This is a genomic window from Spiroplasma endosymbiont of Glossina fuscipes fuscipes (assembly GCF_049669535.1).
Classification (GTDB): Bacteria; Bacillota_I; Bacilli_A; order Mycoplasmatales; family Mycoplasmataceae; genus Spiroplasma.
In genome coordinates this window covers 1,038,088-1,095,758 of sequence record NZ_CP187162.1, presented here as the reverse complement: position 1 = coordinate 1,095,758, position 57,671 = coordinate 1,038,088, and the positions used below count along the sequence as shown (strand labels likewise).

The following is a 57,671-nucleotide window of genomic DNA, read 5'->3' as shown; positions in this document are numbered from 1 at the left end:
AACATTCTTTACGTTATGAGGATTTTGCAAAGTTTTTAGTTGCAAACAATTATGCTGTTGTTGCAGAGGATCATCGCGGACATGGGAAAACAGCGCCTTGTTCTGAAAATTTGGGGTTTTTTGCCGAAGAAGAAGGATGAGAAAAAATTATTGATGATTTATATGAAGTAACAACTTATATTAAACATTGTTATCCGAACAGACCAATTGTGATGTTTGGTCACTCAACGGGGTCATTTATGGTTCGCCATTATGCTATTAAATATGAAACAAATATTGCAGCTTTAGTAATTTGTGGAACAGCGCATTATCCAAAAAGATTATTAAAATTCTCAATTAAAATGGCTAGAATTGGTCAAAAAATTAAGGAACCAAAATCAAAAGATAATTTTATTTATAAGTTTTCTTATGCCCCATTAAATGTTCGCTATAAAGATGAAGGTAACTTGGGGACAGAATGACTGGCAACGGATAAAACTGTGCAAGAGGCATTTGCTGATGATCCGTTAACAGGCCAAGTTTTTTCAACAAGTGCTTTTAAAGATATGTTTATGGGATTATTGTTTATTACCAATAAAAAAAATATTAAGTTAACACCAAATACTTTGCCACTGTTGTTTATTGTGGGACAAGATGATCCGGTTGGAAAATATGGGAAGACAGTATTACAAACGGTTGAATTGTATAAAAAAGCAGGGAAAAGAGTTAAAGTAAAATTATATCCAAATGCCCGTCATGAGATTTTAAATGAACCAATTAAACAAGAAATTTATCAAGATATCTTAAATTTTTATAATAAAAGTCTTTTTCAATAATTAAAAGTCTAATTTTTACAAAAAAACAAAGTGTACCCACTTGTTTTTTTTTTTTTTTTTGCTTTAATATATTCAATTAACTATCATAACTGCACATCACTAAAATAGATATTGCAAAATTAAAAATAATATATTACAATAAAAATAACTTTCAAATATAAACACTTAATTATATTGAAAGTTTCAAACTTTTTATAGTTTCCCGCTAAGAAACTTTTAAATGTAATTAAGTGTTTTTTTATTTGGAAGGAGTTTATAAAAATGAATAATGTTTTTATTCAAGATAATTTAACAAATAAAGGTCATAATGTAATTATGAATGATTTAAATTATGTTAAAAAAGAATATTATTTAAAAAAAGTCTTTTATGGTAATTATGTTAAAAATATTGTCTTACCGTTAGAATTAATTAATAATAACCCTCGTAATAAAACGGGAATTAAAAATACTGGAAAAAATGATAAAAAACTATGAAATAATCGCATTCGCACCCAAGGAAATTGTATTCGCAAAGCGTATCATAATTTTTCAAATTCAAAAAATTTAAGTTTTCTGACTTTAACTTATGCAGTTAATGAGAAAGATGTTAAAAAATGTAAAAATGATTTAAAGTTATTTTTTAATAATATTAATTGTTGATGAAACAATCCTATTCGTTCTAAACATCATAAAGGAATTTTAAAATATATGTATACTTATGAGTATCAAAAACGAGGAGCAGTTCACTTTCATATCATATTGAATCAAAAAATACCTAATAGTGTAGTACAACAATATTGAAAATATGGTATTAATAAAAATATTAAAGTTCGTGCAGGTTCTAATGAAGATGTTGTTAAATATCTTGCTAAATATATTGTAAAAACTGCTAATAATGATAAGTCGCAAAATCATTATGATTTAAATATTAAAGCGTATCAATTTAGTAAAAATTGTAAAAACCCAAGAGTAAAGGTTGGAGTTGTTGAGTTATCTGAACAAGATTTAATTAACTATCATAACTGCACATCACTAAAATAGATATTGCAAAATTAAAAATAATATATTACAATAAAAATAACTTTCAAATATAAACACTTAATTATATTGAAAGTTTCAAACTTTTTATAGTTTCCCGCTAAGAAACTTTTAAATGTAATTAAGTGTTTTTTTATTTGGAAGGAGTTTATAAAAATGAATAATGTTTTTATTCAAGATAATTTAACAAATAAAGGTCATAATGTAATTATGAATGATTTAAATTATGTTAAAAAAGAATATTATTTAAAAAAAGTCTTTTATGGTAATTATGTTAAAAATATTGTCTTACCGTTAGAATTAATTAATAATAACCCTCGTAATAAAACGGGAATTAAAAATACTGGAAAAAATGATAAAAAACTATGAAATAATCGCATTCGCACCCAAGGAAATTGTATTCGCAAAGCGTATCATAATTTTTCAAATTCAAAAAATTTAAGTTTTCTGACTTTAACTTATGCAGTTAATGAGAAAGATGTTAAAAAATGTAAAAATGATTTAAAGTTATTTTTTAATAATATTAATTGTTGATGAAACAATCCTATTCGTTCTAAACATCATAAAGGAATTTTAAAATATATGTATACTTATGAGTATCAAAAACGAGGAGCAGTTCACTTTCATATCATATTGAATCAAAAAATACCTAATAGTGTAGTACAACAATATTGAAAATATGGTATTAATAAAAATATTAAAGTTCGTGCAGGTTCTAATGAAGATGTTGTTAAATATCTTGCTAAATATATTGTAAAAACTGCTAATAATGATAAGTCGCAAAATCATTATGATTTAAATATTAAAGCGTATCAATTTAGTAAAAATTGTAAAAACCCAAGAGTAAAGGTTGGAGTTGTTGAGTTATCTGAACAAGATTTAATTTATTCAGTTAAAGATAACTTAAATTATTTTGCTTTTGGCGATGAAAACAGTTATAAAATTGGTTTTAGTTGTGATAGTTATTATGGTTTAGATAAGTTTAGAGAATATAAAAAATATGTTTCTGTTGATAGAAAAATATTTAAAAATTTAGTTAAAAATACTAATTTTACTGCTAAAAAAGTCAAAATTTAAGGTGTTAAAATTAAAAAAATGAGTTAAAAACTCATTAAAAAGTGGCAGTTACCCGCTAAAACAACTGCCACAAATTAATTAAAACAAAAAAAAAAAAAAAAACAAGTTGGGGATGTATATTTTATAATATCTTTATTTTTTGTGCTGAAAATTTGACAATTTTAATTTTTATTGTATTATTAAATTAACTTAAACATTTGATTATGTTTGAGTTTCAAATCTTAAAAGGTTTCCCGCTAAGAAACTTAGATATAATTAAATGTTTTTTTATGCTTTATTTATAAAAACTTATTCAAATAAAAAACACTAATTTTGTATTATTATTTTTAATTAATCATTTTTTATATTTAAGTTTTAAACCTGAAATCTTTTAAGTAATTTAATTAAATTATTTAAAAGAAAAAGGAGAAATCTTATGAATGGATTTCTAGTACAGTTGATAGATATTTCAACTGATAAAATTATTAAGGATGATAAAGGTAATGAAAGTAAATGAGATAGTTATACATTTACACCAGTTATTAAGTTAGAAAATGGTACTGTTAAAGGTACAAAAGATTTATCAAAGTCAAAATGATTTAAAGTAATTGATGATAATTATTTGAAATTAAAACCTTATTTAGTTGATGGTAATTTATTTTATGTTTCGCTTAAATGAGATGGAAAAATTAATACAGTTGAACCATATGTAGAAAATAATAGCGAGCAAGATTTTATTAACAAATATTCTAATAGTTCAACAATATCAGAAAGTAATAGTTAATATGAAACAACAGTTATGTATGGTTTGTATTAATGATACTGTTTGAGAAAATGGTCCTACTTATTGCTGAAACTGTGTTAATGAAAATGTTGTTTTAATTAATCAATATTATTCTAGGTTAAACAATGAAAAAACAAACTAAATTATATAAACAACGATTAGAATATTTAGTTAATGTTATACATCAATGTTTACCTAGTAAAATACCATTATTTATGTTAAGAAAAGCATTAAAACATTTATTAAAAAAAGAAAATATTAATTTACAAATTCTTACAGAAAAAGAGTTTTTGATTTTAAATGAAAAATTAAAAGATAAATTTTTAAGTATAGAAAGGAATGATTAAAATATGGATAAAGAAATTTTAAGTATTGTATTATCTTGCTTGCTTTTATTTTCATTGGTTATTTCAATTATTTTTTCTTTGTGTATTGCATCAAAAGAACAAAAAGAAAATAAAAAATTAAAAAACGAAAAATTATCTTTGGAAATTAAAAAGTTAAAAAGAGAAATGGAGAGTGATTAATTTGGCGATTTTATCTGAAATTATTTTATTAATTATTATGGTTCCAATTTGTGCTTACTTTATTGCAGGAATAATAAATGTTATTAGAAAAAAAGAAAGTTCAATAATTTTACGACAACAAAAGAAAATAAGAAAATTACAAATTGAATTGGAAAAAAGAAAAAGTAAGGAGGTTAAATAATATGATTATATTTTTATATGTAATGGTTTTTATTACAATGTTTTTACTTTTAGGTTTTTATTTTGTTGATAATATTATAGCCTTTAAACATCGCAAAGAAATTCAAAATAATCGTGCAATTATTAAGTCTCTTAAAGAACAAATTAAACAGCAACAAGTTATTAATAAAATTTAACAAGTTAATTATTAGTAATATTTTTATATTACTTTTTAACTTTTTAGGGGTTTAAAAAATATTATTTTTAATTAGAAAGGAATTACTATATGAATTTAATGGCAATGGATAGCGGAACAGACGGAATTATTAAAGCAATTGAGGCCTGAGTTGGTGTTATTGCAAATTGAGCGAAAGAATTTACGACTTGATTTTTAACATTTTTAGGTGCAAATGCAATTTTAATTATTCCTATTGTTTTAATGTTTTTAGTGCTTGGAATTGAAACATTAAGAAAATTAATTCACGGATATTAATATTAATAATTTTAAACCTCTAAAAAGTTAAAAAGTAAAATTTATATTGAATTTATGCAAATTATATTCGGTGCAGATATGCCCCCAGCATTAGCCTATATATGTTTTATTTTATTTTTAACTTTTATTATTGCTGTTATTTTTTGAATATTTAGATTGATATTTAGGGGGTTTAGTTAATGACTTGAAATCAGTTTTTAGATAAAGTTTATCAAGGTTTATATCAGTTTGCTTTTTTATTCCAGCAAATAAATTAGGTTTGGTTGATAAAACTGTTGAATATTATGTTTGTATGATAGTTATATGATTATTTATTTTCTTTACTATATGATTTGTTATTTATATGGTTTCTAAAATATGTAAGGTGGTGTTTTAAAGTGTTAAATATTAGAAAATGAATTATAAATTGATATTTAATGAATTGATTTTTTACTTTAATTATGATTGTTTTAAATTGTTTAATTATATTTAAACCTAATATGTTTAAAGGTTGATTAAATATTGTTTTTTTAATTTTTGCTTATTTATTTAGTGTGTTTGTATTATTTTTATTTTTTAAAGATTTACGAAATCAACTTGCATTTTTTAAAACTATTAAACAAAGTCCTATAACAATGGTAATTGGCAGTTTAGGGAGCGGTAAAACATTATTAGCAACTCATTTATTAGTTAATTCTAAATATGATACTAAATATTCTAATTACCCTATTAAAAATGAAGATATCGCATTAGCAACTTTTGATATGTTTGATAATAATAATTTAAAAAACCCGATACCTTATAGTGAAAGTAATTTGGTTGTTTTAGATGAAATGGCGTTATATGTTCCTGCTAATGAGGTTAAAGATGGTGCTATGAAAAAGTATAGTGGTGTTATTCCTAGTTTAGTTCTTATGCGACAATATAATATTAATGTTGTATTTATTGGACAACGAGAAAAACACCGTTGAGTAGAATATAGAGAATTAGCGACGGGGTTAATGTTGCCGTTAAGTTGTAAAAAACCACCTTTTCAATTTAAAGGAATATTAAAGTATTTTATTTGATTTTTTCCTAAGTTTAAGTTTCATATTGGTATTTTTGATGATAAGGATAATTATGATATTTGAAAATCTGAAAGTGTTAAGCGTTCTGCTAATGGTAAAAAAGTAAAATTAAAAAATGCAAGTTCTATTGGTATGCGTAATTTTAAAATTTCTATTTCTTTGTTAGATGCAATGAAATATGATACTAAATATTTGCAATTTGTTAGAGATGTTAAAAATGATAGTGTTAAAGATAAGTCATTGACTTATTGAGATTATGTTAATTTTGATAGTTTAGAAGATTTAGAAAAAATGGGAGCAACAAGATTAGTTGAAAATTTACAAAAAGGAGGTAAATAATTATGAATTTATTAACGAGTTGGGATGATGCTTTTAATGTTGTTATTGATATATTTATGAAAATTATGGACTGGATGTGAACTTTAAAATTACCAGCAACAGATATACCTTTATATGTTCTTTGAATTATAGGGGGTATTTTAGGAATTGTTATGCGTTTGGTTGGTTCTGCACCACAATTAAGTACAATGTCTCAAAATACTAAACAAGCAGCAGGAGCAATTGGAAAAATAAAACTTGGTATAAATGAAACAGATAAAGAGTTTTCAAAAAAAGGAAAAAATAATGGTTAAATTATTATGGTTTTTTTCGTAGCAAGTATTATTGGTATAACATTTGTTGCAAATATTTTTTTAGCGTCAGAGACAGCAATGGCGACAATTAAACAGTGATTTAATAGTTCAAATGATTTTTATAAATTAATCGCTCATTTATTTATTATAGCAACTCATCCTATTTTTAGATTATTTATTGCTTTTGGAATTATGTTAATGATTATAAGAGTTATATTTGCAGTTAGATAAGAAAGGAAATACAGATATGAAAAAAGTTTTTATTATTTATTTTTATGTTATTTTTTTATTATTTTCTTTAATATCTCCTTTTGTTTTTATAACATCTAATTTAGATAATTTTAATAAAGTTAATTCCAATTTTTTATATTCAGAAAATTTAAAAAGTAATGATATTTTTAAAGATTGAAATTATAAAGAAGCGAGTGAATATGATTTTCAATCTAGTTTAATGTTGCGACAAGACTATTTTATGCAAGGTTTAGACCCTAGTAATTATGCGTTTAGTTTTGGTGTTGAAACTCCTTTTATTTCAAATGTGAGTGCTGATAAAAATGATGATAATTATTGATTTAATAAAATTAAAAACAGTGCTTGAAATTATAGATTAAGTTGAAATTTAGCAAATAGTTCTAAGAGTTCCGTAGGTAGATTAATTGTAGATTATCAAATGTCAACTAAATTATTAAATATTTTTGTTTATAAAAATGATGTAAAATATGAATTCACTTTTAATTGAGAAATAATACCATATTTGTTTATGCCGATTATTGGTAATCAAAGTTATCGGCATTTTGATATGAACTATTTAGTTTTAAATTTTAATTATAAAAAAATAATTAATATGGATATTCTTAAAAAATCTGAAAGTAATTATTATATTAATGATGTTAAACAAAATTTTTATTTATTAGATAATTTATTTCAAATTTTAGATTATTTTTATTCTAATGTTTTAAGAACTATATTTGGAATGGCAACACTTTTTAGGACACTTTTTATGTAGACTTCTGATTTCTAAATTCAACTGGAGTTAAGTAATTCAAACTACCATGAATTCGAATATTGTTGTATCAATTAATGAAATTAAATAGTTCCAACTTTAATTGTTCTAAATTTTTAAATTTTCGACCATTAATAAATTCAGTTTTAAAAGCTTTATAGGTTGTTTCAGCTACTGCGTTATCGTAAGGGCAACCTTTTGCACTTAATGATCTTTTAATCTTAAATGTTAATAAAATTTCTTCAATAATTTTATTTTTAAATTCATTACCACGATCTGTATGAAACAACCTAATTTAATTTAGTGGTCGTGTTATTTTATAAAATGCCTGCTGAACTAGTTCAGCAGTTTTATTTGTTCCAGCGCTATAGCCAATTACTTCACGGTTAAATAAATCAATTAGTAAGCAAATATAATGTCATTTTGAACCAACTTGAACATAGGTTAAATCGCTCACAATAACTTCATTTTGTCTTTTATTACTAAACTCACGATTTAGAATATTACTAATTTGATCATTATTTACAGGAGATTTATGATTGTGATATTTTAATTTAGTATATTTTGATACTAAATTATTTATTGCCATAATTCTTCTAATTTTTTGTCGAGATAAAATAATGTTCTTTCTTGCTAAAATAATTTTAATTTTTCTAGCACCATAAACTTTATAGCTTTCTTTAAATGCACTGATAACTTCATTTTCATAAATATTAATTTCAGTTTTAGTGATCTTATTAATTTGATAATAATACTTTGATTTTGCTATTTTTAATATTTGACACATTTTCCTCACTGAATATTTGTCTTTATTGTTAGTAATTAATATTACTTTTTGCCTATTATCAGTGCTGCTTGCTTTAAAATATCATTTTCCATTTCTAGTTGCTTATTTCGTTTTCTTAGTTCAATTAACTCATTTTCTTCTGGTGTTCTGTTATCTTTTGCTTTAAAAGAACCAGAATTCTCAAATTTTTTTACTCATTGATAAAGAACTGCCTTTGAAATTTTATATTCGTTAACAATTTCAATATTACTTTTACCATTTTTATATAACATTATGATTTGTTTCTTGAATTCATCGGTGTACTGGTTTTTTGCCATTTTTATATTCCTGCTTTCCTAATAATTTTAGCTTATTTTTTTACAGTCTACATAAATATGGCCCAAGTTATTGTAACCTATCCAGCCACCCCAAAATAAACCATATTTAAAGCACAAAAGACATTAATAATGCCAAAACCAACTTCAATTCTGAAGAAAATAATACTAAACATTAAAATAAAGGTAACAAATTCAATGTTTGGTAAAAAAGCAAACGCAATTTTTAGCCCTAAAGCTAAACCACTAAAAAGAGCAATGACGGTCATTTTTAAGGTTATTTTTAAAGTTGAAGGTCAAATATCTTCTTTCTTATTTTTTTTCATATTTCATCACTCGTTTCTAAGGTTAAATTACGTTGCTAATAACAAAACGAAAGACATTGTCAGTATTTGGTGTTAATCACAGCAAGTCAATCCCAACACTACAAGAATTGTTTGGGCCATGACAATCCTTATGAATATGTTCGGGACTTGGTTGATTATTATCACCACTTTGAATGTCAAAATACTTTACGTTAGGATTTAATTCAATTTGACCAACTCGTTTAACAAAGGTGCCGATTGTGCCAGAAGATAATCCAAAATCATTGGGGTAGTTTATTAAGACATCAGCAAGGCTAGCAACATGTTGAACATTTAAACCTTTTGTAAAATAAAGACTAAAATCTTCTTTTTGACCAAGAACAGTTACTGTATAAGTACCTTGGTAATTATTTTTGTGTCGTTCTTGGTAGTATTTTGGAATATAATAAAGGTTTAAAACAATGGCAACTAAAAGAATTAAGGCTAAGGGAAGATAACGTAAATATTTTTTTCATGAAAAATTTTTCATTTTTAATAATTCCTTTCAAAAATAGTGATAATAAAAACCCATTCTTGAGGAAAAAATTATTATATTTATGAGAGGTAAACCATTATTTAACGATAATAAATTATTTACTCACAAATATCACAATCCCAGGGATATTTATTTTACCAAGAGTTAACGGCAGGTCTACTGGCTTAGAATCATTTTACTAATTGTTTCTTCCCAAAAAATTTTTTCAGTGAGTAAATACAATGTTCATCATCATTACAGTTGCTGGGACAGCTTGAGCATATTAACTCAATTCCCTTTTCAAAACATTTTTAAGTGTTTACCGCTAATTCAAATGAAAGCGTGATGCTTTACGGTTTAATTATAAACCAAAAATTTTAACTCGGAAAGGGTTTCAAGATTACTTTTTTATTTATTCCTATCAACAAGGTTAAAACTAAGCGATAATTATTGTAATTTTAGCAATATCTTTTACAAGTACTAGAAAATAGATTAAAATTATTATATATAGGAGAATATTGATTATGACAGAAATTAAGTTAATTGCTGTTGATTTAGATGGAACAGCTTTAAATTCAACTGGTGAGATGTCACCACATACGTTAGAAGTTTTGCAAGGACTAGCGGCAAAGGATATTAAATTAGTAATTGCGACTGGGCGGCCATTATATCAGACAAAGCATATTGTCACAAATTTAGGATTAACGGATAAGAATGATTTTACTGTTAGTTTAAATGGCTCGGTTGTGGCAAATAATGCCACTGAAGAAATTTTATTTTGTGATTATTTTGATCAACAATTATTACGAGAACTTTATGCTGATGTCTTGGCATTTGATTTAGACACCTTAATTATGTTTGATGCTGATCATTCTTCGTTTAATAAAATGTTGTTACATTGTAAGGGTTTTGAAGATAAAATGACCAAACATTATTTATCATCTTTTACTGAAGTTCAAGATGAAGTAACAGCATGTTTATATACGAATAATTTTAAGGTTAATGTTAATAAAATCTATATTAGTAGTTATACTTCCGATATTAATCGTTTTGTTGCAAAATGAAAGGATAAAATTGAAATTTCGCAAGAAATCCGCGGTGATCGTTCAGCGTTAGAAATTACTAGTCGTAATATTAATAAAGCAAGTGGTATTGCACAAATTTGTCAAAAATATCGATTAACAGCAAAGAATGTCATGGCTTTTGGGAATGAACATAATGATGTTGCTATGTTACAGTGAGCGGGAATTGGGGTGGCAATGGGGAATGCGCCCGATGATGTCAAAGCAATTGCTAATTTAGTAACTGATGATAATGACCATGATGGGATTGCAAAAGTAATTGAAACAGTAGTTTTTGGGTAATAATAATTAAAAAGTCTTAAAGTTAGCAATAAATTTCATTTTGCTAACTTTTTTACACAAAAATAGCATTTTAAATTGTTTTTTAGCAAAAGTTTTGTTAAAGTAAGAATATTAAAAAGGGAAAGAAAAAATGAAAGTAATTGAAAAAACGCCGAGTAAGCAAACATTAAATGATGGTTATCATAAATTTTGTTGAAATTGATGACGCATTTTATGTGTGATAGTATTATTTCCGTTAGTTAATTTTTTATCAAAAAAATATGTTAAAAATTTTTTTACATTTACCCAAACTTATCAACGAAAAGGGTTAATGACAATTGAAACAACAACTTTTGATTTTAATAGTTTTGAAGTATATCACCAGGATGTTATTGCAAAAAAATTAGATCAATTTAATTTTGTTTTTAGTAAAAAAGAAGAAGCAGCAATGCAAACGATGACGATTTTAAATCGCCATCAAGCTCCAATTAGTGCCCTTTATTTACAGCACCCTAATGCAAAAAAATGAGTAATTGGGTTGCATGGTTGAACAGAAAATAAATATTTAGGGTTACGACAAGTATTTCATTTTTACCAACAAGGTTATAATGTTTTAACTTTTGATAGTGTTGCACACGGTTTAAGTCCTGGAGATTATACTGGGCTTGGTTATTTAAATGCGCAAAATTTAAGTGATGTTATTCAATGACTTCAAGATAATTATTGTGTTGAAGAAATTGGATTAATTGGAAATAGTATGGGAGCTGCTTGCTTGACAAAATATTTAATTGATGAAGGTTATCAAAATTCACTAGTGCATTGAGCAGTTAGTGATTGTGGTTTTAGTAATTTATTAGTCCAATTTCGGTATGTAATGCAATATCGTTATCAACATCCATGATGGTTAACTAGTTTTGGGTTAACAAAGAAATTTAACAAAGAAATTGGCATTAATTTACGAAAATACAATTTATTAAAGCATACCAACCGGTTAAAAGATTTTCCAATGTTAATTATTCATGGTGATCATGATGATTTTGTTCCTTACTTTATGAGTAAAGAATTTTTTGCTCATAAAGCAAAGTTTGAGCTAGCTGGCCAAAGTCAATTAGTATCATTATTAAATATTAACCATGTTGAAGCAATTTCAAAGGGACATCAAACCTATATTACAGCTATTAAAGCATTTTTAGCACAACAAGAAAGGAAATAAGGATGAAATTACAGAAAAAATATGGGTTTTGACAGATTTTAGCGTTAGCAATTTCAGCGACACTAGGTTCTTCTATTTTAGTGTCGTTTGGTCAAGTTGCTTTTCAAGCACAATTCAATCCTATCTTAATTATTATTGCTTGAATTTTAGGAGGTTTATTGGTTTTACCAGAAATGTTATTACTGTCCGAAGGAGCCACTTCGTACCCCGAAAATGGTACAAGTTATTATTGAATTAAACGTGCAAAATGAAATGCTTGTTCATTTTGGTTTGGGTGAATTATGGTATTATTTGTTAGTGCCACCGCTGTTGCAACTGCTTGTTTAGCGCTAGGTGATATTTTAATTACACTACTAAAGTTAGATAACGAATGATATGGTAAATTGTTTGGGATTATAATTTTATTGGTATTAGTTATTATGCAGATTTTTCTTAAAAAGAGTAGTGGTTATTCACAAATTGTTTTTGTTTTATTGAAAGGGTTGCCAATTGTTTTGGTCTTAGTTATTGCAATGGTTTATGGTAATACTGCTAGTTTTACAGATGATACGATTAATAAAAATTTAAGTCAAATTTATCTTTCATCATTTTTATTATTACCAGCAACAGCAATGACAATGTTTGCTTATTCTGGGATGGAAGCGATTACATATGTTAGTGGCGAAGTCATTAATCCTCGTAAAAACATTCCATGAGCAATGATTATTTCGACAATTGCCATTGTATTACTATATATTATTTTAGCAATTGGACTTTTAACGATTAATGAACCACAAAAATGGTTAGGACCAACTGGCAAGTTTAATAATGTATGATATTATGCGATTATTACTAATCGCACCATTCCATCATTTTTAAAATATGTATTTTCAGTTTTAGCAATTTTTATTTTTGTGGGATCACTAAATTCATTTTTAGTGTATCATTCACGATTAATTTTTAAAATGAGTGAAGAAAAGGATTTTTTTGCATTTTTTCAAAAAACAACTAAACGAACTAATATGCCATATTTAGCAATCCTATTTTTAGTAGGGTTAGCAATTATTTATATTTTATGAACATCACTGCTCAATGTAACAAATTATTTTATTATTGCTGTTAGTGTCTTAAAGTTTATTACCATGATTAGTTTGATATATTTACGACAGAAAGATGTTAATTATCAACCACTTTATCCCAAACCAGTTTTCATTATTTTAGTTATTCTAGCATTAAGTTCATGTACAATCACTTTTATTGGTTCAATTTTAGCGATGTATTATTATGCAACGGTAACTGCAAATATGTGAGAATTATGAAATTGTTTTATTGTGTTTGGAATAATGCTTAGTGGTTATCACTTCTATTATTTGAAAAAATGGTTGGCAACAAAGTGAAATGCTAAAAAAGAGCGTTCACAGAAGCGAATAAAGGATAATTTAATAGAAAAAGATGAACCTTTTTCAAAATAATTTTTTTTAAAATTATTTTAATGATATAATGGTTTTGTTCATATGACAATATAATAAATCTTTCTTTTTTTCAATTAAAATGTAAGGTATGATTTTAAGTATTCATTTGAATAAGAGAAAGGAGGACCGTAAAAGTGTATAATAATAGACCGAATCAAAAATTTGCCAAAAGATCTGATGATATTATTAATGATGAAAAGTTTTTATTAGCAGATAAACAACCTACTTTAAAAACAGTAACTAGTAAAGACGGCCAAACAAGAGATTTATGTGAATTTTGAGTTTTAGATAATGGTGAAGAAGTGCAATGTGTAGTGTGAAATGATTTAGCAGAAAGATTTAATGCTGAATTTGATTTAGATAATTTTAAATCAGTGATCATTACTTATCGAAAAAATCTTAATGATTTTACTGGAAAAATGCGTTATAGTGTACGTGAGTTTTCATTCACTAATTAATGCTTGTTTTTTCTAAAATAAAATAAAAAATTAGGTACCTCCTAATATTAGAAAAACGTCTATAAATATGGACGTTTTTCTAATTGGAATGGCAAGGGTTTTTTGGACAAATTTTATATAGAGTAAAGATTTTTATATTGGATTGGTGATAAATAATTTAATTTGCTATGAATACGAGTATTATTATATCAATTAACATAATCAAATAATTCTAATTTAAATTCTTCAATACTTTTAAATTTTTTATTTTTGACTAATTCAGTTTTTAAAATTTTATAAGTAGATTCAGCTACTGCATTGTCATAAGGATATCCAGGTTTACTATAAGATTTTTGTACATTGTTCTTAGTCAAAAGTTTATAAATAGTACTATTGTTAAATTCACTTCCTTGGTCAGTATGAAATATTTTAATATTTTTTAAAGAAAAATTAAGTTTGTTAAAAGTACTTTCAACTAATTTTGCATCTTTATGAGAACTAACATCATAGCTAATAATTTCACGATTAAACAAATCAATCAATAAACATACATAATATCATTGATTATTAATTCAAACATAAGTTAAATCACTGACAACAACTTCATGTAATTTATAATTATCAAAATCTTGATTTAACAAATTATTATATTTGTAAGTGATATCTTTGTTATTATGATGTTTATATTTAATTTTTGTATAATTTGAAATTAAATTATATTTTTGCATTATTTGACTAATTTTTATTCGTGACAATATAATATTTTGTTGTGCTAACATAACTTTAATTTTTCTTGTACCATAGTTTTTTCTACTTTTTAAGAAAATACTGATAATAGTATTATCAATATGTTGGGCTTGACTAAGTTTATTTGATTTTAATTGATAATAAAATGTTGATCTAGCAACTTTTAGTGTTTTACATAAATTAGTAATTTTATACTTTTCTTTGTTATTTTTTATAGTTACTATTTTTTGCCTATTATCAGTGCTGCTTGCTTTAAAATATCATTTTCCATTCGTAATTGTTTGTTTTCTTTTCGCAACTGAATAAGTTCATTTTCTTCAACAGAGCGATTGTCTTTAGCTTTAAATGATCCTGAATTGTTAAATTCATGCACTCATTTTCAAACAGTGGATTTACCAATTTGATAGTCATTAGATAATTGACCAGATGTTTTGCCTGATTTATAAAGACCAACAATTTGTTGTTTAAATTCATCGGTATAATGATTCTTTGCCATATAATTACACCTCCATTGTAACTTAATTATAATCTTTTACTCTACATTATTGTTGTCCAATTTATCTTAACCCATCCATCGAAATTTATTTCAAAGATTTAAGTAATTTAAAATGTGCAGCATCTTTACATTTTTCCCTGTATTTACTTGTGATTTAGGATAAAAAAGGCTAAAATATAAATATTATTGACTATGAAGGAGTCTTGGCATGTTTAAGTGAAATCCTCGGGTACATTTTTATTTACGTTTAGTAACGTTAATTTTATTGAGTTTATTTTTATTATTTGATTTGATAATGGCAATTTATTATCCACAACCAAAATTTGCGCATTTAGGTTATGGTGAGCGGGTTTCAAATTATTATTCATTTTTTACAACACAAACAAATTATATTGTTGCCTTGTACTTTTTCTTATATTTATTTGAATCAAAATTTAAAAATACAAAACCACATTATATTATTCAATTAGCAGTTACAACATATATTACCATTACAATGTTGGTCTTTTGAATTGGGATTGTTGGTCAAAAAGACCAGGCCCATCAATATCGTCCTTATCATTGGGTTGCAACAATTATTTTACATTTAGTTATGCCCGTAACAATGATTACTAGTTATGTTTTGACAACAGGTGATCATTATTACTATTATGAAGATCATCATAAAAAATGATTATGGTTAATTATGTTATATATGGTGCTGTATTTAACAATTATTCTTTTCCGCGGAACTTATCGACATTTAGATGGCAAAGATCCAAACACATTATTTCCGTACTTTTTCTTAAATTACTTCCAGCCGGGTGGCGATATTATGGTTGCAACCGCGTTGGTTGTGATATGTGTTGTTGCTGTGTCATTACAATACTTTTATATTTTTATTAATAATTTATTATACTTCCGTTATTATCGTAATAAGAATGTGAAAATTGTACCAATTCAATATGTGATGCGAACTAATAAGGTGACAATTACGGGTTTTATTATTGGTATTATTGTGTTAACTTTTAATATTGGCATTAATATTCTTTATGTTATTTCTGCTTCTATTAATGAAGGCATTATTGAATCAATTAACGGGATTGAAATTATAAATCAATACAAAATTGATGCTCGTGTCTTGGTTGCCTTTATTTTTATTTCTATTTTAGCTTTAATTGGATTTATTACTTGTTTTGTTTTTGTTTTACGTGGTAAAATTGGTGCTCGAATTGCCGGAGCATTGTTAATGATTGCATTGATGTTCTTTACATGAATTTGAATTGTTGGGCCAGTCTTCTGTTTAATTATAGCGTTAATTATTTTTAATGGTCATGAGAAAGTAACAGACATTATGTTAATTGAAGCGCATAATTTACAGCAATTAAAAAAGACAACAAAAGCACAGAAAAAGTTTTCTAAATAACTTTTATTTGGAAAATAATTTGTTAGTTGTAAAGGAATTGTTAACAATTTACTTGTTATAATTAAAAAATTATTAATTTTATTAAAAAATATTTGATAAAAAATGAAAGAACAAAAGAAAGCGATTGCTCAGAGCAAGAAGTTTAGTTTGCCAGAATTAGTTTGATTAGGGTTTAATTATACTTGTGGAATTGCTTTTACCTCGGTTTATGCAACAATGATGTTTTCAGAAGTTGATAAAACAGGCCAATTTTTAGGAATGCATATGATTTGAATCTTTTTAGTAGAAGGACTAGTAGCTGGAATTTGTGCTTGAGCATTTAATAAGTTATCACAAGTGCACCCCGCTGGAAATGGGGCTAGTTATATTTATGTTCGAACAAACTTTGGAAAATTTTGAGGATGATTAATTTCATTTTTACAATATACGACATTACCAATTATTGTTACATCACAAATTGTGTCAATGATTCGTTTAAACTTTGTTGGTTCAGGAACCTTTCTTGATACAAAAGATATGTTAGGTAATTGGGCAAACTTAATTTGAGATGCAATTGGAATTGCTGTTTATATGTTAGTATCATGTCCTTATTTTTAGGAATGCGATTATTAAAGCGTTATTTAAATGCTTCTAGTTATATTAAATGAGGTTCAACGGGATTATTAATTATTGCATTAATCGCCTTATTTATTATTAATGGAACTTCGGCCTGGGATGTTAATGCTAGTTCAAAGTACACCACCTTAAATCCAACTAATTTTTCAATTGCTTTTACCTCGTGTTTCTTTTTCTTTTTAGGATTTGAGACATATGCTACAATTGGAAAAAATGTTCGTAATCCGGAACGTAATATTGGCCGTAGTATTATTTGAACAATGGCATTAGCAATTATCTTTTATGTTATTGTTACCATTTTAATGTTAGGAGCAATTGCTGGAGCGTTTACCAATAATCCAAATTTACAGATTTTTCGCTTATTAGGTAATCATGTTGGACAGTGAATTTATTATGCTGGTGTTATTATTATGTTAATTTGTACCATTTCGTTAAAAGCAATTGCTGGAATGCAAAATGCTTTATATTTGGGGGCCATTTTAGAACCATTTGCAGTGGAGGGTTTAATGCCAAGTAAATATCAAGAGTTAAATAAGGATGGTATTCCCTTTAAAGCTTCATTTTTAAATTTAATTATTACTTTTATCTTTGTCATGATTTGATTATTTATTCCCGATATTATTCAAGGAGTAACGGGTGGTAATGCTGTATTCTCGTATGCTGCAATTACTGGGGAAGCATCATTAATTATGATTATTATTTATTCGTTTGTGATAATGGTTGCTTTAAAGTTAGGATTTACGAAAAAAATGCGGGTAAAAATTTGAGAAATGATTGCTTGATCATTAGTGTTAGTTTTCTTAATTTGACAATTTGTCCAATTCTTTGTTGATTTAGGGCGTTCATATCACACGGCGATTAATCAATTAAATACTGACTCTTCAAAAGCAATTGCAACTATTGTTTCTAATACATTAGAAATTGCTTATATTGTTGGGGTGATTATGTTTGCCGTTATTTGATATTACACCTACTATTGAAAAAAATATCAGGCACGGTTAAAAACAAACCCACAATTACAAGAAGCATTGTATGCTCCCTTTACTGTAACTGATGATTGAAATTATGTTGTTAAAGAAATTCAAACTGAATTAGATCGTTATTTAGTTCGAAATCAAAAAATTTATCAATCGCAAGATAATTCAAATTATCAGGATGCTAAACATGTTCTCCAGGAAGCGTATCAATCCGAAGGAGATTTACAAGAACCAGATGAAACAAAATAAAATAAATGTTATTTAATAAAAAGAACTGTCGTTTGCAGTTCTTTTTATTTTTAAGATTAAAGGGTGGCAAGTTGCTTTGCTTGTTTTTCTTTTTTTAGAACTAACAATAATACCATTCCTGCGAGGGCGGCAAAAAGACCAATCCCCGTAATAATTGCTAAACTAATTTGGTTTGCTAATTTATTAGTTAGATAGCCTGCTTCAGTACCATAATTTTTTAACAGAATTGAATCAATTTGTCAAAACCAGGCATCAGGTGAAAAGGCAATAAAGGAGATTAATCCAACCGAAGCAGCATATTCTTTTTGACTAATATTAATTTCATAAATTGTTGCTCAACGGTTGGTAACTAATGCTCAACAAATAATTCCTAATGTCAAATATAGAATAATAATTAAGGTTTGAATAACAAATTTTTCAAGTTGATGACAGTTCCTCAAATGAGGTTTCATAATAATCAGGTAAACTGATGGCAGCAATGGTGATTAAAGAAGCTAAACTTAACCCAATTACAATAAATAAAATATATTTTTGGGTTCGATCAGCTAATTTACCAGCAGGAGCGCTAAATAAAAACCGGAAGAAATATGTTCGGAGAATTCCCACAACAACGACAATAATTGGAATAATCTTTAAAGCATCTTGCATAAAAGTCACAAAAACACTTAAACCAGATTGGTACATATAAACTCCCATAATTAATAAAGTAACAATTCCTAATTTAAAATTCTTTAATGTTTTACCTAATTCTCTAATATCAAAATTATTATTTTGATTTGAATTGTGATTTAAATCAGGGACAAATTTTCATAATAAAATACAATTAATAAAAATCAGCCCCGAGAAAATAAATACAAGGGCACTAAAAGCTCAGTGCCCTAATGATTCTGTTCAAACATTTTCAAATAATCAAAATACTAAATAAGCAATCGCAATTAAAACCGTTCCGATTAATCCATTTAAACTTCCATGAATTCCATTTAGTTTACCGTTTTCAGCGGGAGTTCCTTGTTCTAATAATAATTTTCATAGGGCACTTCAAAAAATAAAACAAGTAATAAAACTTCATAAGGAAAAAATAACATAAACTTGAATAATTTTTCCACTAGTAATAAAAGGAATTAAGCCATATCAAATACTAACAACTCCAATTCCTGCTAAGCCAATTAAGGTTAACTTTTTTAAATTAAAGCGATCAGCAAAATAACCGCCAAGAAAATAACTTAATAATGCTACGTATCCATAAATAGCATTGGCTTGGGAAAACTGCGATGAGTTAATTCCTAATTCTTATGACATTTTTACTGAAGAAATAACGTTTTTTAAGTAGAATGGGACTGCCATTACTAAGACATCAGCTAGTGCTAAAAGGGCAATAATTCATATTGTTTTGCTACTAATTTTTTTGTTGTTCTGATGTTTTCATTTTGTTTCCTTTCAAAATAAAACTATTATTGGATGGGTTAAGATAAATTGGACAACAATAATGTAGAGTAAAAGATTATAATTAAGTTACAATGGAGGTGTAATTATATGGCAAAGAATCATTATACCGATGAATTTAAACAACAAATTGTTGGTCTTTATAAATCAGGCAAAACATCTGGTCGATTATCTAATGACTATCAAATTGGTAAATCCACTGTTTGAAAATGAGTGCATGAATTTAACAATTCAGGATCATTTAAAGCAAAAGATAACAGAACACCAGAAGAAAATGAATTAATTGATACTGAAAACGAAATAAGCAACTAGAAATGGAAAATGATATTTTAAAGCAAGCAGCACTGATAATCGGCAAAAATAGTAATTATAAAAAATAACAAAGAAAAGTATAAAATTACTAATTTATGTAAAACACTAAAAGTTGCTAGATCAACATTTTATTATCAATTAAAATCAAATAAACTTAGTCAAGCCCAACATATTGATAATACTATTATCAGTATTTTCTTAAAAAGTAGAAAAAACTATGGTACAAGAAAAATTAAAGTTATGTTAGCACAACAAAATATTATATTGTCACGAATAAAAATTAGTCAAATAATGCAAAAATATAATTTAATTTCAAATTATACAAAAATTAAATATAAACATCATAATAACAAAGATATCACTTACAAATATAATAATTTGTTAAATCAAGATTTTGATAATTATAAATTACATGAAGTTGTTGTCAGTGATTTAACTTATGTTTGAATTAATAATCAATGATATTATGTATGTTTATTGATTGATTTGTTTAATCGTGAAATTATTAGCTATGATGTTAGTTCTCATAAAGATGCAAAATTAGTTGAAAGTACTTTTAACAAACTTAATTTTTCTTTAGAAAATATTAAAATATTTCATACTGACCAAGGAAGTGAATTTAACAATAGTACTATTTATAAACTTTTGACTAAGAACAATGTACAAAAATCTTATAGTAAACCTGGATATCCTTATGACAATGTAGTAGCTGAATCTACTTATAAAATTTTAAAAACTGAATTTGGAATGGCAACACTTTTTAGGACACTTTTTATGTAGACTTCTGATTTCTAAATTCAACTGGAGTTAAGTAATTCAAACTACCATGAATTCGAATATTGTTGTATCAATTAATGAAATTAAATAGTTCCAACTTTAATTGTTCTAAATTTTTAAATTTTCGACCATTAATAAATTCAGTTTTAAAAGCTTTATAGGTTGTTTCAGCTACTGCGTTATCGTAAGGGCAACCTTTTGCACTTAATGATCTTTTAATATTAAATGTTAATAAAATTTCTTCAATAATTTTATTTTTAAATTCATTACCACGATCTGTATGAAACAACCTAATTTGATTTAGTGGTCATGTTATTTTATAAAATGCCTGCTGAACTAGTTCAGCAGTTTTATTTGTTCCAGCGCTATAGCCAATTACTTCACGGTTAAATAAATCAATTAGTAAGCAAATATAATGTCATTTTGAACCAACTTGAACATAGGTTAAATCGCTCACAATAACTTCATTTTGTCTTTTATTACTAATTTGATCATTATTTACAGGAGATTTATGATTGCGATATTTTAATTTAGTATATTTTGATACTAAATTATTTGTTGCCATAATTCTTCTAATTTTTTGTCGAGATAAAATAATGTTCTTTCTTGCTAAAATAATTTTAATTTTTCTAGCACCATAAACTTTATAGCTTTCTTTAAATGCACTGATAACTTCATTTTCATAAATATTAATTTCAGTTTTAGTGATCTTATTAATTTGATAATAATACTTTGATTTTGCTATTTTTAATATTTGACACATTTTCCTCACTGAATATTTGTCTTTATTGTTAGTAATTAATATTACTTTTTGCCGATTATCAGTGCTGCTTGCTTTAAAATATCATTTTCCATTCGTAATTGTTTGTTTTCTTTTCGCAACTGAATAAGTTCATTTTCTTCAACAAAGCGATTGTCTTTAGCTTTAAAAGAACCAGAATTCTCAAATTTTTTTACTCATTGATAAAGAACTGCCTTTGAAATTTTATATTCGTTAACAATTTCAATATTACTTTTACCATTTTTATATAACATTACGATTTGTTTCTTGAATTCATCGGTGTACTGGTTTTTTGCCATTTTTATATTCCTGCTTTCCTAATAATTTTAGCTTATTTTTTTACAGTCTACATAAATATGGTCCAAGTTATTGTAACCTATCCATACATTAAATAATTATATTCGTGATATGACAACTAATTATAAAACTAGTTTTTTATTACCACATGATTATGAAATCCCAACCTTTAATTACCCACAATATGTTCTCCCACCAGTACCATATAACTATCAACCTTATACACAAGATATATGAAGTGCCAATGTAATTCAGCCATTAAAAACTAAAATTACAGCACCAGCACAATGTAAATTTGATGAAAATAAATATTTAAATTTATTTTCAGGAGAATTCAATGAGTGTTATTATGATTTTGAAATTGATTTAAAAGAAATTGATCCAACAATTCAAAGTATTAGTAAATTTCAAGATGCTTACAAAACAATAGAAATAAGCAATCTTAATAATTTACAAATTAAATGTGCAACACCATATATAGAAAATTTTATTAATGATAGAAATGTTAATTTAACTTATGGAAATGACAATTGTGAATTTGATGATGGTTTATTAAGTAATATTACTTTAAAAAAAGAAGGTATATCACAAACTGATGATATTAATTTTGAAAATACAATAACTTTATATACAAATAATATAAAAGTAAATGATATTGAAACAAAATATGCTATTGCATATACTAATGGTTTACCAAGTGGAGATTATTCAAATGATTATATAACTAAAACCAAATCAAATGTTGATTTTTTATTGCAGGTAACAAAATTATCTAATAACGATAATGATAAAATTAAAGAAACTTATTTACAAGTATATTATACAAATGATGTGAAATTAAAAATTAGGTTTTCAAAAGTATTAGTTGCTAAATTAATAAGAATGTTTGGTTATTTATATTGAGGTAATGATAAAAATATAGTGATTGATATTAATAATTCAGATACATTAGGTATTAAAAATAATAGTGATGATCCAGTTAAAATTAAAATAAAACCAAGGTAAAAAGAAAAAGAGATTATTAAATCTCTTTTTTATTCGCCTTTAACTTTTACATTTCCTTTATCATCAATTATTAAATCAGGCTCTTGTGTATTTAAATTTCAACGATAAACTGATTTAAAAGGTATATTAGAAGATGGTTGGCTAAACTTTCAAGTAAAATTATTGTTATTTTCCTTATACAGTACTGTAATATCCTTAGGAAATTTAACAAATTTATCTTTTACTAATTCTTCTGTTTGGAGTAAAATAAACAACTTGTCTTCATTATTTTCTTTAATAATTATCCTTTTTCCTGTTTCTTTTGATATTTCTGTGTCATTTTTAAATTTACTAATTCTTCAATTACTATTTTTGCTATTGCGTCATACTACATAATATCAATTATTGTCTAAATTACTAAATACTTTTTCTTGTGGTGCTATTCATTCTAAATTGTCTTTAATTTCTTGGTTAGCGGTATTTATTTTGTTTTCTTCTTTTAATTTTGCTAATTCTTCGGGTATATATTCTTGTGTTTTATTACAAGCAACTAAACTTGTGGTACTTGTTCCTAGTAAACTAATTGCTCCAATAATGCTTAATAATCTTTTCATGTATATATCTCCCTCTTTTATTTCTTTACTAAATTATATAATAAAAAATAAAAAAGAGATAATTAAATCTCTTTTTTGTCGGGCAGCTTGCCTGCTCTCTAAGAACACACCAGCAACTTTGTTTCTAGAAGTATTTACCGACTAGACTCTGGCCGACAATTTGACAAGTCTATATTTAACTCTTTAAATGATATAAAAAGAACAGAAATGTTATTAATTTTTGACTTATCTGTAATTAAATTATATATAAATATAAATATTTGTAAATACCTTTATTAATTGTTTTAAGGACTAAATTAGCAATAAAATATATTAAGTTTAGTATTTATAGAAATTATTGTATTACTAAAATAGTATGATATTATTAGTTTAGTTAAATAAAAAAGAGAATGACCTCACATCATTCTTGCTTTATATTATATATAAAAAAATAATAATTTCAAGTAAGAATGATAAGGTTTTTACCTCTTTATTAATTTAATTAAAGGGGTGAAAAAATGATTTTTAATAAAGGAAATTCAGCTTTTGGATAGGTTACAATAACTTGGACCATATTTATGTAGACTGTAAAAAAATAAGCTAAAATTATTAGGAAAGCAGGAATATAAAAATGGCAAAAAACCAGTACACCGATGAATTCAAGAAACAAATCGTAATGTTATATAAAAATGGTAAAAGTAATATTGAAATTGTTAACGAATATAAAATTTCAAAGGCAGTTCTTTATCAATGAGTAAAAAAAATTGAGAATTCTGGTTCTTTTAAAGCTAAAGACAATCGCTTTGTTGAAGAAAATGAACTTATTCAGTTGCGAAAAGAAAACAAACAATTACGAATGGAAAATGATATTTTAAAGCAAGCAGCACTGATAATCGGCAAAAAGTAATATTAATTACTAACAATAAAGACAAATATTCAGTGAGGAAAATGTGTCAAATATTAAAGATAGCAAAATCAAAGTATTATTATCAAATTAATAAGATCACTAAAACTGAAATTAATATTTATGAAAATGAAGTTATCAGTGCATTTAAAGAAAGCTATAAAGTTTATGGTGCTAGAAAAATTAAAATTATTTTAGCAAGAAAGAACATTATTTTATCTCGACGAAAAATTAGAAGAATTATGGCAATAAATAATTTAGTATCAAAATATACTAAATTAAAATATCGCAATCATAAATCTCCTGTAAATAATGATCAAATTAGTAATATTCTAAATCGTGAGTTTAGTAATAAAAGACAAAATGAAGTTATTGTGAGCGATTTAACCTATGTTCAAGTTGGTTCAAAATGACATTATATTTGCTTACTAATTGATTTATTTAACCGTGAAGTAATTGGCTATAGCGCTGGAACAAATAAAACTGCTGAACTAGTTCAGCAGGCATTTTATAAAATAACATGACCACTAAATCAAATTAGGTTGTTTCATACAGATCGTGGTAATGAATTTAAAAATAAAATTATTGAAGAAATTTTATTAACATTTAATATTAAAAGATTATTAAGTGCAAAAGGTTGCCCTTACGATAACGCAGTAGCTGAAACAACCTATAAAGCTTTTAAAACTGAATTTATTAATGGTCGAAAATTTAAAAATTTAGAACAATTAAAGTTGGAACTATTTAATTTCATTAATTGATACAACAATATTCGAATTCATGGTAGTTTGAATTACTTAACTCCAGTTGAATTTAGAAATCAGAAGTCTACATAAAAAGTGTCCTAAAAAGTGTTGCCATTCCAATTTATAATTTCATTTTGATATAGATATTCTCAAATAATTTCAATAATATAAGTAGCATGACATTTTCAATCTTTATTATCAAACAATTCTTTTCTAATAAGTTTATTATCTTCAAAAATAGCAATAGCGGTAGTACCAGTTCCTGATGGGTCAATACCAATTTTTATCATGCGTATACATCCTCATCATTGTTATTATTAACTACTGGTACTACATTTGATATATCTTCTTTTTTAACTACATTATTGTTTGTGTCCGCTATTTCTGTATAAGATGCGGTATTTATATTATTTGATAAGGGTTCATCGTTAATTTGCCCCTTATTTTTGGCGACAGTAATATCATTAAATGGTATATAATCAAAATTACCATCTTCTTTAATTTCTTTTTCGTTGTTTATAAAAAAAGAGGGGAAAAAAATCAGTGAAGAAAGCTTATTAAAATTAGAAAAAATTATTACTGAAGAAACGACAAAAACTTTTAATAAATTTGCGCGAATTTTACAAGATGCTAAATTATATTTATTTGAAAAAAATATTAATCCCCTATATATTGGGTGACCATATATTGAAGGTTTAACGCAATCACAAAAAGTTTTTCGAGCACCATTATTATTATGACCAATTAATGAAATTAGTCGAACTAAAAATGAAATTGTTATTGCAACAAAACACGATGAAATCTTATTAAATTCTGCTATTCGTTTAAGTCAAATTAAAGATGGTAATTATAATGCTGCAGAATTTAGTTTTGATTCATTAACCTTAACGGATGATATTTTTATGAAGGCAATTGCTGATTTAAAAACATTAGGGTTTAAGGTTAAAAATGAAGATAAAATTAATCATTTATATAATTTGAATTATTATAAACAACAGGAACAGTTATTTTTTAATTTTGATGGCAACTTAGATAGTTATTTAAACAATAATTATCAAAATAATAATTTAGGTTTAGTTCTTGATGGTTATCTTGGAATGTATAATATTTCTTCAACAACGTTATATCGTGATTATTGTGATTTAGAAAAAGTGCCTGATGATTCTGTTAATAGGATTTTTGAAAATGAATATAATGTTGAAGAAGATTGAAAAGAAAATCAGTTACGATATCAAGAAGAATTAACAGAAAGTGCCGTTATGGCGATTAATAATTATGATATTTCCCAAAAAGTGGCGATTAAGAAAGCTTTAGAAAAAAATACTATTATTCAAGGACCACCGGGAACGGGAAAATCACAAACAATTAGTAATTTAATTGTTAATAATTTATGTCGTGGTGAACGAGTTCTTTTTTGTGCTGAAAAACAGGACGCAATTAAAGTTGTTTATAATAATATGAAAAAAATTCAAAATTATGCTTTGATGATTACGAACTTAGAAGAAAAAGAGAGTTTTTATCAAAAAATTTTAGATAGTATTAATAATATTAATCAGTTGTACCCACCAGTTGAAAGCGCAACATTCTTAAACAAAATGGACACTCTGTTTGATGATATTAAAAGATACAAGGTTTTTGCGCGTCAAAATGAGTATCAAGACTACCGTCAATTTTTGAATTGGAATATGATGATTATTTACGACATTGTCATCGGATATATCAGAATACAATGGTTGTTCAGAAGTTTTTGGCGTTATTTAATGATTTTCCAAATTTTGGTACAATTTATCATCGGTTTAGTGCAAAAGAATTTAAAAAAATGTTAAAAAAGGCGGAAGGATTAAAACCACAAAAATTTTTAGCTCTAATTTTTAATTTATTAAATAATAATTTTGTTAGTTACACCGTTAATAGTGTTGATGACAATAAATTTAACTTATTTAAAGTTGAAAAACAAGAATTAATTGCACCTTTAACAACAGAATTTAAAAATATTGATTATTTTGTTAATCGATTAGATTTAATTGATCAAAATGACCAGTTACAACGCGAAGATAAAAACTATGATTTATATGCTTATTTAGGACCAATTATTACCGGGGAAGAAGATATTCCGTTGCTTTATCAACATTATTTTGTTCATCAATATGAACTTAAACATGATGCACTATTAAAAGTTGGAACTTTAAATTGACGGAAAGAACTAACTAATTTAAGTGATAAATCCATTGCTTAATACTACAGAATATTTAACTTATTTATATCATCAACAAATTCGTGATTCTATTAAAGAAAACTTCATTGAGACCTTACCAAAAATTATTGAAGAATGTAAAAAGAAAACAAAAAGATCAATTACTTATTTTTTTAAAAATAACTATGAATTAATTAAAACATTATTTCCAGTAATTATGGTAACTCCTGATATTGCTTCGCAATTATTACCATTAAAGCACCATGAGTTTGATCAATTAATTTTTGATGAAGCATCACAAATTTTTGTTGAACGGGCAATTCCAATTATTTATCGTGCTAATCGAATTTTAGTGGCTGGTGATAAAAAACAATTAGGACCAACAAACTTTTTTTCATCGCGGTTTAATTACGAAGGATTGGAAAATAGTGCGGAATTATTACAAATTGAAACAAACTTAACAGATAAAAGTTTACTTGACTTTGCTAGCAAACAATATAATTCTAGTATGTTGCGGTTTCATTACCGGTCAAAATATAGTGAATTAATTAATTTTTCAAATGCTGCTTTTTATGATAATAATTTAATTATGATTTCCAATAAAACAAAAAAAGATTTTCCATTAAAACTAATTGAAGTTCCCGATGGAGTTTGAAAAAATCGGGGTAATGTTCTCGAAGCAAAGCGAGTTGTTGCTTTAATAAAAGAAATTATTACAACGCGAAAACATCAAGAAACAATTGGAGTTGTTACCTTCAATGAAGTTCAAAAAAACTTAATTTGACAATATTTAACTGAAGAATTTGAAAGAACACCCGAACTAGAACAAGAGTTACATCGTGTTTATGATGGACGTAATGAGGGATTATTTGTTAAAAATATTGAAAATATTCAGGGTGATGAACGTGATATTATTATTTTTTCAATTGGTTTTGCTCGTGATGAAAATAATAAATTTATGCAATTCTTTGGACCGTTATCACAAGCAGGAGGTGAAAACCGTTTAAATGTTGCTGTTACCCGGGCAAAAGAAAAGATTTATATTGTTAAATCATTTCCGTCATCATTAATTTCAGAGGATTCAAAACACCCTGGGCCCCGATACTTTAAATATTATTTAGAATATGTTGAGCAATTAAATCGTGGCAAAGATCAAGAACATAAAGTATTAGAAAAGTTAACAACAGCTAAAAGTTATCATCAAGAACAGCAAGGTTCTAAACTTAATCGACAATTTGTATCAGAAGTGGCAGATGCTTTAAGAACTGCATTAAGCAAATATGATCGTTATCAAATTGCAACGCATACCGTACAAGGAACTTATCAAATTGATGTTACAATTTATGATCAAAATAAGGATCATTATGTTTTAGGAATTATTTGTGATGATTTAACATATCCAATTGGGGTTGAACAAAAAGAATATGATTTTTATCGTCAAAAGTATTTGGTTGACCGCGGTTGAAAGATTGAATCAATTTTATCTAGTAATTGAATGGCAAAAAATCAGCAAGCAGATATTATTAACACCATTGTGCAAAAGATTATTGGTAAATAGGAGGCCTTATGAAATTTGATTTAGCTAAAATTAAGAAAATGAAAAATCTAAAGGATTTAGAAATATATTTATTTAAAACATATTTGCCAAAAAATGGTAATCAAATTATTAAAGCTGAGTTATTAAATTTAATTCATACATATTTTCCAACTGTAACATCAGAGCAAGCAAATCAATTTATTACATTATTAAAAGATAATCGTGTTGTTTTTCTGCGTGGTTATGGTTATGTTGGCAATGAAACATTAGAATCATTTGGTTGTCGTCAACAAGATGTTGAAGAAAATGAACAAGCAAAGGTTCTTGACCCACCAGCAGCACGTCAAAAAAAAGATACCATCTGCCAAACAAAAAGAAAAACCAAAAACGGAATTAAAACCAAAAACAATATTGACTCGAAAAACAATTGATGTTAGTAGTTTATCTTTTCCTGATCGTTATCGTAATTTTATGCAAGTGTTATATCCAATTAAAAATGAAAAAGAAAAACCCAAAATTGCTTTAGCTGATATTCCTGATTTGGCTTTTAATAATCTTAATTCTTCAGAAAAATATGTTAAAGAAGGCTGAAAAAATGTAACAGTGAATGATGATGAAAATTATATTAATTCAACAAAACGAAATATTATTTTAAAAGATGAGTCTGATGAAGTGATGGTGGAAGAAACTAATGAATTTCCTGAGCCAGTTAAAACTGAAAAAATAGCTTTTGATCTTTCAAATCCCACTAGTTCGGAAGCAATTTGACGAAAAATGAGTATTAGTCAATATCGAAAGTATTTTTTATCGTATCATCAAATTACTCAATTTCAATACCAAGGCTTAAATAAGTTTTTTATTGATTATTTATTAGCTTTACCAATTAATGATAAATTAATTACGAATTATTATGAAATGGCAATTACTAATAAGAAAATTTATGCAGCTTTTTATGATAATTATTTACGGAATCGAATCAAATATGCTTTTTTAATTGATTATAATTTATTTTATGATATTCCGTTAATTCAAAAAAATCTTAATAAATATCATAAAGAGGTTAAAAAAGCAGCGGAAAATATTATTATTAATTTATTTATGCAATTTTTAACGTTAACATTTAATGTTAATGAAAAGAAATTGGAAATTAGTCCTGATGTTATTGATCAAATTAAAACTTTTTATTGGACATTTATTCAAAAAATGCATTTATTTGAATTTAAAGATTATATTTTTTCAACCAACCCAAAATGAAAAGAAGAATATGCTATCAATTTTATTAATTTTTTTGAAGGATATAAATTCATTTCAAAACAACAAGCAATTAATTTAATTATTGAACATCTTGAAAGTGCTAAACTATTAGAATTATTAAAAGAAAATATTAATAAAATTAACTTTAGAAAAACCACTATTAATGATTATGTTTTATGATATGATGTCAAAACAAGTTGTCATTTATTAGATAATGAATTAATTTTGAAGAAACAAATGATTAAGGTTTTTATCTTCGCATTGTAACTGATCATTTTGATCAATTAAATCTAATCGGTTAACAAAATAGATAAAATCTCAAGAAATATGGAGGGGTCTTTTTTTACTATGGTATAATATTTTTATGAAAATGGTAAATTTTATGGGAAAAACAAATGAAAAATTCTATGTTGATGGTTCTGCCTTCATCAATAAAAATAATAAATCTAAATTTGTTTTTAAAATATTGAAAATTGTTGCGTTAACTGTTGTTATTACGCTTTTTATAGTAGGAAGTATTTGAGATCGTCAAATCGCAAAGACGATTGGTGATTTAAATGATAATGGATTTGCAAGTTGATTAAGTTTATTTTGAGATAAACTAGCTTATACAATGACAGTACCGTTTATGTTCGCCGGAGTTGGGGTATTATTAGAAAGTATCAATATAAAATATAAATCCAAATTTAAATTTTTTAAAATTATCATTATTATAGTTTATGTTCTCTTTATCATTTTATTTACATTAATTATTAGTAGAATGATTTATCAACAATCAACGTTTGAAGCCTTTGGTGGTAGAGGAAGGGATTATTGATTTGGCCTTGATGGAACAAATACCATTGTAGTAATGACAATTCAACTTGGGATTGAAGTTATCTTAATGTGTGGAATTGCTTGCTTTTTAAGAATTAAATTTGCAAAAAGAGATGATTTATTAACTAATAATTATTGAATTGATGCGTTAAAAATATTTGTGGTGTTTGCTCTTTTTGGTGTTACTTTTGATCCGCTTTTAAAAACTTTCTTTGGTCGCCCGTATTGAGTCCATGTTGATTATCAATATGTTATTGATCACTTACCAAATAACTGAACAAACAAACCAACGAATATTGTTAATGCCGAATATTTAGATTGATGACAAATTCAAGGCTTTAAAGCTGAGTACTGAAATTTCTTATTAGGTAAAGGGGGAGAAGGAACTCATTACTGAAGTGATAAAGCATTTCCCTCTGGTCATATGAATTCATCATCAATGCCTGTTTATGGTTTCCTATTATATTTCATGAATGAAAAACGAAAACAAAATATTACGTGATGAAAATGATTAATATTTGGTTTCTTTATAGCAAATATTGCAATGATGGGGTTTATGCAAATTCTTTCAAGAACACATTACTTAACAGATTTAATGTTTAGTTTAATAGTTTTACTAACATTCTTTAAAGGTGTAACTTATGTGGTTGACCATGTAATTTATAAAATTTTATCATTTATATGAAATAAACAAAATAAAACATATCATATGTTTGAATTAAATAATGGTAAGAAAACAATTTTATTTATTAATATTAATGGGGTTTTATGAATTGTGACCAAAGTTAGAACTTCTAACATTAATAAATCTAAAAAATATAAGTATTGACATCGAGATAATATTATTTATAAAGAATAAAAAGGATAAGATTTTTATCCTTTTTATTTTAAATAACCTTGCATTTCTTTGTCCGCTTAGTAAAATTAAAGTACCAAAAAAGAAAGCTATTGAGGATACTATGAAAAAATGATTTAGTAAAATTAAATGACAGTGACAACAGTTATGACATATCTTTTTATTACAAGGTTTTTTGTTTTTTGTTGGAATCTATTTGACATCATTAGGGATTGCAATTTATGCTCCAACTAGTACGGGTACTAGTCAAATTGATTTCACGGTTTTTGCTTTATTAGCATTAATGTATGGTAATTATACGGCGGGTCATTTAAATGACACGGTTTTAACTGCACATTATGCATTAGTCTTATTGATGTATTATTTGGTATTTTTTTTTTTTTTTTTACAATTATTTTTATGTTAATTGTAAACATAAAAGCATATCGTAACACAAAAGATCGCCAAATTTGAGTTAAATTTATAATTATGATTTTTGGTGATTTAGTTTTAGCATGGTTGTTACCATTGTTAATTAATTTTAATTGAAAGTATATTATTTCTGCGGATGCTATTCAGCAGTGAGCGGAGAGTTCTGGGGGAATTGCAGCATGATTATTTTTAGGTGGTTTTTCATTATATTGTGTTGGGTTAGCAATTTGAATTTATAGTAAGACTTAGCCATACTAAAAAATAATTTATTAAGTTAAGTAATAAATTTATTTAAAAATTCTCTAAAAATACCTCTTTTGATGTTCTTCAATTTAAAATAGGCCTTAATTTATCATTTATAACATTAACTACTCAATTTATTTTTTGTTGACTAACATTATTAAAATCAGTTCCCTTAGGATATCATTCTCTAAGTTCAGAATTCATATATTCAATTAGTAGTTTTTGCTGTGGTGAACCCGGATCGCAAAAATAAACTTGTGTTTCAGCAAATATTTCTAATTCTCTTCATTTACTAAATTCTTTTCCTCTATCGGTTATTATTCCTTTAATTTTCCCAATTAAATTATTACTTATAACAATATCTTTAAACTTTTCTACAACTTCATTAGCAGTATGATTTTTTAATTTCATTACAAAGTAATTTTTACTTAATTGTTCTACTAAAACTAAATTACTAGATTGTTGGTCTTTACCAACTACTGTATCCATTTCAAATCAACCAGCATTAATTTTTTTATTTTCAATATCTCATATTGGATGGGTTAAGATAAATTGGACAACAATAATGTAGAGTAAAAGATTATAATTAAGTTACAATGGAGGTGTAATTATATGGCAAAGAATCATTATACCAATGAATTTAAACAACAAATTGTTGGTCTTTATAAATCAGGCAAAACATCTGGTCGATTATCTAATGACTATCAAATTGGTAAATCCACTGTTTGAAAATGAGTGCATGAATTTAACAATTCAGGATCATTTAAAGCTAAAGACAATTGCTCTGTTGAAGAAAATGAACTTATTCAGTTGCGAAAAGAAAACAAACAATTACGAATGGAAAATGATATTTTAAAGCAAGCAACACTGATAATAGGCAAAAAAGTATAAAATTACTAATTTATGTAAAACACTAAAAGTTGCTAGATCAACATTTTATTATCAATTAAAATCAAATAAACTTAGTCAAGTCCAACATATTGATAATACTATTATCAGTATTTTCTTAAAAAGTAGAAAAAACTATGGTACAAGAAAAATTAAAGTTATGTTAGCACAACAAAATATTATATTGTCACGAATAAAAATTAGTCAAATAATGCAAAAATATAATTTAATTTCAAATTATACAAAAATTAAATATAAACATCATAATAACAAAGATATCACTTACAAATATAATAATTTGTTAAATCAAGATTTTGATAATTATAAATTACATGAAGTTGTTGTTAGTGATTTAACTTATGTTTGAATTAATAATCAATGATATTATGTATGTTTATTGATTGCTTTGTTTAATCGTGAAATTATTAGCTATGATGTTAGTTCTCATAAAGATGCAAAATTAGTTGAAAGTACTTTTAACAAACTTAATTTTTCTTTAAAAAATATTAAAATATTTCATACTGACCAAGGAAGTGAATTTAACAATAGTACTATTTATAAACTTTTGACTAAGAACAATGTACAAAAATCTTATAGTAAACCTGGATATCTTTATGACAATGCAGTAGCTGAATCTACTTATAAAATTTTAAAAACTGAATTAGTCAAAAATAAAAAATTTAAAAGTATTGAAGAATTTAAATTAGAATTATTTGATTATGTTAATTGATATAATAATACTCGTATTCATAGCAAATTAAATTATTTATCACCAATCCAATATAAAAATCTTTACTCTATATAAAATTTGTCCAAAAAACCCTTGCCATTCCAAAATAAAGAGAATATTTTAGAAGATTGAGAATTAAATTTTATGATGCAAACTATGCCAACAATTTTTAATAATCTTGATATTGATGTGTCGTTGGTAAAGCCAGTTTTGCCTGCTGAAATTAATGCCGATGCCGCAATGAATTATGTTTATGGGTCAGATTCACGAACATATCATAATGATATGTTAATAGTCAATGTTAAAACCACATTGAAGATGGGTGATATTTTTTCAGATGTTACAATTGATGAACAATTAGCTTTAAATATTTCATATGTTTAGTAAGAAAAGGAAAAGGATATATTTATGGTAAAAAAGAAATTATCTGTGCGAGAAATCGTCGATAAAATTTTTAGTGTGGGACAAAAACCATTTTGAAAATCAAAACGTTTTATTGGTTTAATTTCTAGCGCTGCATTATTAGTGGCATCTGGTATTTCAACAGGATGTATTTTAGCAACTCAAAATAACCTCAAAATAACAATGTACAAACTTATTATTAATTTAATAATAAATATTTTAGTACTAGGACAGCAGCTGCTGCATATGCAATGAATAATACACAAAAAGGGAATTTTGGTTATAATACTAATAATTATCTTTTTGATGGGCAAGTTTTTAGTATGCAATCAAAATTAGATGACTATATTCAAAAACAAAACGGTCATGAGATTTAATAATTTCAGATGGTCGTTATGTTGTATATCGCACTGATGATCCAAATCAAGTGGGGAAATTTATTTATTTTTCATTGCAAGACTTAGCGTTAGCGGCTGTTAAAACAGCTGCCAAACTTAGTTCGGCGATTAACAAACTTGAGAAATCAGTTTATTTATATATTTATACAGCCCAATCAAAAACAGTTGTTCCCTTTGTTTTTTATGATAATGATGTTGATAGTGTTATTAACAAGATTTATCAATATGAACAGTGAAATTAAGGTTTTAAGCCATTTTTCTGGTTTAAAAACCCAATTAAGAACTGCTTAAATAAGTAGTTTTTTCCTTTTTTCCAAAATAAAATATGGTATAATTAATAACATAGAATAGTTAACAACTATTTGTCGTATCAACTTGTATTAACCATTTAGCAATTATCAACAATATTAATTACATAAAGAAGGAGTTATTCAAATATGAAAAAAACATTTTTTACCATTTTAACAGCTTCAACGCTAGAATCAACGTTAGCACCATCGCTTAGTCAACAACAAGCAGAAAACCCACCTTTGACATGAGATATTGGAGCGATGTCTGGGAATGCATCATTTCCAGTTGCAAAACGTGGGATGCAATTTGTCACTAATAGTGGAAAACCACTGGTCTTTAACTTTTTAAATCATGCTAATACATGAGATTCATTTGTTCAACAATATCCTTATTTTAAATTTATTGATTCAACCATTAGAACAGGATTAAAAGGGGACAACAAACAGATCAGACTTGATGATGTTGTTTATCACACGAGTGCTTTTAATACGGGGCAATCAGGAATGATGTTTACAATGGCAGAAGTTAAGTCAAGATTCATTGGTGATTATGTTGTTTTATCGGTTGTTGGAATGTTATTAAACAACACGATTAATTTTGGTGTGATGTATACTCTAAATATCACCCAACAATATGCTAACCCATATCCATTTTATAACTCAACAGCTGGTCGCATCCAGTTTATGAGTGATAGGTAAACTTTAGGTTAAAAGGCATTAATTATAAATGTCAAGAATTGATAAGTTATATCAAATCAAAAAGAATGGGAAAGGCTATAGTAATAATAAAATTAAAATTAGAGATATATACGAACGATTTATTAAAATTATTACGCTAATAATTATCACATTGTTGTTGATTGTTTTAATCTATGGGATTGGTGCCATTTTAAATGATCATAGTAAAAATCAAGTCCTAATTACAGTGGGGGATGTCTTCATTAAAATTGGGAAAGCTGTTTTTAACAATTTATCAATTATTTTTTGTCTTGTTACTGTTATTAGTATTACTAATAATCTTAAAGCCGTAGCAATTGGTGTTACTGGCTTTTTGGTTTTTTCGGTAACTCAATTTGCTTTAATTCAATATCAGGTTACACCCGATGGAACATTGTATGTAACTAGCATTTTATTTTTCTATCAGGGGGATAATCTATCTTTATTTTTAGGAACAACCTTAGGAATTGTAACGTTAAATACTTCAATTTTTGGTGGCGTGATGGTTGGTATTATGACATCATACATTTATTATAAGTGTATTGAATTAAGAATGCCAAAATCATTAGGACTTCTAAATGGTTTTCCGTTGGTAAGTATTATTGTGGTTTTTGCTAGTATGTTGTTAGCTGTTGTGTTCTTATTATTATGAATTGTAGTAGCAATGCTTTTAAATAAGATTTATTTCTGAATGTGAAATCAAAATGCTCATCATTTTTTAGGCGCAGCTTTTGTTTATGAATTTTTAAATATTTTATTAGTACCATTTGGGTTTAAAGATATTTCGGCAAACTTATTTGTCCAAAGTAATTCTCAATTATTAACGCAACAAGAATTTATGGAGTTATTTTGTCAGATCTCATATAGTTATGGTTGACAATATAATATTTTTACGCAAAGTTGAAATAATAATAGTATTCAAGCAGTATGAACATATTTACAACAACCACAGTTATTTGATAGTAAATTATCTTTAATTGAATGAATGTCAATTTTACCGTTTAACCGTTTACCCCAAATTAACGGGATTGAAACTGGGTTATATAATTGATTCTTATATAGTCAAAATATTGGTGATTTATTTCAGTTAAAACTACCACCAAATTATGCGATTGTCTTTGGTGCTTCATTAGGAGTTAGTGTTGCAATTATCTTAACTAGTAAAAAGGAAAACCGCCTTTCAACCGCACTGTTAATGTCGACTATCTTATTAGTGACAATTTTAACAGGAAATAATATTATCATTAACTTATTTATTTTCTTAGCTTCACCATTGCTATACGTTATGGTGTATGCCCCAATTGCAGGATTAAATGGCTTGTTTATGTCCATGTTGGGTGTTCATATTTGAGTATCCTTTATTGATGGTTTAGTCGACTTTATCTACAAGGGAATTTTACCAGCAGCAAAAGGAACACAGTTCTTCTGAATCCCAATCTTTAGTATTATTTGATTTGTTGTGATTACGCCTATTTTTGCGAAAGCAATTATACATTTTGATTATCCTTATGTTGGTCGTCGAGAAACAATTTTACCACGGATTACGCACAAAAAGTATCATGAGATTTGGAATCATTAGCGAATAATATTTAATTTAAAAAATTGTGAAGAAATTTTAAATGTGTCACAAAATTTAGTAAATTTTTTGTAGAATAAAGGATAAAATAGGACAAAAAAATCGACCCTTATTGGGTTGATTTTTTTATTTGAAAATTAATCTTAAAAAATAAATATATTGGTTCTACAATTATTTATTTTACAATTACATATTTTTTAGTGGAAGGTTCCCCAACATGGCATTTTGTCAGTAAAGAAACCAATAGAGCTGTTAACTTGTTTTTTTTGCGATTTTGTAAATTATTAATAACTTTGATTAAGATAAACAGATAGTGCTGTATTCATAACTTTTAATTAACAAGAAAAAAATAAAATCGTGTGCGTAGAGGTTGAAGAACTTTTAAGAACTGGGCAAGGATTTCTTAATTAATCTACTAGTGGGGACTTGATGAGGAGGTACTTACAACTACAAGTAACTACAAATTGTAGAACATTGTAGTTAATATACCAACAATTACCAAAAATTACAGGAGGTATATATGAAAAAGTTAAATAAAAAAACTATTAATAAATTAAATGAATTAATGCTTAAAAGTTATTCAGTATCATTTGAAGATATGACTGATGAACATTGAGCATTAGGTAAACAGAATTAGGAGAATTAAATTATGAATAAAAGATATTTATTAGTAATTAAACAAGCATATAGCATTGATACTTTATCATTTTATACAAAAAAAAGAAGCTGAAATTAATAGCAAAAATTATAACCTTTATGGAAATAAGGTTGTGATTTTAGATTTAGAAGATAAAAATATTGAATGATTATGTGAAAAAGGATGTGAATAATATGAACTTAAAAGATTTATTAAATGAAATGTTTGATAATTACCCAGATTGTTATAGAGATTATGGTTTAGCAATTATGGATCGTTATGAAATTGAAGTTGAAAAGAAAAAATTAACACCTGAAGAAATTGATAATCTTACTCATTTATATTTTGATAAACCAAAAAATAATTATATTGGAAATGATGAAAATAATGGAACAACTTAAATTTGATTTTGATAGTCCAAAAAATAATTTAACATATATTTGGATAGGTTACAATAACTTGGACCATATTTATGTAGACTGTAAAAAAATAAGCTAAAATTATTAGGAAAGCAGGAATATAAAAATGGCAAAAAACCAGTACACCGATGAATTCAAGAAACAAATCGTAATGTTATATAAAAATGGTAAAAGTAATATTGAAATTGTTAACGAATATAAAATTTCAAAGGCAGTTCTTTATCAATGAGTAAAAAAATTTGAGAATTCTGGTTCTTTTAAAGCTAAAGACAATCGCTCTGTTGAAGAAAATGAACTTATTCAGTTGCGAAAAGAAAACAAACAATTACGAATGGAAAATGATATTTTAAAGCAAGCAGCACTGATAATAGGCAAAAAGTAATATTAATTACTAACAATAAAGACAAATATTCAGTGAGGAAAATGTGTCAAATATTAAAGATAGCAAAATCAAAGTATTATTATCAAATTAATAAGATCACTAAAACTGAAATTAATATTTATGAAAATGAAGTTATCAGTGCATTTAAAGAAAGCTATAAAGTTTATGGTGCTAGAAAAATTAAAATTATTTTAGCAAGAAAGAACATTATTTTATCTCGACGAAAAATTAGAAGAATTATGGCAATAAATAATTTAGTATCAAAATATACTAAATTAAAATATCGCAATCATAAATCTCCTGTAAATAATGATCAAATTAGTAATATTCTAAATCGTGAGTTAATTGTAAAGTAAAGATGCAAGTAGGATTTTTAACCCTTATTAATCCAATAGTATATCTTTTATTAAAAATTGCAACTATTTTTTCAAAAAAAATATTTTTTTTTAAATTATGTAGTTATTTCAGCACCACGAAAAATGATTTTTAATAAAAGTCTAAAATTAATAATTAAATTATTAAATATTTTGTAAAAATACCTCTTTGGAGGATAATCAACCTAAACTCGGTCGCGGTTTTTCATTAATAATTTTCATAATTTTATTAATTTCTTTTTGAGTAATTTGATTAAAATCTGTTCCCTTAATGAGATATTCTCTAATATCTCTATTCATTCTTTCAACTTTGGGTTTTTGTGTTGGAGTTCCAGCATCACAAAAATATACATTTGCATTAGTAATCTTTTCAATTTCTTTTCATTTACTTAATTCTTTACCTTGATCAGTTATAATTCCTTTTATGTTTTCTTTATAAAGTTTATTTTTAAAAATACTTTTAATTGCTTTATTAACTTCTTCTGAATTATGATGATCTAATTTAAAACAAATAGTATATAAACTCTTTTCTTCGGTAAAAGTTAAACAAGCAGATTGATGTTCTTTTCCAACAATACAATCCATTTGAAATCAACCAAAAGTACCTTTTTTATGTTCTGCTTCTTCAATAAATCTAATATTAGTTAATTGACCACGATCATCTTTTCTCTTTTTTGTTTTAAATTTTTTACCTTTAAATGGTAATTTTTTCTTAATTTCAGTATTTTCATCATCAAAAACACCATGATCAATATATTTGTAAAGTGTCATATGTGAAAATGGATTTTTTTCATTATATTTTTTTTCATATTCATTAATAATTAACATTGGTGAATAGATTTTTTTACTTAAAATTTTTATTACATGATTTACAACTTTTTTTGAAATTGTTGTATATTTTATTGATTTTTTTCTTTTCTTTTTATAATCATCATTTGCTTTTTCAGGATCGTATTCTTCTTTAAGTCTATTAACTTCTAATCTGATTGTGTTAGGACTTTTATCCAATACTTTTGCTATTTTTGATAAATTAGGTGTACCATTCTTTTTCTTAAATGTTTCTGCTAGCAAATGTTCTTTTAAATTATATCTTTGATCAAGACCTGTATGTTTATATTTTTTCTTTTCTTTTTTCATAAAATCTAACCCTTTCTTAAAAAAAGTTATACAATAAAAATTAAATCTTGTTGACAATTTATTAAAAAATGTTAGGATGGTGATGTAATTTAATACAAGTAGGATTTTCTAGCCCTTAATCTCTTGTTTAAAAATTACTAAAAATAGAGACTTGTAAAAGTCTTTTTTTATTTTACTTTTTTTATTTTTTTGTAGAATGGTGATGACAAAAAGAGGTAAAAAAGATGGCAAAAGTGGGAATTAATTGATGAAAAGATGCAAAAAAGCGTAATATTGATGTAAAAATAAGTAAATTTGATGACTATTGTGAGGAAAATAATTATAAATTAGCAACAAAAGAAACATTATTAATCTATTTAAAATTAGAAGAAGATGAATATAATACCTTAAAAGACACTAATTTATTAGCATTTAATGAACTTAAAATGAAAATAAGAATACTAGAAAATAATATAAAATTACATCTCTTAAACGAAACTAAGGGGGGGGGGTATCCGTATATGCTCAGTATTATGGTCGTGAAAATGAAACTGAAATAAATTATACTCCACCAGTAATTAACATAACAGATGGGAGAAAGATATAATGGCAATGTTGTATGAATATAGTTATCTTAATGATATAGTAATTAGTTTATTAAATAATACTGAATATATTGCTGATGAGATTAATTTAGCAGGTAGTCGTAAAGCTGGTAAAACATATTCTATTGATGAATTAATAGCATTATTAAGTTGTGTTGTATTAGCAAATAAAGATAAAAAAATAGCAATATATGGTTTTAGATTAAATAGTGCTGATACTGCTGAAATGCAACAAGATATTCAAGATGCATTAGATAAAGTTGGTTTAATCCTTAACCCTACTAAAAAATGAAAAGGTGGTCATTATCAATATAATGCTCGTTTTAATAAACCTACTTGAACATTTCCTAATGGTAGTTTTATTAAATTACAAGGAGCAAGAAAAAGTAATTCATCGCAAGTATTAGGTAAAGGAACAGCTAGAGCAAATGGTGCTGATTTATGTATTATTTGACTTGAAGAAGCTAATGAATTTAGTAAATCAGAAAAAGAAGCAATTATGCAAGCAGTTCGTGATTATAAAAAATTAATATTAATTACAAGTACTAACCCTGATAGTATTTATCAAGATCATATCGATTATTTAAATAAATTAATGCCTTTTAATCGTAAAGAATTAGAAAGTAAAGGTGAACAAATATCTAAATTAGTAATTCCAGTATTAGACCCTAAAACAGGTCAAAAAGCATATGATAAAAAAGTAATTAATCATTATACTAATTATTTAATTAATAAAGATAATTTAAATTATGATGAATTAATGAAATTATATGAATTAAAAGCAGAATGACCTAAAAAATATGAGGTCTGAGGAATTGGAATGCCGAGGAGCATTAGATGGCTCTATTTTTGCTATTTATTTATTTAGTAAATTATATGATTTTGAACCAGTTAATTTTAAAGCAGGATTAGATTTAGGATATACAGATAGTCCATTAGGACATGCTACTCATGCAATTTTAATGGGGTTAGATAGAAATTATCAAAAAATATCACCATTAATGGAATATAAACATAGTAATGCTGAAATGATACATAAAGATACAACTAAGATTTTATTTGAAATAGTACATTTTTATATAACATGTGCTACACAATGAGATTATTTACAAGATGGTTTAGATGTAAATGTTGACTATGGTAATGGTGGTTTAGTAAGTATTGATACCTTAAATAATATTAGGCGACAATATTTTCCTGATGCTAATTGATTAAGATTTAAACCAGTAGTAAAAGATGTTTGATATCGAACTGATAGAATTGATGCTATAATCATCCTGCTAAATAAGAATTATTTACAAATTAGTCAACGATTAACACCAGAGTTATTTAAGGATATGTTAAAAATGGAATGAAGAAAACCACCTGCAAATAAGTCTACTTATAAATTAGAAGATAATAAATTATTTGATGATGGTTTTGATGCTATGACTTATGCTGTTATGGATATTATGGAATATTTTATAAAAACATTAGATAATCCATTTTTATTAAGTAAACAATTCGGAAAGCGAGGTTAATAAATATGAATAATGAAAATACTTTATTATCTAAACCTGAATGAAAATGATACTATTCTTTATTATTTTTTACAAGAGGTGCAAAAGATTATAAAAAAGATCGTGAAAGATATGATAAGCAATTTTTAAGTGAAAGTGGAATTATAGCTTATGATACTGATAAAGGAATTACTGGAACAAGTGCAGTTTTATTAAGTATAATTGTTGCTTTGTGATCTATTTTACCGCAAGTAATAGAATTACCTAATTATTTACAATTTTTAAAATGTGGTTTAGAAAATGTTGATTGAAAAAATAATTATGGAAATGCATTATTAATGTTAATTATTCCGTCTAGTGCTAGTTTTATTTATCAAAAAGCACCTAAAATTATTCCAAATGCAAAGATAAGATTATTAACTAATATTGCAACTAAAATTATTCCAGTTATTATTCTTACTATTTTTATTTGATTTATTTTAAAAATGAAAGCATATTTTAAAGCAAGAGAAAATGAAAAATCAATTAATATTGCTAAACATGCTGAAAATAAAAAATTAAAAATAGAAAAACAAAAAGAATTAATAGTTCAAAAACAAGCTTTAAAAATATTACGAGAGGAAAATAAAAAATATGGCAAAAAAACAAATTAAAAGAAATATTGAAAAAATGCGAATGGATAAAAATATTTGTTGGATGATAATTGATGGTAAAGAGTGTTTTAAAAAAGTAAGTAAAAATTGAAATGGTATTGGTGTTCCTGCTTGTGAAGAACATACTAAAATATTTCAAGAATTAATGAAAGAAACTTATGATTATGGTGTAAATAATAAAAAAGAATATTTAGATCAATATGAAAAAGGTTTTAAAGAAGGAATTGAAGAAGCTAGAACTGAAATTAAGAAAAAATACCCACAAGTTTACAAAAATTAAAATGATGGTAAGATGGTGACGATAGTTTTTGAAATTTTCTATAAAAAATAATGGAGGGATTAAAGTATGACAAACTTTAAATATGATTATAAAGAAAATATGACACAAGATGAAATTAATGCTTTATTAGAACAAAAAGAAAAGCAAGTATTATCTAGTGTTTTACCAAATGCAGAAACTCGTATTAAAACTGAAACAGAAAAACAATATGAAGAAAAAATTAATAGTTATCAGTCAAAAATAAGAGAATATGAGTTATCACAAGTACCACAAGAAAATCGTAAAATAGTTGAAGAATTATTAAATAGTGGTAAAGATATGGAATATATTAAAACTAATTTTAAAGATTTAGTTGAGAAAAAACCAATATTAGATATGAAAAATCTAATGAATGGTGGAATTCAAATTAAAGATGAAAATATGTTTATTGAAGAATTAACACAAAAAATTAAAACTAGTTTAGATGAAAATAAAGATATTCCTGTTAAGGAAAGAATTAAAAATTTAGTTCAAAAAGAATATCAGAAAGGAAAATAAAATATGGCATCAATTATAGGATTACATGAAGGATTTGTTATTGGTAATGGTGTAGCAAATCTAACAACAGAAGGACATTTATTATTATCAGCACAAGAAATGAGAGTTAAAGATATTTTATCAAACCCTGATTATTATACATTTCATCGTTTAACAGCAACAGCACAATCAAGTCCTAATATGAAAAGTGCTGATTATGCAGTAGCAATTTATACAATTCCAGAACGATTATTTTATGGAGATAGTGAGTGAAATCACGAAAAAGGAAACCCAAAACAAAATCAAAATGCTAAGCGTGGTCGTTTAGTAATTGATCATACTATTGGTTTAAAAACACAATGAAGACGATTTGATTTATCTCGTTTAAAAAATACTGATCCATCATTACGAGGTGAATTAGTAGCAAAATGAACAGGTTCAATTATAGAAAATATGATGTTTAATTTAGAATTATACTTTTTAAAAGGTGTAATTGATAATTATATTGCTCGTAGTAAATTTAATAAAGATTATGCTTTTGTTTATGATACAACTAAAATTAAAACTCAACAAGATGCCTTAGATTTAATGTATAAATTAGGGCATCGTATGATAGATGAAACAAGAAAAATTAATGCATCTCAAATTGGGACAAATACTAGTGATTGAGAAATGATTTGAGAACCACATTCATATTTAGATTTAACACGAGCATATACTCAATTAATTGGTGAAAATATTTCAGCAAATACAATGGTAACTGGTACTTTATTCCAAGATAAAGTTTTAGGTTATATGGTTTCTAAATCATTATGACTTGGTCAAAATATTAAACCTTTACATGGTAAAACATCAGATGGACAATTAGAAATTAATTTACAAGGAATGAATAGAACTCGTGGCTTTGATTTATCTATTAATAATAAAATAGAAGCATTAGTTATTCATAGAGATAATGTCGCAATAATTACTATTTTTACTGAAAATATTAGTTATGTTGATAATGATACACAAGAACCTGCATTTACTAGTCGTGTATTATTTTCATTACCTGCTTTAACAAGACCTGAATTAGGTTTCTTAATTGTTAAAGAAATATTTACAGAACAAGAACAAATGGATGCTATTGCTCGTATGTGAGATAATACAGATCCAACTGGTGATTCATGACAAAAATATAATGAATTTACTGGTGAATGAGAAAATGAATTAACTTATCAATTATTAGATTATGATCCAAATTATAAAGATTTTTATAATCCTACATTTAAAACTGCAATTCAAAATACTATTACTAATATTAATAATTTAGATGTAGATCAAACAGCATTAAATATGGATGTATCTAAAAAATATAATGAGTTTTTTGGAATTACTCCAACAACTCCTGACACAGCAGAAATTAAAAAATTATTTGATAAAATTTTAGATAATAATTTAACTACACCACAGAAAAAACGAATTTTAGCATTTATGCGTTCTATTATGATATTAAGTGATGGCAAAAATGATTATCCAATTCAAACAAATTCAGCAGGTATTTATTTACCAGTTAATGAAATTGTAAGTGGTAATATTTATTTACATATTAATGCAGGTATTATTGATAATCAAAATATTAATGATAAAAAAATATTAATTAAAGGTAATTCTAAAATAAATATTAGTGGAATTAATAAATTAGATAAACCTACTATTCATATTGCAGTCCCAACAAAAGCAACAGCTGAACAGTTAAAACCACAATTTAAAGATGTTGTTTTAAAAGCAGTAAAAGCAGTAAATAGTTCTTTAATTGAAAGTGATTTTGATTACTTTATTGAAAGTAAAAGTGAAGACTGACCAATTAATATTACAAATGATAAAACAGTTGCAGTTCAAATTGAAGGTAAAAACAACGCTACTGGTCAAACAAATCCGATTGATGTAGTAATTAAAAATTCATAGTATATAAAAAATAGGAATTAACCTATTTTTTATTTTGATGTTTAATTATATTAATTCCTTTTTTAAGTTCTTTATAAAGATTAATTGTTTTTGGTTTTGATATTATTTTAGTATGTAAATTTTTATATCCTGTTTTTAAATTAGTAGCATATTCTCTTTGTTGATTTAATCAATTTTTATTATCGATATATTGTTTATTTTTATTTAATTTACTATCTTTTAAATTATAAAAATTAGTACTATATTTATTAATTTCTTTATTTAATTCTAATAGGTTTTTATTAATACGACTAGCTCTTAATTTAACATCTCCACTTGCTTTATTTTGTTTAGTATTTATTTGTCAATTTACATATTCTCTTAATTCACTGCGTAATCATATATGTAATCACATATTTCATAATACTGATCCTGCCCCAGTTCTATTTTTACCAGTTGCTGATTTCATTGCTTGTCATACTTGGATATGTACTTTTGGGTAAGTATATGGTCCATATCATCTTCTTTGTTTATCATTATCACTTTGAATTAAAATAGTTAAATTACCTATTAATTTTTGTTTATTAGTTATTTGAAAAAATCCTTTTTTACATCAACTACTAGATAAGATAGTTCAATTACTTTCTGTTGGAGTTAATGATTTTACAATTTCTTTATATTTATTTTTATCTAAAAAACTAATATCTTTAAATAATTGTATTTCTAAACTACGAGGTATTTTTTTTAAAAGATCATTTAAAACATTTGGATTTAAATAATATTGAATTTGTGCTAATTGATGTTCAATATCTTGAATACTTTGTAAAATTGCTTTTATTTTAGAATTACCATATTTTTCTAATAATTTTATAATTCTTAATGCTATTTTGGGGTTTTCTAAAATACTAGTAATTAATGTTAATAATTTTCACATTTTTTGACACTCTCCTTATGGTGATTATATAATGGGTGATGACAAAAAGAGGTGTAAAAATGCAAGATAAACAAGAAATAAATTTTAATGAATTAATTAATAAGCCTGAATATTTAAGTTATTTAGAAACAGGAAAATATAAAATATTGCAAGAACAAAAATATTATATTGATATTCCTTGAATTATTGCTAATAGAAAAGCGGCTCCGTTAACTATTGGGCAAGGCTTAATGTTTAATTGTGATAATGATGATACGCAAGATTGAATAGAAGAATGATATGAGAAAAACTATGTTTATTCAAAATTATATCAAAATGAATTAGCAAATAGTTTATACGGGCGTAGTGTAATGTATTTATTAAAAACAGAAACTGATGATTTAACGATTGATGTTGCCCCGATTGGTTCAAATGTTCGTATTGCTAAATATTCCGAAATAGAACAATATGCGGAAATGTGAATATTACCTGCACAATCTGATTATATGTGATATCAAAGAGTACAATTTTATCCTAGAAAAGCAAAAATAACTTACTATACAGCAAAAGATTTAGAAATTGGGGTATGACAAACTTATGGTGAATTAGAAAGTAAATTAAAACCAGTTTCTACAATGGAATATGATACTGGGATTGATATATTACCTATTGTTGAATTTATTAATTTGCCTAAATTAGTGCATGGTACTAAAACTACTGTTGATTGTGTTCCTGATTGCTTACCAGTATTTAATTTAATTAAAGATGTTCAAGATAATATTTATTATAAAAGAATTGAAAGAATTATTAACCGTACTCATTTTATAGGACAAAAAGATACTACTCATTCACTTGTTGATAACGGTAAAGGTTCAGAAGAATTAGTAAGTGCTGATGCTATTATTACTAGTACAGTACAAGGTTATGCTAATTTAACTGGTAATAGTGGAATGGGTTTAATTCATGCTCAACAAAATTATACTGAAATAACTATTGATAGTGATTATTCTATGAAAATGATATTTAATGGTGCAGGATATGATTATGATAATTTTACTGGTGAAACTTATACTAATAAAACTCAATCTTTAATGAATGGTAAAAATGATATTCAAACTACAAAAAATAAAAGAACATTAAGATTACCAAAATTATATCGATTATTTGATTATATATTTAGAGATTATAAAAAATGAGATAACTTAAATGATGATAATCCAAATAATGATAATGTTAGACCTTATACAATAGAATTTATAGATATTGATATTGTTGATGATATTACACAAGCTGATGTTATTGATAAACGATTAAATAATGGAACTATTACTCATATTGAGGCAATTCATAAGCAAGATAAGGTGACAACTAAAAAAGCAAGAATGATGTATGAAGAAATTAAAACAGAGCAAAAAGAACAATTAGAGCAAGAAATGAGTTATATTGATGATGATAATCAAACAAGAGAAGAAGATATTAAAGGAGATATACAATAATGCAAGTACCTAATATTAATAGTATTTTTAAAAACTTAAATGAAAGAATAATGGATAATAGTGTTCGATCTGATTTAACTAAATTAGATATTGATATTAAAAGTAATTATTTCTTTTTCCCATTTATTATTAAAACTGGTTTAGTAAATATTACTGATAAAGGTTTTCAACCTAATAATGGAGTACCACAAAACTTTACACAAATGTCACAAATATTTACAGGTAAAGAGGGAATTATAGCACAATGAAAAAATGCAATTAAAATTAGATCTAGACATATCCCTGATATTTGAAATTATGATTTTTTACAAAAAGAAAAATATTGATTTACTTATTCTATTGATGATTTTAAAAAAAGTTTAACAGATAAAATAAGTTATTTTAATAATGGTGAATTAAATTATTTATGAAATGAAAAAGATCAAATATTTACTAATTCAGAAATTAATCAATCTTTTAGTGTTAATGATGTTTGAAATTGAATTAATTCAGATGAATATTTAAATTATAATGTTTATGTTATAAATTTACAAAAAATTAATAAAGCATTAGATAATTTTGCTATTAAAAGAAAATTTAAAGGTGATGCTTATAAATGTCATATTGTTAATATTAATGATACTGTTGAGTTTTCTAAATTAGGTGGTGAAGAATATTTTGGCGAATATAATGCTTGATATCTTGATCGTACAATTACGGTTGAAACTACTTATAATTTTCAAAGAGAAGATTTTTTAAGATTTTATTTAGTTCCTTTACAATCTGATAAAGAAGATGTTGATGATAATTTATTAATGTTTATATCAAATGCTCAACCAAAATATAATGACCTAAATGAATTAGTATATTGAAATATTACTTTTAGTTATGTTAAAGATTATATTAATACTACTGGGCAAACTATTCAGCAATTCGTACAATTTTCAGCACCAGGTGAAGGCTATGTAATTCCTAAAATAATATGAGATGATTTAGGTATTCCAAAAGATTATGAAATTAACGAGAAATTTACTGGTGATAATGGTATTAAAAGTATTCAATTAACTTTATTAGGTAATAATGGTTTTACTGCACCAGTTATTTTTGGTCGCCCGATTGAAAATTTAGGGAAATGAAATGAAAAAGTATATCCACAGCGTAGATTATTTATTGATAATTTAAAAATGCCAGTAGCAGATAGTTTAACAAAATCATCTAAACCATTAACTACTTATTTATTAACAAATGGAATTCCTGCTATTAATGGTCAATATGATAATTGATTAAAAAGAAAACAAGCACAATCTAACCAAGAAATTAAAAAGAATTATGAGGGTTATTTGAATACAGATAGAAAATTAACACAAGCAACTAACCCCAATAATTTAACAGTTAAAGATGTTGCTTTAAATTATAAAGGTAATAAAGTTATTAAAGATTTTGATGTACGAGCAAATGGTTATTTTAAATATAATGTTGATATTGGATATAATACAATTAACCCAAGTAAAAATCGTGGGCAATTAAAAGATATGTTAAATTTATTTAGTATTATGGTTAATCATATTATTAGTTTGCCAATAGATATTACTGAAAGTATTGCATGAACTCAGCGTGATATACCTATTGTTGGTAAATTTTTAAATGCAATAAGTTTAGGTATTCCGATTTATTGAAAAACTATTGATAATAATACTAATAATTTATATCCAAATATTAAAACAGGAATTCCCTTATTTATTGGTAAAGCAAATTATACATTTTATGATGAAAGTTATTGACCTATTGTTGAAGATAGTACGCGTCCCCAAGCAAAAAATCAAGGTAATATCCCCTTAGATGCATTTAGATATAATACCCAAGATGAGGTAAATGATATTATTGGTGCTAGTGCAAGTAACACAAGTTGAGCATTTACTTTAACTGATAAAATAACAGTATCAAGATGAGGCAAAAAATCAAAAACAGAAGATGGTAAAAATTATAGAATTAGTAGTGTTATGATACCTCAATCATTTAATAATGAAGATAGTATTTATTTAATTAATGAAGAAACAGTATCTTTACCAACAATGGAAAGTGAAAATTTATTAACTGATATTGTTGGCAGTGGTAGATATATAATTGATGCAGTTGGTTTTTATAATTTAGGTAAAACTGCCTGTCGTATTTATATGTTTTCTGATGATATTGATATATATGACCCATATTCAATTATGAGTTATTTTGTTAGTTTACAAACTACAAGTTTATATAATAATTCAGTACGAGATTGATTAACTCTTTATTCACTTAGTTATTTAGACCAATACATCGATGATGATATTGTACACGATTGACCTGTTAAATTACCTGACCCGCCACCAAGCATTAATTTTTATCCAGTACAAATTAATTTAAGTAAAGCAAATACTGAATTAAATGCTAAAAGTATATATAATGGTGTATCAAACAAACCTGACGAAAAAACATATTCACAATCAAATATTTTATTATTTGATTTTGGAACATTTGGATCTACTGATTGAAAGCAAGTACAAGATAATTATAATAGTTTTACAATTAGTACAAACTCTGCAAAAGTAAGAATATGAGGAAAATCAACTGTGGGGGACTCACCGCACGAGTATGTCAATGAACCGTTGGGATTAAACCGTGAAATTAAAATTAAAGATATTAATAATTCTGGATTTATTGTTTTTGAATATTTAAGAGAAAGAGATTATCCTTGACAAGATAGTCAAGCAGGTTATTATTTTAGAACTCAAATTGTTTTTTATAATGAGGATGTTAAATTAAAAATGAGAGTTTTATATGAATTGGCTGTAATAAGTGGTAAAAGACCAGTTATAGCGGAAAGTATGTATGGTGAATTTAAAGTTAAAATTGATCCACTAGCATATATTAAATTAATAAAAAAATAGGAGTAAAATCCTATTTTTTTATTCGCCTTTAACTTTTACAGTACCATCATTATCAACAATTAAATCAGGTTCATTAGTATCTAAATTTCAACGATAAACTGATTTAAAATAATCATTATTCTTATTTCAAACATTAATTGTACTTCCATCAACAGATAGCGTAATATCATCAAATTTAGCCAAATAAAGAATAATATTGTTTTTTTCATCCAATTTTTTTGGTTTAAATCTTTCTATTTCCGCATCATTATTAATAAATTTAACAATTCTTCAATTATTATTTTTATCACCACGCCATACTACATAATAATATTTATTATCAACTGTATTAAATGGTTTTTTTGTGGTGCCATTCATTCTAAATTATCTTTAATTTCTTGGTTAGCAGTATTTATTTTGTTTTCTTCTTTTAGTTTTTTTAATTCATCTTCGCTATATTGTGGTTTATTACAAGCAACTAAACTTGTTGTACTTGTACCTACTAAACTAATTGCACCAATAATACTTAATAATTTTTTCATTGTAGAATTTTCCTCCCCTTATTGTCACCATCATACCATATTATTTTAATTTAGTTAAATAAAAAAAGAGATTTAATAATCTCTTTTTTGTCGGGCAGCTTGCCTGCTCTCTAAGAACACACCAGCAACTTTGTTTCTAGAAGTATTTATCGACTAGACTCTGGCCGACAGCAATTACATTTATAATTGCTTATACAATTATTATAAACTATTTTTGGAAATTTACAATTTAAAATTTTAATTTCATGATTTTTTAATAAATCTAAAAATTTATATATTTCATTATATGAATTTAAATATTTATTTGAAAAGTTTGCTATTATATCAGCACCTTGTATGCAATCTTTTATAGAGTTTAAATGTTTTAATTCCTTAATTCATATATTTTGTTTTCGCAAAAATCCAATCATACGATTAACAGAATAATTTCAATTTAAATATTCTTTTAATTTTGTTTCATCTTTGTTTCATTTTTCTTCATTCTCTAATTCATCAAGATAAATATTAATATAAGAATTACTCTTAATTTTTTCCTTTTTTACTAAGAATTGTAAAAGTGCAGATATCATTTGATTTCGCTTTAATTTAGAATGTTCTTCATCTTTTGCAGATTCATACAATTCTTTTGTACATGTAAATACACAAAATATTGCATCAGTATGTCTTAATTGCGATAAATAATGTTCAATATTTCCTCTTTTTTGAATATTTTTTTATGTTTTTCATATAACTTTACTATATCATTGCCTTTTAATTCATTCTTTTTTGTTATTAGTTTTCTTTTTTCCTGAAAACACTTTATAAAATAATCATGCTTTTCTTTGCTATTAAAAAGTAAGCCACCATATATAACATGTTTATCATTAATATTTGTAAATTTACCACTATCATCTAAATATAATCAATATTCATTCACAAGATAACCTCAATTCTAAATTTAAAGTATAGTAGTATTATATACTTTTTTATTTTGTTTTATATCGTTTTTTAAATAAGTGGTGGACAAATTTTATGGTGATGTTAAGATGGTGTCGTAAAATTAAGAAAGGAAGATAAAATATGAGTTATGAAATTTTAATTGGTATTGGCGTTGGAATTGCTTTTGGTGGTATTTTAGGTTATAAAGGATTAGAACTTTTAATTAAAAAAGTAATGAAAAATAAACTTAAATTATCTACAAATAAAGTAGTAGGACAAGAAACATTAGATGCTATTCATTTAGGTTTAATTCAAACTGCTAATATTTTGGGTCTTGGTAATACAGAATGAGCACAAACATTAGAAACAAATAAACCTATTAGTGAAGATGAGTTTAATCAAATTGTTAAAGTACAAAGAGCCAAAAAATCAATTTCTAAAAAAGATATTAAGTTATCTAATAAAACAATTAAAGTCTAAAAAAGACTTTTTTTGTTTATAATGGTGATGCAAAGAGGTGAAATTATGGCAGATATAACAAAATTAGAAAGTTTTAAATTAATAACATTAGAAGAGTTTAAAAATTGAGAGGGTTTTGATAAATTAGTAGCACAATATGGGGAAAAACTTTATGATGATAATATTTCAAATTATTTAATTGAGGGAATTACAAGAGCAAGTTTACAATTAGATAGTATTTGTGGTTATCGTTTAGAAACGGAGTTTCTTTTACTTGATCCAAATAGTGAAATTGATAAAAAACGCATTAATTATGTAAAAATTGCTTGTTGTTTACAAACTCAATATTTAATAAGAACTGGGATTGAATATTCTAGTGGTGGTGAAAATAGTAGTGATGGTGTCGCAAGTTATACATATCCTAGTAATATGAAAATTGAATTCTCCCCTGATGTTATAAGTTTATTAGAAAAAGCAAAGTTTTATAAATCACAAACTATAACTAAAATAAATTCTGATAATTATGGTTTTAAAAATGAATATTATACTTGATTTGGTCGCCCTGATACTAATCATAAAGATAGACCAATTATGTTAAGTGAAGCTGATGCTAAATATGTATGAAAAAATAGTATATTTAGATCTAATACTTTATCTATTATTCCTTGAGTAGATACTGAAAAAGTGGTATATGACAAATTGAAATATCACAAGAATTATTAGCAAAATATATTGATAATTATTTTAAAAATATTAAAATTGATAATAAATCAGTGATATATAATTCTAATAATGAATTATCAGTTCCATTTGATAATTATACAATTTATAATGAAAATGGTGTTTGAAAAACAAAACAAGGTGGTCAAATTCCATCAGATGTTATTAAAGATAGTGATTTAAATAAAGATTATATTGATAAAGTTAATAATAAATATATTGTAAAAACATCACAAGATATTAATACTAAACAAGATAAATTAGTAAGCGGTACAAATATTAAAACTATTAATGGTAATTCATTATTAGGTAATGGTGATATTTCAATTAGCGGTGGTAATGATTGAGAAGTAGTTGATATTAGTGATTTTATTCCAGATGGGTCACAATATTTTATTAAAGATTTTAATAAAACAAAATATCAATATAAATTATGAGCAATTTATAAGTATCAACAGAATATTACTTTAACTACAGCTATTGAAACACCCATAAATTATAATGGTGCTATTGAATGAACAAGATATATTCCAACACTAGATAATAATTTAATCGTAAGAATAAATACTGAATATGGAAATATATCATTTGGAAATTTTGGTAAAGATATAATTCAAAATATAATATGGATAGGTTACAATAACTTGGACCATATTTATGTAGACTGTAAAAAATAAGCTAAAATTATTAGGAAAGCAGGAATATAAAAATGGCAAAAAACCAGTACATCGATGAATTCAAGAAACAAATCGTAATGTTATATAAAAATGGTAAAAGTAATATTGAAATTGTTAACGAATATAAAATTTCAAAGGCAGTTCTTTATCAATGAGTAAAAAAATTTGAGAATTCTGGTTCTTTTAAAGCTAAAGACAATTGCTCTGTTGAAGAAAATGAACTTATTCAGTTGCGAAAAGAAAACAAACAATTACGAATGGAAAATGATATTTTAAAGCAAGCAGCACTGATAATCGGCAAAAAGTAATATTAATTACTAACAATAAAGACAAATATTCAGTGAGGAAAATGTGTCAAATATTAAAGATAGCAAAATCAAAGTATTATTATCAAATTAATAAGATCACTAAAACTGAAATTAATATTTATGAAAATGAAGTTATCAGTGCATTTAAAGAAAGCTATAAAGTTTATGGTGCTAGAAAAATTAAAATTATTTTAGCAAGAAAGAACATTATTTTATCTCGACGAAAAATTAGAAGAATTATGGCAATAAATAATTTAGTATCAAAATATACTAAATTAAAATATCACAATCATAAATCTCCTGTAAATAATGATCAAATTAGTAATATTCTAAATCGTGAGTTTAGTAATAAAAGACAAAATGAAGTTATTGTGAGCGATTTAACCTATGTTCAAGTTGGTTCAAAATGACATTATATTTGCTTACTAATTGATTTATTTAACCGTGAAGTAATTGGCTATAGCGCTGGAACAAATAAAACTGCTGAACTAGTTCAGCAGGCATTTTATAAAATAACATGACCACTAAATCAAATTAGGTTGTTTCATACAGATCGTGGTAATGAATTTAAAAATAAAATTATTGAAGAAATTTTATTAACATTTAATATTAAAAGATCATTAAGTGCAAAAGGTTGCCCTTACGATAACGCAGTAGCTGAAACAACCTATAAAGCTTTTAAAACTGAATTTATTAATGGCCGAAAATTTAAAAATTTAGAACAATTAAAGTTGGAACTATTTAATTTCATTAATTGATACAACAATATTCGAATTCATGGTAGTTTGAATTACTTAACTCCAGTTGAATTTAGAAATCAGAAGTCTACATAAAAAGTGTCCTAAAAGTGTTGCCATTCCAAACCGAAGTTTTAGTACCTCACAAATGATGAAAAGCAACAAACTTCTCATTCTTTGTAACAGTACTGTTAATCCAAAATGGTTATACTTTGATTAAAGCAATCTTTTCAACAAAATTTGGCGTTGATTTAGATCTAATCTTATCAATTATTATTCCAATTGGAACAATTACGGTTATTATTGCAGTATTTATTAAAAATATGTTATCAACAAAAGTGACTGGTGTTCGGAATGCTATTAACACACTTGGCAAAAGTTAGTTCCTTTCGAATTTTTTACTATACTGAAAAAGAAAAAGCTTTGGAAGATTATGCATTTGTTATTCAATTACCAACCTTGGTGAAAGGACCATTGTCAACAAATAGTATTGATACAAAAAAAGCTTATCAATTAATGACAATAATTGATGAAACAGCTGCTTTTATGGAACAACATTTTGCAACAAAAGAAAAAGAAAAAAATTATATGTTATATCACTTGTTTAATGAAATTACTGATGTTGCTGAAATTGAAGAAATTAAAGATAATGTCTTAAAAGTTGAAGCAAAGAAACAAAAAGGAGATAAACATTCTAAATAAAACTTAGGATGTTTTTTCTTGTTGTATCATTAAACTTTCATTATATAATATTGATAGAAACAATGTTGGGTGAAAGTATGGAACAAAAAACAATTATTACATTAACAGTTAAAGGTAATGATGTTAATCAAACGATTTTTAATTTTATGAAAAAAATGTTTCAGACAACATCATTATCGGTTCTTTATAAGTTATTTCGAAATAAAAAGATTAAAGTAAATAATAAAGTGGTGAAAGAACGGAATTATAAGTTACAGTTAGGTGATCAAATTTTAATCTTTGATAAAAATTTAGTGGTTACAGAACGTAAACAACAAATAGCGGGAAGTGATGCTGTTCAAGAAGAGTTAGTAGTTGTTTATGAAGATGAAAACATTGTAATTGTTGATAAACCACATGGGGTAGAAATGCATTCAACATTTCATAGTTCTTTAGATGGAATGGTGCAAAATTACTTAATGCAAAAAGGAGACTATCATTCACAAACTGATCAATCCTTTGTTATTTCTCATGTTCATCGATTAGATAAGTTAACACGAGGATTAGTAATATATGCTAAAAATAAAATTAGTTTAGATTTACTATTAAGCAAAATTAACCAAAAAGTAGTTATTGAAAAAAAATATTTGGCACAATGTGAAGGAAATATAATAGAAGATGAATTTACTGTTACAGGTTATTTAGCAAAAGATGAATCACAACAAAAGATGATTTTTAGATTAACTGAACAACCTAATAGTAAGAAGGCAATTACTTACTTTAAAGTAGTTAAAAGAACAATAAACACAACTTGATTAGAAGTAACATTGGGAACGGGACGGAAGCATCAAATTCGAGCGTCGTTAAGTTATTTACAACATCCCATTATAAATGACGTTAAATATGGGGCAAAAAGAATAACGAAAGAATACATGATTGGGTTATATGCAACAACGTTAATGTTCCATCAGTTACCCGAGCATTTAGGATATTTAAATGAAAAGGTTATTAAAATCCCAGAAAATATTATAGAATAATAATATGAGAAACAGCAGAAAGAGGTGAAGTAATTGTCAACAAGAAGAGGAATCATTAGTATTTTAATTGGCGCTTTTACTTCTTTAATTGGAACTGCTTTTCAATTTACATTAATGTATTTATTAATTCGTAGTTATGGTTCGCAATTAAACGGGTTTGTAAAGAATAGTATTGCGATTGTTTCATTTTTAGGAACTGTTGAAGGTGGTTTAGGAGCGATTACCGTTATTTTTCTAATGAAACCATTATTACAAAAAGATTGAATTAAAGCTAATGAAATGGTTAATACAGCAGAACACCAGTATAAGATTTCGGGAATTGTTGGCGTTATTTTATTAGCGGCAATTGCGATTGGGTAT

Annotated in this window: 73 protein-coding genes, 2 pseudogenes and 1 riboswitch (2 of these 76 only partly in view); of the genes and pseudogenes, 59 read left to right on the top strand and 16 right to left on the bottom strand. The window is 25.6% G+C overall.

What is annotated here, in order from left to right:
* The 13 genes from ACOBWH_RS06505 to ACOBWH_RS06445 all read left to right on the top strand — a co-directional run.
* Nucleotides 1-815: the 3' portion of an alpha/beta fold hydrolase gene (locus ACOBWH_RS06505; protein ID WP_424526205.1), read on the top strand. It extends 121 nt beyond the left edge of the window; only the last 815 of its 936 coding nucleotides appear in the window; the start codon falls outside the window, past its left edge; the stop codon is at nt 813-815.
* A gap of 261 nt (nt 816-1,076) precedes the next feature.
* Nucleotides 1,077-1,835: a rolling circle replication-associated protein gene (locus ACOBWH_RS06500; protein ID WP_424526204.1), complete on the top strand. Its 759-nt coding sequence runs from the start codon at nt 1,077-1,079 to the stop codon at nt 1,833-1,835.
* A gap of 153 nt (nt 1,836-1,988) precedes the next feature.
* Entirely contained in the window at nt 1,989-2,909 is a 921-nt protein-coding gene (locus ACOBWH_RS06495; protein WP_424526203.1) for a rolling circle replication-associated protein, read from the top strand.
* Between the two features lie 415 nt (nt 2,910-3,324).
* A complete protein-coding gene (locus ACOBWH_RS06490) occupies nt 3,325-3,672 on the top strand; it encodes a hypothetical protein (protein WP_424526202.1) in 348 nt (115 codons plus the stop codon).
* A 125-nt stretch (nt 3,673-3,797) separates the two neighbouring features.
* Nucleotides 3,798-4,019, top strand: coding sequence for a hypothetical protein (locus ACOBWH_RS06485; protein WP_424526201.1), 222 nt, complete (start codon nt 3,798-3,800; stop codon nt 4,017-4,019).
* A gap of 3 nt (nt 4,020-4,022) precedes the next feature.
* Nucleotides 4,023-4,199: a hypothetical protein gene (locus tag ACOBWH_RS06480; protein WP_424526200.1), complete on the top strand. Its 177-nt coding sequence runs from the start codon at nt 4,023-4,025 to the stop codon at nt 4,197-4,199.
* A complete protein-coding gene (locus tag ACOBWH_RS06475) occupies nt 4,192-4,380 on the top strand; it encodes a hypothetical protein (RefSeq protein ID WP_424526199.1) in 189 nt (62 codons plus the stop codon). The genes ACOBWH_RS06480 and ACOBWH_RS06475 overlap by 8 nt, the downstream gene beginning before the upstream one ends.
* Before the next feature lies 1 nt (nt 4,381).
* On the top strand, nt 4,382-4,555 hold the full coding sequence (locus tag ACOBWH_RS06470; RefSeq protein WP_424526198.1) for a hypothetical protein: 174 nt from the start codon (nt 4,382-4,384) through the stop codon (nt 4,553-4,555).
* Nucleotides 4,556-4,644: 89 nt separating this feature from the next.
* Nucleotides 4,645-4,851: a hypothetical protein gene (locus ACOBWH_RS06465; protein ID WP_101519332.1), complete on the top strand. Its 207-nt coding sequence runs from the start codon at nt 4,645-4,647 to the stop codon at nt 4,849-4,851.
* A 377-nt stretch (nt 4,852-5,228) separates the two neighbouring features.
* Entirely contained in the window at nt 5,229-6,236 is a 1,008-nt protein-coding gene (locus ACOBWH_RS06460; RefSeq protein WP_424526197.1) for a hypothetical protein, read from the top strand.
* A gap of 2 nt (nt 6,237-6,238) precedes the next feature.
* Nucleotides 6,239-6,529 carry a hypothetical protein gene (locus ACOBWH_RS06455; protein ID WP_424526196.1) on the top strand — a complete coding sequence of 97 codons (291 nt, stop codon included), beginning with the start codon at nt 6,239-6,241 and terminating at the stop codon, nt 6,527-6,529.
* A gap of 6 nt (nt 6,530-6,535) precedes the next feature.
* Nucleotides 6,536-6,760: a hypothetical protein gene (locus ACOBWH_RS06450; protein ID WP_424526195.1), complete on the top strand. Its 225-nt coding sequence runs from the start codon at nt 6,536-6,538 to the stop codon at nt 6,758-6,760.
* Between the two features lie 16 nt (nt 6,761-6,776).
* Nucleotides 6,777-7,535: a hypothetical protein gene (locus tag ACOBWH_RS06445; RefSeq protein ID WP_424526194.1), complete on the top strand. Its 759-nt coding sequence runs from the start codon at nt 6,777-6,779 to the stop codon at nt 7,533-7,535.
* Here the strand turns inward: ACOBWH_RS06445 and ACOBWH_RS06440 are convergent.
* The 3 genes and pseudogenes from ACOBWH_RS06440 to ACOBWH_RS06430 all read right to left on the bottom strand — a co-directional run bounded on the left by ACOBWH_RS06440 (nt 7,528) and on the right by ACOBWH_RS06430 (nt 9,467).
* A pseudogene (locus ACOBWH_RS06440) lies at nt 7,528-8,636 on the bottom strand (IS3 family transposase). The gene ACOBWH_RS06445 and the pseudogene ACOBWH_RS06440 sit on opposite strands and share 8 nt — an antisense overlap.
* Before the next feature lie 77 nt (nt 8,637-8,713).
* On the bottom strand, nt 8,714-8,959 hold the full coding sequence (locus ACOBWH_RS06435; protein WP_424526193.1) for a hypothetical protein: 246 nt from the start codon (nt 8,957-8,959) through the stop codon (nt 8,714-8,716).
* A 22-nt stretch (nt 8,960-8,981) separates the two neighbouring features.
* Nucleotides 8,982-9,467 (bottom strand): hypothetical protein, encoded by a 486-nt coding sequence (locus tag ACOBWH_RS06430; protein WP_424526192.1) that lies wholly within the window; start codon nt 9,465-9,467, stop codon nt 8,982-8,984.
* 138 nt (nt 9,468-9,605) lie between these two features.
* Nucleotides 9,606-9,794, bottom strand: a riboswitch (cobalamin riboswitch).
* Between the two features lie 182 nt (nt 9,795-9,976).
* On the opposite strand from ACOBWH_RS06430, the gene ACOBWH_RS06425 reads away from it, so the two are divergent.
* The 4 genes from ACOBWH_RS06425 (at nt 9,977) to ACOBWH_RS06410 (ending at nt 13,917) form a co-directional block, all read left to right on the top strand.
* Nucleotides 9,977-10,816 (top strand): Cof-type HAD-IIB family hydrolase, encoded by an 840-nt coding sequence (locus ACOBWH_RS06425; RefSeq protein ID WP_424526191.1) that lies wholly within the window; start codon nt 9,977-9,979, stop codon nt 10,814-10,816.
* Nucleotides 10,817-10,946: 130 nt separating this feature from the next.
* Nucleotides 10,947-12,008 (top strand): alpha/beta hydrolase, encoded by a 1,062-nt coding sequence (locus ACOBWH_RS06420; RefSeq protein WP_424526190.1) that lies wholly within the window; start codon nt 10,947-10,949, stop codon nt 12,006-12,008.
* Between the two features lie 2 nt (nt 12,009-12,010).
* Nucleotides 12,011-13,459: an APC family permease gene (locus ACOBWH_RS06415; RefSeq protein ID WP_424526189.1), complete on the top strand. Its 1,449-nt coding sequence runs from the start codon at nt 12,011-12,013 to the stop codon at nt 13,457-13,459.
* Nucleotides 13,460-13,593: 134 nt separating this feature from the next.
* Complete coding sequence (locus ACOBWH_RS06410; protein WP_070406993.1) at nt 13,594-13,917, top strand: OB-fold nucleic acid binding domain-containing protein; 324 nt, start codon at nt 13,594-13,596, stop codon at nt 13,915-13,917.
* Between the two features lie 113 nt (nt 13,918-14,030).
* On the opposite strand, the gene ACOBWH_RS06405 is transcribed toward ACOBWH_RS06410, so the two are convergent.
* Both ACOBWH_RS06405 and ACOBWH_RS06400 read right to left on the bottom strand, forming a co-directional pair.
* Nucleotides 14,031-14,822 (bottom strand): IS3 family transposase, encoded by a 792-nt coding sequence (locus tag ACOBWH_RS06405; protein ID WP_424527433.1) that lies wholly within the window; start codon nt 14,820-14,822, stop codon nt 14,031-14,033.
* Nucleotides 14,823-14,863: 41 nt separating this feature from the next.
* Nucleotides 14,864-15,139, bottom strand: coding sequence for a transposase (locus ACOBWH_RS06400; RefSeq protein WP_424526188.1), 276 nt, complete (start codon nt 15,137-15,139; stop codon nt 14,864-14,866).
* A gap of 208 nt (nt 15,140-15,347) precedes the next feature.
* On the opposite strand from ACOBWH_RS06400, the gene ACOBWH_RS06395 reads away from it, so the two are divergent.
* The 3 genes from ACOBWH_RS06395 (at nt 15,348) to ACOBWH_RS06385 (ending at nt 18,385) form a co-directional block, all read left to right on the top strand.
* Nucleotides 15,348-16,544 carry a hypothetical protein gene (locus ACOBWH_RS06395; protein ID WP_424526187.1) on the top strand — a complete coding sequence of 399 codons (1,197 nt, stop codon included), beginning with the start codon at nt 15,348-15,350 and terminating at the stop codon, nt 16,542-16,544.
* Between the two features lie 102 nt (nt 16,545-16,646).
* Entirely contained in the window at nt 16,647-17,141 is a 495-nt protein-coding gene (locus ACOBWH_RS06390; protein WP_424526186.1) for a hypothetical protein, read from the top strand.
* The gene (locus ACOBWH_RS06385) at nt 17,126-18,385 is read left to right on the top strand and encodes an APC family permease (RefSeq protein ID WP_424526185.1); all 1,260 of its coding nucleotides are present in this window, start codon (nt 17,126-17,128) and stop codon (nt 18,383-18,385) included. The genes ACOBWH_RS06390 and ACOBWH_RS06385 overlap by 16 nt, the downstream gene beginning before the upstream one ends.
* Before the next feature lie 56 nt (nt 18,386-18,441).
* Here ACOBWH_RS06385 and ACOBWH_RS06380 read toward each other — a convergent pair whose 3' ends face one another.
* Nucleotides 18,442-18,837 (bottom strand): hypothetical protein, encoded by a 396-nt coding sequence (locus ACOBWH_RS06380; RefSeq protein WP_424526184.1) that lies wholly within the window; start codon nt 18,835-18,837, stop codon nt 18,442-18,444.
* Between the two features lie 1,081 nt (nt 18,838-19,918).
* Between ACOBWH_RS06380 and ACOBWH_RS06375 the strand changes: the two genes are divergently transcribed.
* Together ACOBWH_RS06375 and ACOBWH_RS06370 are read left to right on the top strand one after the other, a co-directional pair.
* The gene (locus ACOBWH_RS06375; protein ID WP_424526183.1) at nt 19,919-20,140 is read left to right on the top strand and encodes a transposase; all 222 of its coding nucleotides are present in this window, start codon (nt 19,919-19,921) and stop codon (nt 20,138-20,140) included.
* A gap of 48 nt (nt 20,141-20,188) precedes the next feature.
* A complete protein-coding gene (locus ACOBWH_RS06370; protein WP_424527431.1) occupies nt 20,189-20,920 on the top strand; it encodes an IS3 family transposase in 732 nt (243 codons plus the stop codon).
* Here the strand turns inward: ACOBWH_RS06370 and ACOBWH_RS06365 are convergent.
* Nucleotides 20,913-21,997 (bottom strand): IS3 family transposase gene (locus tag ACOBWH_RS06365; RefSeq protein ID WP_424526182.1). Its coding sequence is split into 2 segments (ribosomal slippage): nt 20,913-21,757 and nt 21,757-21,997, totalling 1,086 coding nucleotides; the frame shifts between segments, so codons are not numbered across the junction. The two genes, ACOBWH_RS06370 and ACOBWH_RS06365, sit on opposite strands and share 8 nt — an antisense overlap.
* A gap of 109 nt (nt 21,998-22,106) precedes the next feature.
* On the opposite strand from ACOBWH_RS06365, the gene ACOBWH_RS06360 reads away from it, so the two are divergent.
* Nucleotides 22,107-23,000, top strand: a complete 894-nt coding sequence (locus ACOBWH_RS06360; RefSeq protein WP_424526181.1) for a hypothetical protein — start codon at nt 22,107-22,109, stop codon at nt 22,998-23,000.
* 29 nt (nt 23,001-23,029) lie between these two features.
* On the opposite strand, the gene ACOBWH_RS06355 is transcribed toward ACOBWH_RS06360, so the two are convergent.
* Complete coding sequence (locus ACOBWH_RS06355) at nt 23,030-23,593, bottom strand: lipoprotein (RefSeq protein ID WP_424526180.1); 564 nt, start codon at nt 23,591-23,593, stop codon at nt 23,030-23,032.
* A 610-nt stretch (nt 23,594-24,203) separates the two neighbouring features.
* Here ACOBWH_RS06355 and ACOBWH_RS06350 point away from each other — a divergent pair.
* A protein-coding gene (locus ACOBWH_RS06350) for an IS3 family transposase (RefSeq protein ID WP_424526179.1) occupies nt 24,204-25,312 on the top strand; the annotation gives its coding sequence in 2 pieces (ribosomal slippage) (nt 24,204-24,444 and nt 24,444-25,312; 1,110 coding nt in all).
* Nucleotides 25,313-25,320: 8 nt separating this feature from the next.
* On the opposite strand, the gene ACOBWH_RS06345 is transcribed toward ACOBWH_RS06350, so the two are convergent.
* Nucleotides 25,321-25,512, bottom strand: coding sequence for a hypothetical protein (locus ACOBWH_RS06345; RefSeq protein WP_424526177.1), 192 nt, complete (start codon nt 25,510-25,512; stop codon nt 25,321-25,323).
* A 222-nt stretch (nt 25,513-25,734) separates the two neighbouring features.
* Between ACOBWH_RS06345 and ACOBWH_RS06340 the strand changes: the two genes are divergently transcribed.
* From ACOBWH_RS06340 to ACOBWH_RS06305, 8 genes are all read left to right on the top strand, one after another.
* Nucleotides 25,735-27,048 carry an AAA domain-containing protein gene (locus ACOBWH_RS06340; protein ID WP_424526175.1) on the top strand — a complete coding sequence of 438 codons (1,314 nt, stop codon included), beginning with the start codon at nt 25,735-25,737 and terminating at the stop codon, nt 27,046-27,048.
* On the top strand, nt 27,042-27,458 hold the full coding sequence (locus tag ACOBWH_RS06335; RefSeq protein WP_424526173.1) for a hypothetical protein: 417 nt from the start codon (nt 27,042-27,044) through the stop codon (nt 27,456-27,458). The genes ACOBWH_RS06340 and ACOBWH_RS06335 overlap by 7 nt, the downstream gene beginning before the upstream one ends.
* Nucleotides 27,451-28,974 carry an AAA domain-containing protein gene (locus ACOBWH_RS06330; protein WP_424526171.1) on the top strand — a complete coding sequence of 508 codons (1,524 nt, stop codon included), beginning with the start codon at nt 27,451-27,453 and terminating at the stop codon, nt 28,972-28,974. The genes ACOBWH_RS06335 and ACOBWH_RS06330 overlap by 8 nt, the downstream gene beginning before the upstream one ends.
* Nucleotides 28,975-28,982: 8 nt before the next feature.
* Nucleotides 28,983-29,390, top strand: coding sequence for a hypothetical protein (locus ACOBWH_RS06325; protein ID WP_424526169.1), 408 nt, complete (start codon nt 28,983-28,985; stop codon nt 29,388-29,390).
* On the top strand, nt 29,365-30,474 hold the full coding sequence (locus ACOBWH_RS06320) for a hypothetical protein (RefSeq protein ID WP_424526167.1): 1,110 nt from the start codon (nt 29,365-29,367) through the stop codon (nt 30,472-30,474). The genes ACOBWH_RS06325 and ACOBWH_RS06320 overlap by 26 nt, the downstream gene beginning before the upstream one ends.
* Before the next feature lie 97 nt (nt 30,475-30,571).
* Nucleotides 30,572-31,882, top strand: a complete 1,311-nt coding sequence (locus ACOBWH_RS06315) for a phosphatase PAP2 family protein (RefSeq protein WP_424526165.1) — start codon at nt 30,572-30,574, stop codon at nt 31,880-31,882.
* Nucleotides 31,883-31,982: 100 nt separating this feature from the next.
* Complete coding sequence (locus ACOBWH_RS06310; RefSeq protein ID WP_424526163.1) at nt 31,983-32,285, top strand: hypothetical protein; 303 nt, start codon at nt 31,983-31,985, stop codon at nt 32,283-32,285.
* Nucleotides 32,279-32,539 carry a hypothetical protein gene (locus ACOBWH_RS06305; protein ID WP_424526161.1) on the top strand — a complete coding sequence of 87 codons (261 nt, stop codon included), beginning with the start codon at nt 32,279-32,281 and terminating at the stop codon, nt 32,537-32,539. The genes ACOBWH_RS06310 and ACOBWH_RS06305 overlap by 7 nt, the downstream gene beginning before the upstream one ends.
* A gap of 42 nt (nt 32,540-32,581) precedes the next feature.
* Here ACOBWH_RS06305 and ACOBWH_RS06300 read toward each other — a convergent pair.
* Nucleotides 32,582-33,061, bottom strand: a pseudogene (locus ACOBWH_RS06300) (IS30 family transposase); the annotation flags it as partial.
* Nucleotides 33,062-33,145: 84 nt separating this feature from the next.
* Here ACOBWH_RS06300 and ACOBWH_RS06295 point away from each other — a divergent pair.
* The 10 genes from ACOBWH_RS06295 (at nt 33,146) to ACOBWH_RS06250 (ending at nt 39,328) form a co-directional block, all read left to right on the top strand.
* On the top strand, nt 33,146-33,424 hold the full coding sequence (locus tag ACOBWH_RS06295; protein WP_424526159.1) for a transposase: 279 nt from the start codon (nt 33,146-33,148) through the stop codon (nt 33,422-33,424).
* 1 nt (nt 33,425) lies between these two features.
* Nucleotides 33,426-34,226 (top strand): IS3 family transposase, encoded by an 801-nt coding sequence (locus tag ACOBWH_RS06290; RefSeq protein WP_424527429.1) that lies wholly within the window; start codon nt 33,426-33,428, stop codon nt 34,224-34,226.
* A 69-nt stretch (nt 34,227-34,295) separates the two neighbouring features.
* Complete coding sequence (locus ACOBWH_RS06285) at nt 34,296-34,535, top strand: hypothetical protein (protein WP_424526157.1); 240 nt, start codon at nt 34,296-34,298, stop codon at nt 34,533-34,535.
* A 269-nt stretch (nt 34,536-34,804) separates the two neighbouring features.
* The gene (locus ACOBWH_RS06280) at nt 34,805-34,930 is read left to right on the top strand and encodes a hypothetical protein (protein ID WP_424526155.1); all 126 of its coding nucleotides are present in this window, start codon (nt 34,805-34,807) and stop codon (nt 34,928-34,930) included.
* A 50-nt stretch (nt 34,931-34,980) separates the two neighbouring features.
* Nucleotides 34,981-35,193 carry a hypothetical protein gene (locus ACOBWH_RS06275; RefSeq protein ID WP_424526153.1) on the top strand — a complete coding sequence of 71 codons (213 nt, stop codon included), beginning with the start codon at nt 34,981-34,983 and terminating at the stop codon, nt 35,191-35,193.
* Between the two features lie 195 nt (nt 35,194-35,388).
* Nucleotides 35,389-35,940 (top strand): hypothetical protein, encoded by a 552-nt coding sequence (locus ACOBWH_RS06270; protein ID WP_424526151.1) that lies wholly within the window; start codon nt 35,389-35,391, stop codon nt 35,938-35,940.
* Between the two features lie 28 nt (nt 35,941-35,968).
* A complete protein-coding gene (locus ACOBWH_RS06265) occupies nt 35,969-37,537 on the top strand; it encodes a PTS transporter subunit EIIC (RefSeq protein ID WP_424526149.1) in 1,569 nt (522 codons plus the stop codon).
* Between the two features lie 828 nt (nt 37,538-38,365).
* Nucleotides 38,366-38,572: a hypothetical protein gene (locus ACOBWH_RS06260; protein WP_424526147.1), complete on the top strand. Its 207-nt coding sequence runs from the start codon at nt 38,366-38,368 to the stop codon at nt 38,570-38,572.
* A 124-nt stretch (nt 38,573-38,696) separates the two neighbouring features.
* On the top strand, nt 38,697-38,972 hold the full coding sequence (locus ACOBWH_RS06255; RefSeq protein WP_424526145.1) for a transposase: 276 nt from the start codon (nt 38,697-38,699) through the stop codon (nt 38,970-38,972).
* A gap of 41 nt (nt 38,973-39,013) precedes the next feature.
* Nucleotides 39,014-39,328 carry an IS3 family transposase gene (locus tag ACOBWH_RS06250; RefSeq protein WP_424526143.1) on the top strand — a complete coding sequence of 105 codons (315 nt, stop codon included), beginning with the start codon at nt 39,014-39,016 and terminating at the stop codon, nt 39,326-39,328.
* A 162-nt stretch (nt 39,329-39,490) separates the two neighbouring features.
* On the opposite strand, the gene ACOBWH_RS06245 is transcribed toward ACOBWH_RS06250, so the two are convergent.
* Entirely contained in the window at nt 39,491-40,483 is a 993-nt protein-coding gene (locus ACOBWH_RS06245) for an IS30 family transposase (protein ID WP_424526141.1), read from the bottom strand.
* 224 nt (nt 40,484-40,707) lie between these two features.
* On the opposite strand from ACOBWH_RS06245, the gene ACOBWH_RS06240 reads away from it, so the two are divergent.
* The 7 genes from ACOBWH_RS06240 (at nt 40,708) to ACOBWH_RS06210 (ending at nt 45,962) form a co-directional block, all read left to right on the top strand.
* A complete protein-coding gene (locus tag ACOBWH_RS06240) occupies nt 40,708-41,022 on the top strand; it encodes a hypothetical protein (protein ID WP_424526139.1) in 315 nt (104 codons plus the stop codon).
* 46 nt (nt 41,023-41,068) lie between these two features.
* On the top strand, nt 41,069-41,935 hold the full coding sequence (locus ACOBWH_RS06235; RefSeq protein ID WP_424526137.1) for a phage terminase large subunit: 867 nt from the start codon (nt 41,069-41,071) through the stop codon (nt 41,933-41,935).
* A complete protein-coding gene (locus ACOBWH_RS06230) occupies nt 41,883-42,587 on the top strand; it encodes a hypothetical protein (protein ID WP_424526135.1) in 705 nt (234 codons plus the stop codon). Before ACOBWH_RS06235 ends, ACOBWH_RS06230 begins: the two co-directional genes overlap by 53 nt.
* Nucleotides 42,588-42,592: 5 nt before the next feature.
* Nucleotides 42,593-43,219 carry a hypothetical protein gene (locus ACOBWH_RS06225; protein WP_424526133.1) on the top strand — a complete coding sequence of 209 codons (627 nt, stop codon included), beginning with the start codon at nt 42,593-42,595 and terminating at the stop codon, nt 43,217-43,219.
* Nucleotides 43,200-43,499, top strand: a complete 300-nt coding sequence (locus ACOBWH_RS06220; protein ID WP_424525748.1) for a hypothetical protein — start codon at nt 43,200-43,202, stop codon at nt 43,497-43,499. The genes ACOBWH_RS06225 and ACOBWH_RS06220 overlap by 20 nt, the downstream gene beginning before the upstream one ends.
* 66 nt (nt 43,500-43,565) lie before the next feature.
* Nucleotides 43,566-44,036 (top strand): hypothetical protein, encoded by a 471-nt coding sequence (locus ACOBWH_RS06215; protein WP_424526131.1) that lies wholly within the window; start codon nt 43,566-43,568, stop codon nt 44,034-44,036.
* A 3-nt stretch (nt 44,037-44,039) separates the two neighbouring features.
* Nucleotides 44,040-45,962, top strand: a complete 1,923-nt coding sequence (locus ACOBWH_RS06210) for a hypothetical protein (RefSeq protein WP_424526129.1) — start codon at nt 44,040-44,042, stop codon at nt 45,960-45,962.
* 22 nt (nt 45,963-45,984) lie between these two features.
* Here the strand turns inward: ACOBWH_RS06210 and ACOBWH_RS06205 are convergent, their stop codons facing one another.
* Nucleotides 45,985-46,875, bottom strand: a complete 891-nt coding sequence (locus ACOBWH_RS06205; protein ID WP_424526127.1) for a hypothetical protein — start codon at nt 46,873-46,875, stop codon at nt 45,985-45,987.
* Between the two features lie 59 nt (nt 46,876-46,934).
* Between ACOBWH_RS06205 and ACOBWH_RS06200 the strand changes: the two genes are divergently transcribed.
* Both ACOBWH_RS06200 and ACOBWH_RS06195 read left to right on the top strand, forming a co-directional pair.
* A complete protein-coding gene (locus tag ACOBWH_RS06200) occupies nt 46,935-48,350 on the top strand; it encodes a hypothetical protein (protein ID WP_424526125.1) in 1,416 nt (471 codons plus the stop codon).
* Nucleotides 48,350-51,253 (top strand): hypothetical protein, encoded by a 2,904-nt coding sequence (locus ACOBWH_RS06195; RefSeq protein WP_424526123.1) that lies wholly within the window; start codon nt 48,350-48,352, stop codon nt 51,251-51,253. The genes ACOBWH_RS06200 and ACOBWH_RS06195 overlap by 1 nt, the downstream gene beginning before the upstream one ends.
* A gap of 18 nt (nt 51,254-51,271) precedes the next feature.
* Here ACOBWH_RS06195 and ACOBWH_RS06190 read toward each other — a convergent pair whose 3' ends face one another.
* The 4 genes from ACOBWH_RS06190 to ACOBWH_RS06175 all read right to left on the bottom strand — a co-directional run bounded on the left by ACOBWH_RS06190 (nt 51,272) and on the right by ACOBWH_RS06175 (nt 52,690).
* The gene (locus tag ACOBWH_RS06190) at nt 51,272-51,610 is read right to left on the bottom strand and encodes a hypothetical protein (protein ID WP_424526121.1); all 339 of its coding nucleotides are present in this window, start codon (nt 51,608-51,610) and stop codon (nt 51,272-51,274) included.
* Nucleotides 51,553-51,774 (bottom strand): lipoprotein, encoded by a 222-nt coding sequence (locus ACOBWH_RS06185; protein ID WP_424526119.1) that lies wholly within the window; start codon nt 51,772-51,774, stop codon nt 51,553-51,555. The genes ACOBWH_RS06190 and ACOBWH_RS06185 overlap by 58 nt, the downstream gene beginning before the upstream one ends.
* A gap of 146 nt (nt 51,775-51,920) precedes the next feature.
* Entirely contained in the window at nt 51,921-52,394 is a 474-nt protein-coding gene (locus tag ACOBWH_RS06180; protein ID WP_424526117.1) for a hypothetical protein, read from the bottom strand.
* A gap of 44 nt (nt 52,395-52,438) precedes the next feature.
* Nucleotides 52,439-52,690 carry a hypothetical protein gene (locus tag ACOBWH_RS06175; protein ID WP_424526115.1) on the bottom strand — a complete coding sequence of 84 codons (252 nt, stop codon included), beginning with the start codon at nt 52,688-52,690 and terminating at the stop codon, nt 52,439-52,441.
* A gap of 143 nt (nt 52,691-52,833) precedes the next feature.
* On the opposite strand from ACOBWH_RS06175, the gene ACOBWH_RS06170 reads away from it, so the two are divergent.
* From ACOBWH_RS06170 to ACOBWH_RS06135, 8 genes are all read left to right on the top strand, one after another.
* Nucleotides 52,834-53,172, top strand: coding sequence for a hypothetical protein (locus tag ACOBWH_RS06170; RefSeq protein WP_424526113.1), 339 nt, complete (start codon nt 52,834-52,836; stop codon nt 53,170-53,172).
* 45 nt (nt 53,173-53,217) lie between these two features.
* Nucleotides 53,218-53,874, top strand: a complete 657-nt coding sequence (locus tag ACOBWH_RS06165; protein WP_424526111.1) for a hypothetical protein — start codon at nt 53,218-53,220, stop codon at nt 53,872-53,874.
* Nucleotides 53,817-54,548: a hypothetical protein gene (locus ACOBWH_RS06160; RefSeq protein WP_424526109.1), complete on the top strand. Its 732-nt coding sequence runs from the start codon at nt 53,817-53,819 to the stop codon at nt 54,546-54,548. Before ACOBWH_RS06165 ends, ACOBWH_RS06160 begins: the two co-directional genes overlap by 58 nt.
* Before the next feature lie 32 nt (nt 54,549-54,580).
* Nucleotides 54,581-55,689, top strand: a protein-coding gene (locus ACOBWH_RS06155) for an IS3 family transposase (RefSeq protein ID WP_424526107.1) whose coding sequence is annotated in 2 segments (ribosomal slippage) — nt 54,581-54,821 and nt 54,821-55,689 — 1,110 coding nt in all. Because the reading frame shifts where the segments join, the coding sequence is not laid out codon by codon here.
* 14 nt (nt 55,690-55,703) lie between these two features.
* Nucleotides 55,704-55,976, top strand: a complete 273-nt coding sequence (locus tag ACOBWH_RS06150) for a hypothetical protein (protein ID WP_424526105.1) — start codon at nt 55,704-55,706, stop codon at nt 55,974-55,976.
* Nucleotides 55,963-56,295: a hypothetical protein gene (locus tag ACOBWH_RS06145; RefSeq protein ID WP_424526103.1), complete on the top strand. Its 333-nt coding sequence runs from the start codon at nt 55,963-55,965 to the stop codon at nt 56,293-56,295. The genes ACOBWH_RS06150 and ACOBWH_RS06145 overlap by 14 nt, the downstream gene beginning before the upstream one ends.
* Before the next feature lie 77 nt (nt 56,296-56,372).
* Entirely contained in the window at nt 56,373-57,311 is a 939-nt protein-coding gene (locus ACOBWH_RS06140) for a pseudouridine synthase (RefSeq protein WP_424526101.1), read from the top strand.
* A gap of 33 nt (nt 57,312-57,344) precedes the next feature.
* Nucleotides 57,345-57,671 carry the start of a transporter gene (locus ACOBWH_RS06135; protein ID WP_424526099.1) on the top strand. It continues 1,542 nt past the right edge of the window, so 327 of the gene's 1,869 nt are visible here — the first part of the coding sequence; it begins with the start codon at nt 57,345-57,347; its stop codon lies off the right edge, out of view.